This window comes from Acinetobacter sp. YH12046, assembly GCF_013419905.1.
Lineage (GTDB): Bacteria > Pseudomonadota > Gammaproteobacteria > Pseudomonadales > Moraxellaceae > Acinetobacter.
The window spans coordinates 1-57,197 of sequence record NZ_VOZF01000010.1 but is presented as its reverse complement, the minus strand read 5'-3'; the positions used below and the strand labels follow the sequence as shown (position 1 = coordinate 57,197).

The following is a 57,197-nucleotide window of genomic DNA, read 5'->3' as shown; positions in this document are numbered from 1 at the left end:
ACCAAGCAATACCAGAAATATCGTGCCATATACGTTAATCCATTTAGTTTGGTCATGCCTCAAGAAACTTTAAATAATACTCAAGTACAAGCTAAAGCATTAAATTCACAAAATTATGAAATTACAGTGCAATCTTTAGGTGTAGGGTCTTTATCTGGATCAGGCAGTTCATTAATTGTTCAAGGTGCGCCGAATGACCCAAATTTAAAATGTGAATGGAAGCCTGACTTAAACCGTATCATGATGTATCGTACTGATGGCAAAGTAACCAGTCTCTCGGATACGGAGTATTGCCGTTATACAATTAAAGACAAGCAGACAGGTGCCAGCAGTACAGGTATTTTGCAGGGCGCATTTGTAAATATTAAACCGATTGTAAAAAATGATGAATATAGAATTAGCGCAGAGAACAATCTGACCGTAACTGTGAATCCATTAGAGAATGACAGCGATGATGGTGATGGTCCACGGATGAATGGCAAGGCTGCTTTCTATCGTGATAAAGATGGTCGTGAGATTCCAATTCGCATTGTCAAGCTTCCTGCCGGAGTAAACCTTTCCGCAGAGCGAGAAGGACCATGCCCAGGAAATTTTGCAGGTGAAACCTGCTATGGTGGAAAATTAACCTTTAGTGTGAAAAATACTTTTAGTCAGTCAGATTATGATATGCAGTATCATGTTTTTGATGCAGATGAGTTGATGTCAGATACAGCTAGAATTAACTTAAAAAATACGGCTAAAAATACCAATACATCATCAAGTGGTGGTGGTCCATTTGGAATTTGGGGATTGTTCGGATTATTAGGTCTGGCAGGATATCGCCAAATTAGAAAATAATTGCAGCATGAAAAAAGCCTCCAGATGGAGGCTTTTTTATTTAACTTAAATTAATGAATTTTAGGTTGAGTGAGTTGCTGGTATTTCTGGATATATTCTTCACGGATCGCCAGTCGTTCTTCTGGTGTTGCTTTTTGCATCCGTGCCCCTAACTCCTTACGTTCCTGGCTGCTCATCATTTGCCAGGTTTCACGCATACGCTGCTTTTCAGCTTCAGGAAGCTGGGTGAACCAATCCATGCGTTGCTGTAAATTAATACGTTGCTGTTCAGGCATTTCTTTTAAGGACTGATAACGTTTAATTAATGCCAGTTGCTCGGAATCAGAAAGTGTATCCCAGGTTTCGTTGACCTGCGTATTGGCATCTTTGGAAAAAATCCAAAAACGTTCAAATCCCGCAAAGCTGGTTTGCAGGAAGCTGAATGCACAAAATGCAATTGCTAATCTTTTAGCTGCCATGTGGAACTTTGTCCTCACCTAAAACCATTAACATTTCCAGATCTTCAAGCATCTGTGGGGAGAGTTTGGGGGTAGATACTGCCTGAGTCTGAGGTTCGTTATGGCTGACAATATTCGGTAGCACTACCACGCCAGCAATCGCAGCAGCCAGAGCAAAGCCAGACATTTTTAGAAATGCAAAGCGTGAATGTTGTGCGTCCTGAATATGCTCCAGCACATGATTCATCACCACCGGTTTATCCTTGTGGTGCTGTGCCAGTCCATCAAGTTTGGAAGTTACTTGCTTTAAGAAATCATCTTGCTTCATTCGGATGATCCTCCCAGATATGGATTTAAGTGTGCTAGAGAGGCACGTAGACCTTGAATAGCACGGTGATAATGGGTTTTCACACTGCCTTCTGTACAGTTCATAATTTGCGCTGTAGTTTGAGTATCAAAGCCTTCCCAAGCTCTGAGCATAAATGCTTGCTGCTGACGCACAGGTAATTTGGCAATCGCCTCCTGAATTTCTTCAGCAGTTACTGCCTGATCCAGAAATTCTAAAGGTGAGGGCGTAGATTCATCTACCAGATTGTCAAATTCGACTTCGTCGTCATCAAGGCTGACTTTTTTGAAAAAGGAAAAGGGCTGGTTGCGACGTGCTTCTTTACGACGCCAATCCTGTAATTTGTTATTCAGAATCGTATAGAACAGGGGATACCACTCTTCAGTGCTTTTCTCTGCATAAGATTTATGCAAAGCAATAAAAGCTTCCTGAACCAGATCCATTGCGATCCCATGTTGTCCTTGAGTCGCACTTTCCATCATCACCAAAGCACGCCCAGTCACGTCCTGCATGAAATTTTTCAGGCGAGACTCTGCCGTACTCTTTAGAATACTCGCATCTTGTGACTGCAACGGTTTCGGTGCTAAATCCATAGAGATGGAAAATCCTGTCATTGGATACCCACCATTATTCCCAAGTTCATGTGCATATAACGTTGGGAATAACGATTTGGTTGACAATAAAACTTATTATTTTTGTAGTGTAATCTATTTTATAAATACACTGACTGTAATTAAAACAATGTAACCTAAATACCGTATTAGATACGTTGACGCACCATCTCAAAGAAACAGATAGAGCCTGCAATGGCAACATTCAGGGATTCCTGTCCACCTGGCTGTGGAATAGTCACCGCTTCGGCATGTTGCAGGGCATAGTCAGATACGCCTTGACCTTCATTGCCCAGAATCCAGACGCAGGCTTTACGCAAGTCTTTGCTGTACAAGCTGCTAGAACGATGTGAGCTGGTGACATATACCGGAATCTTGAATTGCGGTAAAAGGTCTTCCAGTGCGATATTTTCAAAAGTTTGCAAAGAAAAATGCGCGCCCATACCTGCACGTAATACTCGTGGCGACCAGATAGATGCTGAACCCTTGGTACAAATGACCTGATCAATACCGGCAGCTGCTGCTGAACGTAGCAGGGTGCCAACATTACCGGGATCCTGCACATTTTCAAGGATCAGAGTGTCAGCCGTAAAATCAAGTGCCTGGCTTGAGCTTGGAATATCGACAATCGCCATACATGCAATCGAAGTGCCTAAGGTACTCAGGTCCTTATAAAGCGATTCACCAATGACAAAGACCACACCGGTATATTTGTTTAAAATAATGTCGAAATCAGGATGCGCTAAAGCATGTTCAGTCGTGAAGATCGAATTGATTTTCTTGTTTTCATGTAACCATGCAAGACACAGGTGCGTGCCTTCAAGCACAGTCTGTCCTTGTTTTTTTCGATAAGAATTCTGTTCAATTAAACCGCGTAAGTGTTTAATTTTAGGATTGTCTTTGGATTCAAGGAAGATGGTTGGCATAAGAAGAAAGTCCACGGCAGTCAATCAGAGATCAACTGCCGTTTAAAAATTAGTGGTGGTAGCTGGTCACAAGCTCAACTTCATTTTTTGAGCCAATGATGACAGGAACACGTTGATGCAGATTTGTAGGTTCGATTTCAAGAATGCGGACACGACCAGTCGTTGATGCACCGCCAGCCTGTTCCATCAGCATACTCATTGGATTGGCTTCATACATTAAACGTAAACGACCTGCTTTCGTTGGGTCTTTTAAGTCGTATGGGTACATGAAGATTCCGCTACGGCACAGAATACGGTGAATATCGCCGACCATACAAGCAACCCAGCGCATATTAAAATCTTTGGCGCGAGGACCTGTTTTACCTGCCAGCAATTCATAGATATAACGTTGTACCGGCGCTTCCCAGTGACGCTGGTTCGATGCATTGATTGCATATTCTTTAGTATCAGCAGCTACCTGAATCGCTTCAGAAGTCAACAGGAACTCTTGAGTTTCAGGATCGAAAGTGAAGAATACCACACCGGCACCCACAGTCAGTGCCATCATGGTTGATGGGCCATACAGCACATAACCAGCAGTAACCTGATTGACACCAGCCTGCATGAAGTCTTCTGCCTGAGTTACACTATTTTTTGCAGGAAGAATTGAAAAGATGGTACCCACACACATGTTGATATCAATATTGCTTGAGCCATCAAGTGGATCGAACAATACTAGATATTGACCATTTTCCTGTGCTGAAGTGAATTCATCCAGTTCTTCAGATGCTAAACCGCCTACATGTGGATGTACTTTTAATGCATCAATCAGATAATCATTAGAAATCACGTCCAGTTTCTTTTGCTCTTCGCCTTGAACATTTTCATGCTGAGCACTACCTAATACACCCGCTAGAGCACCTTTTTGCAGGAGTTGGTCAATACGCTTGCAGGTATTTCCAATTGTTTCAATTACTTGTGCAAGTTCAGGTGTGAGGTTCCCGCTTTGTTGTTGTAGGAATTGGGATAAGGTGCGGTATGACATAAGGGAAAAACTCCAAGACTTATAATCGGGGAAAAAAGATCAAAACGATATACGGCTATATTTTAGAGGAGAACGTCCGAAAAGGACAATTAAACTGAATTATTTGTTGTGATTTTGCCCTTGCAACTCCTGTGGAAAGTGCTATGTTGAATCAAAGGAAAAAATGATCATAGGAGCACAGAGATGACAACATTAAAGTTTGATGCGACTCCAACGCCGAGCGAAGCGATTAATCTCGATGAAATTTCTGAAGACAAGATGAAAGAAGCGTGGAAGGATTACGAAGCAAAACCTGAATATAAAAAATTCAATAAACACGACATGATTGAATCCATGCAAACTGCAGAAGAAGGTGAAGGCAAAGAGTAATTTTATTCTTTGATCTTTCAAATATCCCTCTAATAAAAAAGCACTCGATTGAGTGCTTTTTTATGAATGATGTATTATTTAAATGATCACTTATTTTAGTAGTGGTGGAACAGCTTCGTAGTTGATTTCTACACGGCGGTTTTCTTTCCACGCACTTTCATCATGGCCAGGATTAACTGGCATTTCTTTACCATAGCTCACTGCTTCAAGTTGGCCTGCATTTACACCAGAAGTGATCAGGAAACTTTCTACTGCTTTGGCACGACGTTCACCAAGCGCCATGTTGTATTCACGTGTACCGCGTTCATCTGTATGGCCTGTCAGAGCTACACGAGAATTGGCATTTGCCATCAGGAACTGGGCATGTGCTTGCAGAGTACGGATATCGTCATTGCTCAGTTCACTGCTGTCATAGTCAAAGTGAACTACACGTTTAGCTAAATAAGCCTTATTTTCCGCAGTTACACCTTTAGCAGATGCACCGGCCATATTTTGAGCACTTAAAGCTGCATCTTCACTTAGACCTTCAGTGTTTACAGTGGTGGTGCCACTGGTATCCAGGTTGCCAGTTTGGACTTCAGCTGCTGGTTTACGGCTGGCACAACCAGTCATTACGACTGCAGCTGCAAGTAAAGGAAGTGCAAATAATTTTACTTTGTTCATTCTTCATCTCCATGAAGGTTGATTATGGGGTAAAGCATTTATAAATATTGAACTATTATTTTGGTGCCCAAGCAGGTTCGCGGACTTCACCTGTTTCACTTGGCAGATTCATGCGGAACCGGCCATCGAGAGACATAATGGATAACAATCCACGGTTACCTTCGCGAGTGGCATAGACCACCATCTGACCATTTGGCGAGAAGCTAGGTGATTCATCCAGGCTGGTTGGCGTCAGGATATTGGTCACACCTGAGCTAATATCTTGTACAGCCACTTTATAGTTACTGCCACTTGGACGATGAACCAATGCAAGTTTCTTACCATCTGCACTTAAGGTCGCGCGGGCATTAAATGCGCCACGGAAAGTCAGACGTTTGGTACTTTCATTATTGAAATCATAGCGGTAAATCTGCGGAGAACCACCACGATCTGAAGTAAAGATAAATGATTTTCCATCTGGTGCATAACGTGCTTCTGTATCAATTGCGCTATCGTTAGTCATGCGTTTTAACTGGCGTGTTTCCAGATTCATCTGATAGATTTCCGGGTTGCCGTGCATAGATGCAGTGAACAGCATGCTCTTGCCATCTGGAGAGAAGCTTGGTGCACCGTTTAATCCACGGAAGCTGGCCAGCTTTTCACGTTGACCAGTCGCCAGATCCTGTACATAAATGGCCGGACGTTTGGTCTCAAAAGACACATATGCAATTTTTTTCGCATCCGGTGTCCAGGCAGGTGACAGGATTGGATCGCGCGAAGTCAAAATGGTCTTTGGCTGTTCACCATCCGTATCGGCAATCTGCAAGGTATAACGCTGCTCAGGCGTTGCCGGGTTACGTAACACATAAGCAATACGGCCAGTGAAATCTCCCGGAATACCGGTTAATGCCTGATAGATGGCATCACTGATCATATGGGCTGCCTGACGGGTACGTGAAGCAGGAACAGTCAGCAACTCATTCAGTAAGTATTGACGTTTTTCGACATCATACAATTGATACTGAATGCTATAAGAACCATCCGGATTGGTCTTGGATGAACCGGTCACCACATAGGGTACGCCTGCAGCTGCCCAAGCTTCAGCATTTGGCGAATTTAGTTGTGCTGTAGCAGGTAAATTCTTCGAGGCACTGGCAAATTTACCAGAACGATTCAGGTCATTTTCCACCACCGGATAAATACTCTGATCCTGGCTAAAAGGCACAATGGCAATTTTAGGAGCAGCTTCAGGAGCTTTGGTAATTTCCAGATGCAGTTGGGCCTGAGACTGGGTCGCAGTGACCGCACCCAAAGTGGTCATGATTGCAAGGCAGAGTAGGTGTTTGCGTGTCTTTTCCATCATTCGTTATTTACTCAAATCAACGGAGTTATTTATAAGTGATTGGGCTACATCATCGCATGGATTTATGCGAAATAGACCACGAATTTATCATCAAACTGTTATATCACTATGGGGAGTGATTATTATTTAATCTGTTTCAATTGAAGTTTAACTCAAAAAAACAGCCATAACACTTTTTCTTTATTATGGCTGTTTTTCATTAATGAGCTGTAAAGGTTGAAGTAAAACTTCGTGCTTCACGGCGTGCATCCGGATCTGAAGGCATTGGATAAGGTGCAGCAGCACGTACTGCCGCTTCTACACTGGCTTTCATATCTGGATCACTGGCACTCACCACCACAGAAACCACAGAACCACTATCGCTCAAAGTGACCCGAGCAGTCGCTTTCTGGCCTGAGGAGCCCACAGGGGTATCCCATGCACGTCTGATTTTATTTTCGAAATCACGTTTTGCAGTAGAGGCAATTCGCTTAGATTCCGCTTTTTTCTGTGCAGCTTCTTCAGCAGCCTGTTTGGCTGCAGAGGCTTTGGCATCAGCTTCTGCTTTAGCCTTTGCCGCAGCCTCAGCTTTATGTTTAGCATCCGCCTCTGCTTTAGCTTTTGCAGCGGCATCAGCTTTATGCTTGGCATCAGCATCCGCTTTGGCCTTCGCAGCGGCATCAGCTTTACGTTTAGCTTCGGCCTCTGCTTTAGCTTTCGCCGCAGCGTCAGCTTTGTGCTTGGCATCTGCTTCCGCTTTAGCCTTCGCAGCCGCGTCAGCTTTACGTTTAGCTTCAGCCTCTGCTTTGGCTTTTGCCGCAGCGTCAGCTTTATGTTTAGCATCCGCCTCTGCTTTAGCTTTTGCAGCCGCATCGGCTTTACGTTTAGCTTCGGCATCTGCCTTGGCTTTTGCCGCAGCATCCGCTTTTGCCTTGGCTTGAGCCTCTGCTTTTTGCTTGGCGGCTAAATCAGCCTTTTTCTGCGCTTCAAGTTTGGCTTTTTGTGCAGCATCGGCTTTACGCTGTGCTTCTACTTCGGCCTTACGCGCTGCTTCAGCTTCAGCCTTAGATTTTTGTGCAGCCTCTGCTTTGGCTTTGGCAGCAGCCTGTTTTGCCTGTTCGGCGGCTTCAGCACGTTTTGCTGCTTCGGCTGCTTGCTGAGCGGCTTTGGCTTGAGCAAGCTCTGCCGCTTTGGCTTCTTGCTGAGCTTTTTGAATATCGATCTGTGGGGGTGCTGGTGCAGGCTGCGGTGCCGGAGGTGTCGGTGCAGCTGCCGTTGGAACCACAGGTGCAGGCTCTACACTCGGTTCAGCAGTTTGGGTAATTTCTTCTGCAATATTTTCATGTGCAGTTTCTTCAAACTCGGTTTCTTCACGAGTCACCGGCTTGAGGTCTTCAGGTTTAATTAAAACCGTTTTAATCTGTTTTGGCGGTTCAGGTGGCTTACTCATGCCCAGAAAAAGCAGGCCCACCAAAGCAACTGCATGGATTCCTAGCGTAAACCCAATCGCAATTGCTTTCTTCTGAAACGGTGGTTTCTGATAATTTTTCATACTTTATTCTAATGGCTTGGTCAGTAAACCCACTTGGGACAAACCGGCATCTTGCAGGCTTGACATCAAGGCCATCACATCGCCATAAGGGCGGGTGGTATGACCATTGATCACGACATTGAGGACCTTGTTTTCACTTTCAGCAGTGCTTTGCGCTTCTATCAAAGTCTGCGTCAAAGCCTCTAGGGTGATAGGACCTGTGGTTTGATTTTTATATTCCAGAAAATAAGTACCATCTTCTTTTAAAGTAACGATCGTAGGCGCATCTTTGGATTCGATTGGTAAGCCATTGGCTTGCGGCAAATCTACCTTAATGCCACTGGTAATCATTGGGGCAGTCACCATGAAAATGACCAGAAGTACCAGCATCACATCGATGTATGGCACCACATTCATGTCACTTTTCAGTGGTTTTTTAATACGCTCGAAGCGTCCTGAACGTTGAATGGCCATTAGTCATTGTCCTGCGTAGCGCCCACAGATTGACGTTGCAGCAGAGCCACCATTTCTTCAGCGAACAGAGCACGGTCAGAGTACAGTGCTTCACCTTTAGATGTGAAATGGTTAAAGGCTAAAACCGCAGGAATTGCAGCAAATAAACCAATCGCCGTTGCAATCAGGGCCTCTGCAATACCAGGTGCGACAGTGGCCAAAGTAACCTGATCGACATCTGCCAGACCAATAAAGGCATTCATGATGCCCCAGACGGTACCAAACAGACCGACATAAGGAGCGACTGAACCAATACTGGCCAGCGCACCCAAGCCTTGTTCCAGATGCCCCTGATCACGACTTAAACCTACACGCAGAATACGCTCAGTACCTTCAATTGACTGGGCAGTTGGAGCATGGCGTTTTTTAAGTTTAAGGAACTCGCCCAGACCCTGATAGAAGATATCTTCCAGACCAGTACGTTTGGAATTGAGCTGGGCATTGTTATAAAGCGTCTTGAGTTCGGCACCTGACCAGAAAATTTTCTGGAAATGATTGTCATCAGCCTGAGCCTTTTTATAGCTCATGGTTAACTTGGCAATCAGATACCAGCTGTACAACGAGGCTAACAGGAGAGAAAGCATCACCAGTTGTACGACAGGGCTTGCTTGTAAAATAAGATCTGAGACTTGAAGAGATGATTCTAACTGAGTTGCCATAGCTGTTACGTGTGCCAAATAATTTTTTTAGTCTTGTTCCAATTCTTTATGAATCAGTTCGCGGATTTCATCAGGAAGTCGACGTGGTTTCATGTCTGCACTAATACATGCCAACTCGACCTCACCAGATGCAAGCATGATTTCACCACGATAAATATTTTGTTGCAATACAAATGATGAAGCTTTACATGAAATGACACGTGCAGTCACGGTAATCAGGTCATCCATGAGGATTGGGCGCATATATTTGACGTTAATTTTGTGCACAACAAAGTTATAGTCGGATTGATGCCAGTAGTGACTCACTCCGGAAGCACGTAACCATTCAGTACGGGTACGTTCCATATAGCGAATATGGTTAGCGTGGTAGACAATGCCACCCGCATCAGTATCTTCAATATAGACGCGGATATTGAATTCAAAGTGATTCGCCATAGTTTTGTTCCATGCAGATTTTACGAAATTATTGCTTGTTTTTGGAGGCTGGAGCAGGCTTAGAATTTGCCTTATTCATTCCAAAAGTCAAGCAATTTAGCGCGTCAAAGTTTAGCACTGTGAGCTTTGAGACCAATGGCACAAGATGTCAAATCTGGATGGAGTAGGAGCTAAGCCAGTACGGAACGGCCAATTGCTTATTAATACGGCGAAGTAAAAGCATGAATGAGACCAGTCACTCATGCTTGAGGAACTAAGAATCAGCTTTTGTTATTTTGCTTCCAGCTCGCTTGTACCTGATTGGCTACTTTCGGATAATCCAGTATAAAACGGACATGACTTTCTACGCCGGTTCTTAAAGTCGCATCATCGACTATAAAATTCGGGTTATGGTTCGGTGCTGCTTTGGCTGGGTCCTGATCTGCTGGCGTTGCACCGACGAAGACAAACAATGAGGGCATCAGCTTGCCATAATAAGCAAAGTCTTCACTGGCGCTGGCATTGTTATCGAGCAGATGCAGTTTATCTTCATCGTTCACCTTAGCCAGAGACGGACGCATCAACTCGGTCAAGGTTTTATCATTGGTAGTAACAGGTGCATAGGGCGCAATTTCTACTTTGACTTTGACATCATTGGCTGCGGCATTGTGTTCCAGCATTTTCGGCAAGTCTTTTAAAATGCCTTGACGCACATCTTCACTATTAGAACGAATCGTACCGACCATATTCACCTGATTAGGAATTACGTTTCCTGTGGCACCACCCTGAATACTTCCAATACTGACCACACCCATACCTTTGGTTAAATCAGCTTTACGGCTTAACAGACTTTGTAAATTATTAATCATCTGTGCAGAAGCATAAATTGGATCGCGACCTGCCCAAGGCATTGAACCATGTACCTGATGGCCATCTACCTGTATACGTAAATGATCCGCGCTATTGAGAATTGCACCATCTTTATAGAAAATATTGCCGCTTGGCATACCCGCCATCACATGCATTCCAAAAATCACTTCAGGCTGAGGATTCTTGAGTGCGCCATCAGCCAGCATTTTACGTGAGCCAATCTGATCACCTTGACTAAAGTTATCAATATCTGCACCGCCTTCTTCTGCTGGCTGGAATACAAAAACTACGGTTCCGGTAATCTTATCTTTATTGGTAGCGAGCACTTTGGCTGCACCTAATAGCATTGCAGTATGCGCATCATGACCGCAGGCATGCATCACATAAGTTTCCTTGCCTTGATAAATACCTTTCTGCTTGCTGGCAAAAGGTACAGCTGCCGTTTCCTGAATCGGCAAGGCATCCATATCTGCACGTAATGCCATGACGGGGCCAGGTTTTGAACCTTTTAGAACGCCGATCACACCTGTTTTGGCATAGCCTTTACGTACTTCAATACCATAGGACTTTAATTCTTTTTGTACTAATTCCGAGGTTTTGAATTCCATATTGCCCAGTTCAGGATATTGGTGAATATGCTGGCGTAGTTTGATGGTATGCGCTTCGGCTGCTTTAACAGAATCATCTACCCAATCTGCTAAAGCCAGTTGACTGCAAAATAAAAGAGGGAGACAAAATGAAAGCGTCTTATGCATGTTCATATCAGGGAGAACCTTAAAAATCTGAATAGAGTTAAAGAGATGCCTGAGCATTACATAATGCACTACATTTGACCAAAACCCTCTGAATATGGATTTCATACCTTTTCGGTATATTCATTTTTAGTACTTGCTGATAAAGGGAATTTTCTAGAGCTAAATATTGTAAAATTAGGTAATTATAAAAATTTAACGGTCTATTTTATTTAAAAAATTCAAACGAATAGAGAATTATTAAAAGGAATTTGTATCTGATTTAAAAATCTTTCATTATCTAAGTTTCAACTATTTCTCTAAGTTAAATACTATTTTGGCATTAAAGTTGCTTTGATTATTTCATAATTATTATTGATAAAATTTAAAAGAAATAGCCTAAGTATTTGCTTAAAGAGCAATAACTATAATAGCTAAATAAACTACTTAATAATAAAGATTCGAGTTTGTGCTTTTGGAGCTAATTGATTGCAGTAGTCAATTAGCTCTTTTTCTTTATGATAAAAAATGGCTAAGCCAAAAGAATTTTAACCCTTACTTCGGCTCAGGCGGCGTTATGCCAAACTGTAAATAAGCCATATTGGTCGCAATACGACCGCGCGCAGTACGCATCACATAACCTTGCTGAATCAGATAAGGCTCAATCACATCTTCCAGCGTACCTGAATCTTCTGCCATTGCTGCTGCCAAAGCTTCTACACCCGCCGGGCCACCATCAAAGCGTTCTAGCAACATCGACAGGTAACGACGGTCGAGAGTATCCAAGCCATCTTTATCCACGTTCAACATATCTAATGCACGTTGAGCCATTTCCTGAGTGACTTCACCTGTGCCTTTGACTTGAGCATAGTCACGTACACGACGCAATAAACGGTTGGCAATACGCGGTGTACCACGTGAACGACGTGCAATTTCTTTTGCGCCATCTTCGGTCATTGGAACATCCAAGAGGCTTGCAGAACGTTTCACAATATGAGTGAGGTCATCGACTGAATAGAATTCCAGACGCTGCACAATCCCAAAACGGTCACGAAGTGGAGAAGTGAGTAGACCAGCACGTGTGGTTGCAGCGACCAAAGTAAATGGTGGTAAGTCCAATTTAATCGAACGGGCAGCAGGGCCTTCACCAATCATGATATCCAGCTGGTAGTCTTCCATGGCTGGATAAAGGATTTCTTCAATCACAGGTGACAAGCGGTGAATCTCGTCAATAAACAGAACATCACCTTCCTCAAGATTGGTCAGCATTGCTGCCAGATCGCCCGCACGTTCTAGTACTGGACCGGAAGTCGATTTGAGATTGCCACCCATTTCACGGGCAATAATATTCGCTAACGTCGTTTTACCTAGACCTGGAGGTCCAAAGATCAAAGTATGATCGAGAGCTTCAGCACGGCCACGAGCAGCACCAATAAAGATTTCCATTTGCTCACGCACCACGGGCTGACCGATATAGTCATCGAGGGAGGTCGGGCGGATGGCGCGATCGAAATGATCTTCGGGTTTTTCAGAACCACTGATGAGACGGTCTTGCATATCTTTTGAGTCAATCTCTATGGTTTATTTGAGGTGAATAAAGTCATAGCCTCAAAATGCATTAAAAATTCAGATGCCATTGTGTAGGCGTTGTCTTACTTTTGAAAGATCAAAAGTAACAAAAATCTTTTGTTGAGTTGAAGGTACTTCCTGTACCTCAACTCACCCGGCGACATCCATGTCGCCAAAGCTCAAGCAAATTTTGGATTGAAAATTTGCTCATAGGTAAATTGCTTATTTATTCATCGACTTTAATGCAGCACGGATGATGTCGCTGGCTTCGGTAAACTCACCTTTGGCTGCATTCACCAGTTTTTGCGCTTCAGCCGGTTTATAACCGAGAGATTGTAATGCTGCTTCAGCTTCAGCTACGGCTGAATTGCCCATAAACTGAATTTGTGGCGCTGTCGAGTTGCTTGGAGCAGTGCCCGCAGACATAGCTTTAAAGCGGTCGCGCAGTTCAATCATTAAACGTTCAGCAGTTTTCTTGCCGACTCCAGGCACTTTAACCAACGTATTTACATCTTCATTCTCAACAGTATGGATCAGCATCTCCACACTTAAAGTTGAAAGAATGCCGAGTGCCATTTTCGGGCCAACGCCGTTCACTTTTAATAAAGTGCGGAAAATGGTTTTTTCCTGAGCATTTAAAAAACCATACAGTAATTGTGCATCTTCACGCACAGCCAGATGCGTCCACAGGGTAATTTTCTGGCCTTTTTGCAACTGGCAAAAAGTAGTGAGCGGCGTATCGATTTCATAACCCACACCATTTACATTTAATAAAACAGTTGGTGCTTCCAGCGCCAGCACTTCACCAATCAGGCATCCAATCATCTTTTATCATTACTCAATTCAGTTTTGCAGCATAGTAGTCAGCATTTTCAGGAAAGGCAAAATCTCCTTCTGCAAAACAGGTGATTTTGCTGCAATAAGCATCTAATTCAGCAAGATGTTTTATAACAATCCGGCTTTATTACCCTGCAATTCCTGTGACAGGTTATAAGCCTGATGATCCGAAAATTTCGAGATAATATCTAATACCTGCATAATATTGTCATAATGGCTGTCTTTAAAATTCGCCCCTGAACGTTGCAGGATCGACATTAAACGTTGCTCCTTAAAACTCAGGTTTTTATGCGGTGTGGTCAGCGGGATAAAGGCATCCAGAATATTTTGCAGACTTTGATGGGCAATGATTTCTAAGCCTGCTTTTTGTGGATGTTCAAAAATCTTGTCACGTGCCAGTTCTTTGGCGCGGTTAATACCACTTTCAATATCTGACGAACAATATTGCAATAAAGTGCCTTGTAACTGACCAGATAGAATCTGGTCATGGTGGCGTGCAAAAGCAGTTGTGACTTCATTCACCAGACGTTTCATCACACGGCCACGCAGTGCAGCAATTTTCTGTTGCCAGGTCGTATCAGGCATGCCGATTTCAGAAGGCGTTCCATAATCTCCGAGCAGATTTAAAAATACCGGTTCCACTTCAGCATAGCTGAGCATGTTCAAGCTGATGCCATCTTCTAGGTCAATCAGGGCATAACAAATATCATCGGCTGCTTCGAGTAGATAGGTCAGTGGATGACGACAATATCGATACTCGCCGAGCTGGATTAGTCCAAGCTCTTCCGCAATTTGCTTTAAAATCTCTTTTTCTGCCTGATAGCAGCCAAATTTGGCACGGCTACTGGCAGGTAAATCTACTTGTGATGCCATGGTTTTTGACAGCCACGGATATTTTAAATAAGCACCCAAAGTGGCATAGGTCAGGCGCATGCCGCCATCATTTGGATGATAGTCAATCTTGGTTAGAAGCCGCAGGCCTTGGGCATTGCCTTCAAACTGACGTACATCTGCTTCCTGTTCAGGACTTAAATCTTTTAAGAAGTCAGTATGTGATACATCATCAAACCATTCGCGGATCGCATATTCACCGGCATGGCCAAAAGGCGGGTTGCCAATATCATGGGCCAGACAAGCGGCTTGAATGATGGCGCCCACATCCGCTGGAGACACCCAGGGTGGAAGCTGGTCTTTAATTTTCTCTGCGGCCAACATCCCTAGCGAGCGGCCAATACAGGAGACTTCCAGTGAATGCGTCAGGCGCGTATGAATACCATCGTGCTGGGTTAAAGGATGCACCTGGGTTTTACGGTTGAGCTGCCGGAAGCTCTGGGAAAAAATAATACGGTCATAATCTTTGTGGAACGGGCTACGGGCCAGTTCTGTACTCTGCTTTTTACTACCAATCCGAACTGTCGAAAGCAGTTCCAACCAACGCATTTGAGTCATTTATCATTATTCAGTTCTCTACTTTCTGCATCATGCCAAAAAAGAGCGTAAAGCACTAGGGCAGTGCGACATGAAATGTCATTTTGAATTAGCTTAGCTGAAATACAGCGAAAGATTGTCAATTTGGTGACAGGATTGAGCCAACAATTTCAGGCAAATTACCACGATAATAAAATCAATTTGTAGACCAAATATGACCACAGCACAAATTACTCAACCAAATATTTTACTCATCGTCGCTGATGATCTGGGCTTTTCTGATCTGGGTGCATTTGGTGGAGAGATCCAGACACCACATTTAGATGCAATTGCCCTGGAAGGATTACGCCTGACTAACTTTCATACCGCATCGACCTGTTCACCCACCCGTTCCATGCTACTTTCCGGCACAGACCATCATCTGGCAGGATTGGGTTCCATGGCCGAAGCCATACGACCTGAACAGAAAGGCCAACCGGGTTATGAGGGGTATTTAAATGATCAGGTTGCGGCTCTACCGGAACTGTTACATGATGCAGGCTATTACACCATCATGTCTGGAAAATGGCATCTGGGCTTAACTCCAGACCGTTTTCCGGCACGCCGTGGTTTTGAAAAGTCATTTACCTTGCTCCCGGGTGCAGCCAATCACTATGCGTTTGAACCCGATATTCCAGAAGAAGAAATTCCGGGCCTGTTGAAAGTAACTCGGGGGCTCTATGCAGAAAATGATGAATACATTACTGCATTGCCGGAAGACTTCTATAGTTCAGACTATTTTACAGATCGCTTGCTGGATTATCTGCAAGATGATGAGAGTCGTGCAGAACGCCCATTCTTTGCCTATTTGCCATTTTCAGCACCACACTGGCCTTTGCAAGCCCATCCGGAAGATATTGCCAAATACAAAGGCGTATATGATGAAGGTCCTGAAGTATTACGTCAGAAGCGTTTAGCCAAAATCAAAGAGCTCGGTTTAGTAGGTGAAGATGCTACGATTCATCCAGTATTGGCGAAAACTAAATTCTGGAACAGCTTAACGGATGAAGAAAAGCAGTTCTCGGCGCGAACCATGGAAGTCTATGCAGCAATGGTCGATCGTATGGACCAGAATCTTGGTCGCGTGATTGAACATTTAAAAGAGACTGATCAATACGACAATACCATTATTATTTTTCTTTCGGATAATGGGGCAGAAGGCGCGCAGCTGGAAGCATTACCAGTCTTTGGTCCTGATATTGAGACCGTAATTGCCAAATATTATGACAATGCTCTGGAAAATATTGGCAAGGGTAATTCCTATGTCTGGTACGGTGAGCATTGGGCGCAGGCGGCCACAGCGCCATCTCGACTTTATAAAGCGCATACCAGTGAAGGTGGAATTCGTACACCTGCATTCATCAAGCATCAGGGCTTCGCACGCCAAAATGGCATCAGTCATGAGTTTTTAACGGTGATGGATCTACTGCCTACTTTACTGGAAACATTGAATATCCAGCATCCGGGACAGCAGTATAAAGGTCGGAAACTGGTGCCACTACGTGGTAAAAGCATTTTGCCGTATTTGCAGCAACAGCAGGCCCATATTCATGCTGAAGACCATGTCACGGGTTGGGAGCTGTTCGGACAAAAAGCCTTACGTAAAGGGGATTGGAAGGCTTTATTTATTCCCGCACCGAATGGCCCAAACAGATGGCAACTTTATAACCTGGCAGAAGATGTGGGTGAAACTGAAGATCTAGCAGAGCGTTATCCAGAAAAATTACAGGAGCTGCTGGCCGACTGGAAAGTTTATGTACGAGAAAATGGTGTGGTAGAAATTGAAGGCGGGGGAATTTTATTAAATAAAACTGCCTAAGCTATTTCTAATGAATTATCGAATTTCATAACTGAGCAGATGCTTACGAGAATGGGCTAAAAAATAAAAAACAGGTCAAACGGCCTGTTTTTTATAGAGCAATAATTTTGATAGAAAGTAAATCTTAGTCTGTGGACTGAATATTTAATATAGTTGATCATGATTCAGACAGGTGGTGAAAAGCAGCGCAGCTACCTATTTCTGATCAAGAAATAATAAAGAAGTCAATCCTTGGCTCATTTTTATTAAAAATTGAGATTAAATTTTAAACCGCTTGATATGATCAATAGTGTTGAAAAATAATATAAAATTTTTAAGTTGAATTATTCTTGGCTAGTTTTAATTTTTCTTTAACAAATTGTGTTAAGCTGTGCGACTACATTCAATTTTTTTATCTGAAAATAAAAGCATTATTTATAAAATGCTATAGCTTTTCGCTTGAGTTTTCTCATTTCCTCTCTAGCCGATTTATGTATTTCACAGTAGAATATGCGCTCTCTCAAGTCACATTGTGGCATGGTCGCTCGATCATCCCGTGGAGCCAAAATCAGCATGTTTATCGTTGCCGGTGCACCTGCACATTCTTCTTTTAAGAAAGCTCAACTACTCACACGTTTATCGTCAATTAGTTCTGTTCAATCACTAGAAAGTCAATTTGTTTATCTTTTTGACCAAGCGCTCAACGAGCAACAACAGCAATCCGCTTTACAGCTTCTCAACGATGGTCAATCATTTGAACTGCGCCAGGCTGCAAGTGATGAAATCCAGATTCTGGTGACACCGCGTGTCGGCACGATTTCACCGTGGTCATCAAAGGCAACTGATATTTTTGCCAACTGTAATACACCGGTTCATCGTTTAGAACGCGGTGTTTTGTTTACTTTGAAAGGCGAAAAAGAGCTTTCTAAAGAAGCATTACAGATCTTGCATGACCGCATGACTGAAAGCGTTTTCAATGCGATTGAAGATGCTGCAGTGTTGTTTACTGAAACTGCTCCGAAACCTTTGAACTCGATTGATATCCTGGGTCAAGGTAAAGAGGCATTGGTAAAAGCCAATAATGAGTTCGGGTTTGCGCTGTCTGAACAGGAAATTGATTACCTGACAGAGGCATTTACTAAACTGGGTCGTAACCCGAATGACATCGAACTGATGATGTTTGCTCAGGCAAACTCAGAGCATTGCCGTCATAAAATCTTTGGTTCTGAATGGACGATTGATGGTGAAGTTCAACCATTGTCATTATTCCAGATGATCAAAAATACCTATAAAGAATCACCAACAGACGTATTGTCAGCTTATAAAGACAATGCATCGGTGATTGTTGGTTTTGATACGCAACGTTTCTACCCAACTCAAGAAGATAACGGTCAACACGTTTATAAATACAAGAGCCAGGCCGCTCACATCCTGATGAAAGTGGAAACTCATAACCACCCAACAGCGATTGCACCATTTGCCGGTGCCGCAACAGGTTCAGGCGGTGAGATTCGTGACGAAGGCGCGACTGGTCGTGGTGGTAAACCGAAAGCTGGTTTAACGGGTTTCACCGTATCTAACCTGAATATTCCTGGTTTTGAACAGCCTTGGGAAGAAAACTACGGCAAACCTTCACGTATGGCATCTCCACTTCAAATCATGATTGAAGGTCCATTGGGTGGTGCTGCGTTTAACAACGAATTTGGTCGTCCAGCGTTAACTGGTTATTTCCGTACGTTTGAACAAAACGTCAATGGCGAAGTGAAAGGTTTCCATAAGCCAATCATGATCGCGGGTGGTTACGGTAACATCCGTCCGGACCACGTTGAAAAAGATGCGATTCAACCAGGCGATCTACTGATCGTGCTTGGCGGTCCAGCAATGCTGATCGGCCTTGGCGGTGGTGCTGCATCATCTGTAGACAGCGGTAAACTGGGTGAAAACCTGGACTTCGCTTCTGTACAACGTGAAAACCCGGAAATGGAACGCCGTTGTCAGGAAGTGATTGATACTTGCTGGCGTATGGAAGATGAAAACCCAATCGTTTCTGTACATGACGTCGGTGCGGGCGGTATCTCGAATGCGATGCCCGAGCTGGTAAATGACCATGAGCTTGGTGCGGTGCTTGATCTGCGTAAGATCCCATCGCTTGAGCCAGGCATGTCACCAATGGAAATCTGGTCAAACGAAGCGCAAGAGCGTTATGTACTGGCGATCCGTCCAGAATCTCTACCTTTATTCGAATCGATCTGTGCGCGTGAACGTTGTCCGTTTGCGGTATTGGGTGAAGCGACTGAAGCACGTCACTTAACAGTTGAAGATCCATTGTTTGGTAACAAGCCAGTGGATATGCCAATGCAAGTGATGCTTGGCGGAACACCACGTATGAGCCGTTCATATGAAACTGCTCCGCGTAAAGGCGATGACTTTGATGCGTCTAAAGTGACTGATCTGAAAGATGCGATTTATCGCGTGATCAAGAACCCAACAGTCGCTTCTAAATCATTCCTGATCACTATTGGTGACCGCTCGATTACCGGTATGGTGGCACGTGACCAGATGGTTGGTCCATGGCAGGTTCCTGTGGCTGATGCTGCAGTAACAACAACCAGCCTTGTCGGTTACACAGGTGAAGCAATGGCAATGGGTGAACGTCCACCAGTTGCATTGTTAAACCCAGCGGCTTCTGCACGTTTATCAGTTGCTGAATCGATCTCAAATATTATGTCTGCGAAGATTGATCAAATCAGCGACATCAAACTGTCTGCAAACTGGATGGCGGCGGCTGGTCAACCGGGTGAAGACCAAGCTTTGTTCGAAGGCGTAAAAGCCATCGGTATGGAAATGTGTCCAGCATTGGGTATCGCAATTCCAGTGGGTAAAGACTCACTATCTATGCGTACCACCTGGAATGACGAAGGTGAAGACAAATCTGTAACTTCTCCAATGTCAGGCGTAATTACTGCGTTTGCTCCAGTGACTGATGTTCGCAAAACATTGACACCTGAACTGAAAAATATTGAATCTGTACTGGTTCGTATTGACTTGTCTAAAGGTCAATTCCGTCTTGGCGGTTCGATCCTGGCTCAGGTATACAAAGCCATCGGCTCTGTCACTCCGGATGTCGACAACTTTGATGACTTCAAAGCATTCTTTGCACTGGTTCAAGATTGGAACAACCGTGGTCTGATCAAGGCTTACCATGACATCGGTGATGGTGGTTTACTGGCAACTGTTGCGGAAATGATGTTTGCTGCACGTCTAGGCGTAGCGCTAGAAGACCAATCAGTTGAAGCATTGTTCGCTGAAGAAATCGGTGCAGTTCTGCAAATAGCGAAAGCAGATTGGGAAGCATTACAAGCAGAAATCGCGACTTCTACTCTGAAAGATGCGATCTCTGTAGTAGGTACAGTGAACAACTCTGACCAGTTATCTGTAAATGGTCTGGTACTGGAACGTGCTGACCTGCAAGTCGCTTGGACTGAAGTTTCTCATCAAATCCAGCGTCTTCGTGACAACGTAGAAACTGCAGATCAAGAATTTGCATTAGTTACTGATAAATCACACAAAGGTTTGATTGCTCAACCGACATTTGATCTGAACGAGCAAATCGAAGCGCCGTACATTAATTCACGTCGTCCAAATATGGCGATTCTGCGTGAGCAGGGTGTGAATGGTCATGTAGAAATGGCAGCAGCATTCGACAAAGTCGGCTTCAATACTGTTGACGTACACATGAGCGATCTTCTAGCTGGCCGTATCAGCCTGGATGACTTCGAAGGTCTGGTCACATGTGGTGGCTTCTCTTACGGTGACGTATTGGGTGCAGGTGGTGGCTGGGCGAAATCAGTATTGTTCAATCAGCAACTTCGTGACCAGTTCGAGAAATTCTTTAACCGTCAGGAGACCTTCTCTCTAGGGATCTGTAATGGTTGTCAGATGCTGTCACAATTAGCTCCACTGATTCCAGGTGCAGATGCTTGGCCTCGGTTCCATCGCAACAAATCAGAAGTATTTGAAGCACGTAGCGTCAATGTTCGTGTAGAGAAATCTCACTCTGTATTATTAGAAGGCATGGAAGGTTCAATTCTTCCAATCGCTGTGGCACATGGTGAAGGTCGCGTAGTAGCATCGGCTGAAAACATTGCTGCATTGAATGCCAATAATCAGGTGATTATGCGTTATGTGGATAGCCAGGGTAATGCGACTGAGCAATATCCATTGAACCCGAATGGTTCGCCTGAAGGGATTTCTGGTGTAACTTCGAAAGATGGTCGTGCGACTATCTTGATGCCACACCCTGAGCGTAACTTCCGTGCGATCCAGCACTCTTGGAAACCAGAAGACTGGGATCAGGACGGTGCATGGTTACGCATGTTCCGTAATGCTCGCAAATTTATTGGTTAATCTGATTTAGCTTCAAAAAAAGGGTCGCAGCAGCGGCCCTTTTTATAGTTTGAACTTATGGGAAATTAGTAAAACTAGAAAAATCATTTACTTTTGTTTAGACTAGCTTCATCAATTGCCACCAGTGGGTGGCTTTTTGCTTTCTAAGCAGTTTGAAACATTTATTTAATTTTCTCCCGCTGAACTGGTTTAGATTTTGCTTTTATATCTGCATAGAAGTGATATTGTGTAAATAATGCACAATATTTATGCACTTTAAAGGAAAGATGGTATAGATCAGTTCAGTATCAACACTCAAGAATGAGGTGATGACATGGCTAAGACGCTCAGAATAATGGATAGAACAGAATTACGTCAGAAAGGTTGGTGGTTATTTGGTTTTGTCGTTGGCCTACAGGTGCTGTTCTTGGTAGGTAGTTATTTGCTACAGGGTTCTTGATCAACAGATTTAAAAAAGCCACCGAAAGGTGGCTTTTTTATTGCTAAACAGTGGGTTGAATCTGCTTTAACGTTACCTTCAGCGTATTTTAATAAACAAAAGCATTATTAATACTGTCCTGATCACGCCAAACGATTAATCATCCGACCTAACCAGAATTGCCACAGATTCATTAATTTCAGGCTTGCCATTCTAGGGTTTATAACATCATGAGAAGCAATCCGAATCACATCCAGATATGGTTAGTTCAAAGATTCAGCTGCCTGTTCCCAATCTTCACCAGAACATCAGTATTAAATACTGCGTCATGCAAGGCACCATGTGTATACCTGAAACACGCATAAATGTATGAGGAGCAAAGTCTGGCCATGCATAGAAGGTAGTTATATGAGTATTCGTATAAGCTATTGATCTATTAACATTTTCAATACATTGGCCTAAATCGTAAGATAAGCACCTATTTTTTGAAGTGAGCAATCTATGGAACTTCGACATTTACGCTATTTCATTACTGTGGCGCAGGAGCAGAGTTTCACTAGGGCTGCTGAAAAGCTGTTTACGGCTCAACCTTCTTTAAGCCAGCAGATTAAAGATCTGGAGCAGGAAGTTGGCGTTAACCTGTTTGAGCGTTCTTCACGGAAAATACATTTAACTGATGAAGGCAAGGCCTTTTTAGCCTATGCAGAAAAAGCTCTGGAAAATGCCAAATTGGCTGTTGCGTCAGCACGACAGGTGGCCCAGCAGAAAAATAACCAGATTTATATTGGTTTTCTGAATGTTGCCGAACTAAAAGTCATGCCACATATTTTGGCCAAGCTTAAAAAGACCATGCCAGATTTAAAAAATCATCTGCATAGCCTGTTCTGTCTGGAACAGCTTCAACGTCTGAAAAACGCCGAACTAGATCTAAGTATTACCCGTTTTCAGCTAGATCATCCAGATTTTGACAATATTCATTTATTGACGGAGCAAATTCACTTGGTTGCAGCCAAGCATTTGCACCCAACCGATCGAATACTGAAATTACAAGAACTGAAAAATCATACGATTATTATGTGTGATCAGAATGCATCACCTGTATTTTACGAAAGACTGAATGCTTTGATGTCCTTTGATCAGCTAAAGCACGATCAGGTGCTGTGGGCGACCAATGTGCTACAGCATATTAACCTGATCAATATGGGTATGGGTTTTAGTTTTGCTCCCGATTATTTATTACGTTTCCTGAATGATGAAGTGAAAGTGATTCAGACAGATCGACCTTTACCCCAGGTAGAACTATATGCAACATTTAACAAGAACTCTCAAAATCCAGCATTGAATATTATTACTCAAGCCCTTAACAATAAGGTAAATGCTTGAAAAAATTGTAGGGATATATGCTTAAACTAATTTATTACGTACCAGATGAACATCTAGAAAAAACCAAGCAGGCTGTATTTGCAACAGGTGCCGGTGGTATTGGAGATTATGCCGAGTGTGCCTGGCAGGTTTTGGGAAAAGGCCAGTTTAAACCATTAAAAGGTGCTGATCCTTTTATTGGAGAGGTGGGTGAACTGGAAGAAGTTGAAGAATGGCGCGTGGAAATGATTGTCCCGGATGAAAAGGCGGTAGAAGTCGCCAAAGCCTTAAAAGAAAGCCATCCTTATGAAGAGCCAGCTTTTGAGTTTATTCAGCTGCTGGATATCAAGGTCTAAAGTCGAAATATTATCTACAATCTATTTCATCTCGGCGCGTTCACTTTAGCGCGCCGTCAGTCTACATTTAAAAAACAGTCAAACTGCTTTTGTTATTATAAGATTTGCCATAACGCTCCAAATAAAAAATACAATAAGGAAAATAACAATGCAGTGGCCAAAACCGCTGAGCAGCATGCTCAAAAGTACGCTCAGTAAATCCATTCAATATGGTGCAGAAATTCTGCATAACCGTATTCCATATTCTCATGATAATCCTTATCTGGACGGTATATTCGCACCGCAGCGACAGGAAAATTTTTCTACCCAACTGAACGTAGAAGGTCAGATTCCAGCGGAACTCGATGGTGCTCTGATGCGGATTGGCCCAAATCCAATCATGGTTAAAAATCCGAGAAATTATCACTGGTTTACAGGTGATGGCATGATCCATGCTTTGAGGCTAAAAGGTGGTGAAGCCCATTGGTATAAAAGCAGTTATGTCGGTGCTGCCAGCGTTCAGAAGAAACTGCATCGACCACTGATTCCAGGTAAAACACGCGGTGTAGCTGATGCTGTAAATACCAATATCATTAACTTTGCAGGAAAAATTTGGGCGCTGGTCGAAGCGGGTGCTTATCCGATTGAAGTAAATAGTGATATTGAATCAAAACGGCATCATTTGTTTGAAAATGAAAAGGACCTACCATTTACAGCCCATCCGCATATTGATCCTGAAACCGGAGATATTCATGCAGTTTGCTACGATGCCTTGAGTCAAAATAAAGTTTTTTATCTACATATAGATGCGCACGGTAAGCTGAAACATCACGTCGAGATCCCCGTAAAACATGGCCCGATGATTCATGACTGTGCTATTACTAAATCTCAGGTTTTGATTCTAGATCTAAATGTCAATTTCTCGGTTCGCAGTGCTTTAGCAGGGTCGATGCTGCCATATCAATGGAATCCAAAACGACAGGCATGTATTGGCGTATTGCCTTTTGGTGGTAAGGCCACTGATATTCGCTGGTATGAGATTGATCCCTGTTTTATTTTTCATACCGTGAATGCTTATGACTTAAATACTGGCGATATAGTGATGGATGCAGTCGTGCACTCCCAAGCCTTGGTTAGCTCGATTCAGGGACCGATTGAAGATCACGATATTCGGCTGGAACGGTTTATCTTTGAACAAGGGACAGGGAAAGTTACCCGAACCGTACTGTCGGATGTTAAGCAGGAATTCCCTCGGATCAATGAAGCCTCTACCGGGCGGCAGTACCGTTATATCTATAGTATTTCCTTTGGTGAATTTGACGATCCTACTCATATTCGTAGCAATACGTTGATGTGTTTTAATCTAAGAACTCGAACGACAGAAAGTTATTCCTTTGGTGAAAACTGGGTCACCGGTGAGGCGATTTTTGTCGCACGGGAAAATGCTCAAGCAGAAAATGATGGTTGGCTGATGTCATATGTGCATGCTTTAGATTGTGGTCCATCCAAGGTTGTGATTCTTGATGCACAGCATATTACTGATGGGCCGATTACCACGATTCATTTACCGGTTCGAGTGCCAGTTGGGTTTCATTGTAATTGGATTGATTATCGGAAATTAAGAGCGAACTATTCTTAGATTAGTGGGTTAACAATTTGAAAAATTCATCGTAGTTGTTAAGCTGCACAGCCTCATAAAGCGTGAAAAATTCTAATATCAGTTCATAGGCTGATGTTACTTTGAGAGATGAGGTATGTATACCGTAAAGTAACCAAAATCTTTTGCTAGGCAGAAGATTCGTCCCTGAATCTCTGCCTAACGGCGACCTCCATGTCGCCAATCGTGTATCTAATTAAGACTTAAATCTTTTGAATAAACAGCTCACGATCAAAACGATACTGCGGGAAGAACACGCCGTCTTTGGCACGTTCACCAGCGCCAATGACCATCACTGGATATTGCTGATCATTCAGATCCAGAATTTCACGAACCATAGGCTCATCAAAACCTTCCATCATACAGCTGTCAAAACCATAGGCACGTAAAGCCAGTACCAGGTTCTCACAGGCCAGCGCCGTAGTCTTAGTAGCCCAAAGTTTGGCATCAGCAGGACTAAATGCAGAAACCGGCATTTGCTTATCGAGTGTACGTGCGACTTTGAAAGCAACTTTCTTGAAGTTACCAAAGGCATTCAAATAACCAGTCTTGTAGTTGTATGGAATGTACTTATAGTACTTTTTAATTGCTGGTGGCGCTTCAGGGAATGGAAACTCGGTAATATTCAATTTCGCCATTTCATCAATACGGTCGGTACGTGCTACACAGACAATTAATTCAGACGCTGTTTTAGCAGCCAGCTGGCTCATACAGGCTTTGACCAAACGCTTTTTCTTGGATGGGTTTTGCACCACATAAAACGTCCAAGGTTGCAGATTAGATGAGTTTGGTGCCAGCAGTGCGAGATCTAGACAATTATCCAGTACTTCGGCAGGAATTGGCTTCTTGGTAAATTTACGCACAGAACGGCGACTTTCAATCACCTTACGGAAATTATCTACATCAATATCCTGAGGAGCAGGTTCGTAATAACGTTTCTTTTCAGGATTTGCACTATCGGTAGTTTGGGTGGTCTTTTGGGAGTTTTCATTAGTCATAAGCTAGATTCTTTCAAAGATATAAAAGATTGAGGCAGTCTAAACTGCCTCAATTAAAAGATAAGTTTCAGAATTAGTTGAATTGTGTGAAATCAGGTTTCCGTTTTTGCATAAAGGCCTGAACAGCTTCTGTCATTTCAGCTGAACCGACACGCTTCATAAAGATCTCAGCTTCATCATCAATACACTCGATAATTTCAGCCAGATTATGCTTCATCAGCGCTTTAGTCTGCTTAATAGAAGCGAGTGGTAAAGCGGCAAGAGTTTTTGCTTGTTTTTCAGCTGCGGCATAGACATCTTCTTCAATGCTATTGACCAAACCAGCACTCAGTGCTTTGTCACTGTTAAATCTTTGAGCGGTGAGCAGTAATTCCGCCGCTTTATGATAGCCAGCTTGTTGTACTAGTAGCTTGCTTGAAGCACCTTCAGGCGACAGACCCAGACTGACAAATGGAATCTGGAACAGGGCAGTATTATCGCTATACACTAAATCGGCATGCAGCAGAATCGTTACCCCGATCCCAATCGCCACACCACGAACGGCAGCAATTAAAGGCTTGGAAAATTTTGCAGCAGACTTCAACAGGACAAAAGGAGGGGTATCGCCAGCCTTACCTTGCAGAGGCGTCTGAATAAACTTCATAAAGTCCTGCATGTCATTGCCGGCACTAAAGTCCGCATCCTGACCACGTAGAATCACCACACGAACACTGTTGTCCTGATCCGCTTCATCCAGCGCCTGGGCTATCCATAGATATAACTCGCCGTAGAGGGCATTTTTAGCTTCAGGGCGATTAATGGCTAAGGTCAGTACGCCATTGTCTAAATTCGCATTTAAATGCTGATGCGGTTGTTGAATACAGCTCAGTGTCATCGTACTATCCTTGCTTTATTAATATGAATTTATTGGCGCTTATTATGTCGTAAAAATTTCCGTACGACATAACTGATGCGTTCATAAAAGTTAGATGTGCTATGAAATATAAATTTGATTATCTGGTTTTTATTGGTCGTTTCCAGCCATTTCATCTGGCTCATATGCAAACCATTAAAATTGCTTTGCAGCAAAGCCAGCAGGTGATTTTGGCGCTTGGATCAGCGCAGCAGGAACGCAATATCAAAAACCCTTTTCTAGCCGCTGAACGTGAAGAAATGATTCTGTCGAATTTTTCCGAAGCAGATCAAAAGCGCATTAAATTCGTACATGTGATTGATGTCTACAATGATGAAAAATGGCAAAAACTGGTGAAATTACTGGTTGCTGAAGTAGCAGAGTTAAATGCTAAAGTTGGTCTGATTGGTCACTTTAAAGATGAATCTTCTTATTATTTAAGTTTGTTCCCGGAATGGGAAATGGTGGAACTGGATAGCTTGGTGGGTGCAATTTCAGCGACACCTTTACGTGAAGCGTATTATCGCGGTGAAGTAGTGGAATCAGCTTTTCCTTTAGGCACCAGTGAGTTTTTACATAAATTTAAAAATAATGAGATTTATCAACAATTGGTCAACAAGTTTGAACTAAATGATAAAACAAATCTAGGCTGAAACCGTTTTAAGGTAGTGAGTTCATTTGATTGTTAAGGATGAACACAATGAATCTATTCCTGAAAAATATAGCTTATGCAGGTGCTTTATCTGCTATGTGTATATCGGCTGCGTATGCTAAAAGCTGGACATTGACGCCTCAAAGTAGTGTCGGCTTTAGCATTAACTCCTTAGGTTTGAATGTGGTAAAGGGAAATTTTCAAGAGTTCAAGGCCGTAATGCAGTTTGATCCCGATCAGCCACAACAGTCATCTACTGAGTTCACTATGCAGGTGGATAGCCTGGAAGTTTCCAAACCTAGCCTTAAAAATATGATTATGGGTGAGGACCTGTTTCATGCATCGCGCTATAAAACAGTCAATTTCAAAAGTACGCAGTTTAAGCCAAATGGTACGAATCGTTATCAGGTTATGGGGCAACTAACATTAAGAGGTGTTACTCGACCAGTGGTATTCGATACCACTCTGACACCGAACAAGGCTAATCCTAATCTACTCGATGTGAAATCCACTACGGTAATTAATCGCTCAGATTTTGGGATGAAGAAGGCCACTGCAGGCGTAGGTGAAAAGGTTAATATTCATTTAATGGGGCAGTGGAAAACCCAATAATGTGATATTCAATTTCTGTGAATTCGGCAGGACATATAGAACTGTTTATTGAATTGGACTATTCATGCACTGTTCTGCCTGTTCCAGAATGACTTTGGTTAACTGTTTTAGAGCGGGAGATTGCTGTTTCCAGTGATGCCAATATAAAGGTACATCACAATTGCATTCAGGCAGTATTTCGATCAGTGTCCCATTTTGAATCTGGTCCGCAATTTGATAGTCCGGCACCAAACCATATCCTAATCCTGAAAAAATAGCATCCGCAAAGGCGGTCGAGGAGGGGATATAGTGAAAAGGAAAACATTGCTGGTTTAAGCCAAATTGAGTTAACAGTAGATGGCTATGTAAATGATCCTGATCATTATAAATCACAGCGGGTGCCTTACGCAGTGATTCCCGGTGAATGCCTTGTTTAAACCAGGAATGCACAAAGGCAGGTGTTGCGACCATTCTATAATGCATCTGTCCAATAAAATGAGCCTTACAGCCCGGCATGGCTTCAATTTCACTGCTAATACATGCATTGACTTGGCCCTGCTCCAGAAGCTTATGAGTTTCACTTTGAACAGCAACCTGAAGATTCAACGTGATTTTTTCTGCAAGCAGGGTAGTGTTCAGACAGGGAAATAACCAGGTTGCGAGTGAATCCGCATTTACCGCGATATGAATCGAGCTAAATTCTGCTTTATTTTGACCATTTAATTGCTGGATCAATTGCTGCTGTAACAGGCGTTGATGCTGCAAATAATTCAGTAAGGTTTGACCGGCATTGGTCACTTTACAAGGACGCTCACGTAGTACCAGAACTTGCCCCAAATCTCTTTCCAGATTTTGCACTCTTAAAGTGACTGCCGAAGCCGTTATATTTAATACTTTTGCGGCAGCATCAAAACTTTGGGTTTCTGCAACAGCCAGAAAAGCATCACAGTTTTTAGAATTAAGTGGCATAGCTTACCTAAATAAAATTTAGTCTAAATGATATTTTCTTAATTATATTTAATTGAAAAGAATAACATAGATAATGATCCCCATCTTTATAATTCCATGATATTCCAATGTTAAATGCATATATACAAGGTCTGGCGGTAGGCTTTAGCCTGATTATTGCCATTGGTGCACAAAATGCTTTTGTATTGAAGCAGGGCTTGAAACAGCAGTATGTCTTTGCGATCTGTATGTGTTGTGCTTTATCTGATGCAATATTAATTTTTGCCGGTGTTTTGGGGTTTTCACAATTGATGCTGGTCAATCCGCACTGGATCAATATGGCGAAATATCTGGGTGCAACTTTTCTGGCGATCTATGGCGCTCAGCATTTTTATCAGGCCTGGAAGAATGAGCAGCGTCTGGACACAGATCAAAAAGATGTGCCTTCTTTATATAAGGTTTTGCTGATTTGTTTGATGCTGACCTGGCTCAATCCGCATGTTTATCTGGATGCACTGGTCTTGATTGGTTCCATCTCCACCCAATATTCCAATGCACAGATACAATTTGCCTTAGGAGCGATTAGTGCGTCCTTTGTATTCTTTTTTGGACTGGGCTATGCAGCACGTTATTTGCAACCTATTTTTCAGCGTCCAAAAGCCTGGAAAATACTGGATGTACTCATTGGCTGTGTAATGTGGTCAATTGCAGTTTCTTTAGTGAACTGAATTATTCTTTGTAGTACCTCTAAAGAAAAAGGCATGATATTTCTATTCATGCCTTTTTTTGATTTTATGAAAGATCTTAAGCAGCTTGTAATGCTTTCAAATCTTCTAAAACCTGTTCAGCATGGCCAGCAGCTTTTACCTTGCGGTATTCTTTGACCAGCTTGCCATTATGGAAAATGAAGGTAGAGCGTTCAATGCCCATGACTTTCTTGCCATACATATTCTTTTCTTTAATGACATCAAAGTGTTTGCATAACACTTCCTCTTTATCACTGATCAGATTGATAGTCAGATTCTGTTTTTCAGTAAAGTTCTGGTGCGCTTTAACCGAATCACGTGATACGCCCAGAATAGTCGTATTGAGTGCATCGAACTGATCTTTTAAACAAGAGAAACCGACTGCCTGAGTAGTACAGCCAGGTGTCGAATCTTTAGGATAAAAATAGATAACCAGCCATTCTGCATCCAGTTGGGCCAGATTAATTTCACCTGTAGTGGTTGAAAAAGTGTGCTCAGGTAAGCTGATCTCAGACATGGTCTCTCCAATTTTTCTAAATTTTTTCAAAAAAATAAGCCACATTATAGTGGCTTATTCTAGAAAAACATCCGTCAGGATTATTTCTTTTGAGCGGCTTTATTGGCTTCTGCAGCAAGTGAATTTAATTTACCTGCGAGCTGTGGGCCTACACAAGACTGCACATTCTGGCTTTGTTTTTTAACAAAGTCTAAAGTTGCAGGGTTTTTCTTCTGGTTAATGGTGCTTTGAATCTGCCATTTCTGAGCTTGAGTCAATTTACCTTCTGCATCTACTTCACATGTACAAAGCTTATTCACATCAGACTGAGTCAGTTTTTTGTACTTCACTGCCTGTTTGTATGGAATAGCACAGGCTTTAATTAAACCGTCACGTACATTTGAACTGCTTCCAGCATTTTTCATGGCAGTTGTGTATTCTTTTTTCATTGCCTCAAATTCTGCTTTTGCCTTAGCTTGATCATTATTTGCAAAAGATGCAGTTGAAAATAGGGCAGACAAAGAGAGTAGGCTAGTCGCAAGTAATTTGGCTTTAATATTCATAATATGGATTTATAACCTTGATCGATTTTAAAGGTAATAACGTGTCGGGTCTTCAACACCTGCATCAGCAAAACCTTGCTTGCGTAAACGACAACTGTCACATGTTCCACACGCACGTCCTTGGTCATCTGCTTGGTAGCAAGATACCGTTTGACTGTAGTCTACGCCATGTTCTAGGCCTAAGCGAATGATATTTGCTTTGGATAAATGTAACAAAGGTGTTTCAAATTTCAGGGCTTGACCTTCAACACCGACCTTGGTTGCAAGGCGTGCCATGTTGGCAAAAGCTTCAATAAATTCCGGGCGGCAGTCTGGATAACCTGAATAATCCACCGCATTAATCCCGATCACAATTGCCTCAGCACCGAACACTTCTGCAGCAGCCAAAGCATAAGATAAGAAGATGGTATTTCGTGCAGGTACATAGGTTACCGGAATACCTTCCTGCAATTGGTCTGGTACCTCAATGCTATGATCAGTAAGGGCTGAGCCGCCTAGGTTACCTAAATCAATATTGATGACACGATGTTCTACACCCGAGCGTTGAGCCAGTGCACGAGCTGCATCAAGTTCTGTAGTAGAGCGTTGGCCATACATAAAACTCAGTGCAATACATTCATAGCGTGCCTGCGCCCAAGCCAGACAGGTTGTTGAATCTAATCCGCCAGATAACAATACAATGGCACGAGGGCGCATAACAAATACTCCAATATAGTAAATTTACAAAAATTAACGACCAGTTTCATCATTCCATAACAACTTGTGCAGCTGCAGCTGGAAACGAACAGGGAGATGGTCTTCTAAAATCCATTGAGCCAGATCACGTGCCAATTGTGGCAAGCGTGCAGCTCCTTTTTCAACTGCAAATGCAGGGGAGAACCAGACTGTACTGACTTTTTCATTCAACTGGTACTGTTCTACCTGCTGTTTTGACCATTCATAATCTTCACGATTACAGATCACAAACTTAATCTGGTCATGCTGAGTCAAATGATCCAGATTTGTAAGCAAATTTCGTGCAACTTCACCTGAAGTTGGCGTTTTTAAATCCAGAACTTTGGATACCCGTGCATCCACTTTAGAAACATCTAATGCACCACTGGTTTCTAAAGAGACTTCACAGCCTAAATCTGCAAGTCGCTGTATCAGAGGTAGGGCGTTCGGTTGCGCTAATGGTTCACCACCGGTCACACAGACATAAGGCGTTTTAAAATCAAGCGTGGTCTGGATGATGTCATCTAAAGATTTACGCTCGCCACCTTCAAAAGAATAGGTAGTATCACAATACGTACAGCGCAGTGGACATCCGGTTAAGCGGATAAATACGGTCGGTAAACCTGCAGTATTGGCTTCACCTTGTAATGAATAGAAGATCTCCGTAATGCGTAAGCCCGCAGACGGATCAGAAACTGGAATTGCGGAAGATCGAAGCGTATTCATAACAACATTAACCACTGAAAAATAAATAACAATGTATAAAAATAAAAATCCCTACGATCATTGCTGACCGTAGAGACGAGGAGCGGTTGAAGCTCCGAGGAACACAAATGTGTCCTCTAAGTTAAGACATCTTAGTCTTCGCGAAGCAGATCGTTCAGGCTAGTTTTAGCACGAGTTTTCGCATCTACTTTTTTCACGATTACAGCTGCATATAAGCTGTATTTACCGCATTTAGATGGCAGGCTGCCTGATACCACAACAGAACCAGCAGGTACGCGGCCATAATGAATTTCGCCAGTTTCACGGTCATAAATCTTGGTGGATTGACCAATGAATACGCCCATTGAAATGACAGAACCTTCTTCAACGATTACGCCTTCAACGATTTCAGAACGTGCACCGATGAAACAGTTATCTTCAATAATAGTTGGATTAGCTTGAAGCGGTTCAAGAACACCACCGATTCCTACACCACCAGACAAGTGAACATTTTTACCGATTTGAGCACATGAACCTACAGTTGCCCAAGTATCGACCATTGTACCTTCATCTACATAAGCACCGATGTTCACATAAGAAGGCATCAGTACCACGTTTTTCGCCTGGAAAGAACCTTTACGCGCTACCGCCGGAGGAACAACACGTACGCCAGCAGCTTTAAACTGCTCGTCAGTCCAGTCAGAGAATTTAGTATCTACTTTGTCGTAGAAGCGAAGATCACAAGCTTCCATTGGTTTGTTATCGTTTAATTTAAATGATAACAATACCGCTTTCTTAATCCATTGATGAACAACCCATTCACCTTCGATTTTTTCAGCAACACGTAAAGTACCATTGTCCAGGCCAGCAATTACTTCCTCAACTGCTTGACGGATTTCAGCAGGACAGTCTGCTGCTGTGAAATTCGCACGGTCTTCAAACGCTTGTTCAATGATTGTTGAAAGCTGAGACATGATCTTCCTTCCAGAAAAAAATTTCCGATATTTTACACTATATTGCTCTAAAAAGATGGAAAACTAGGAAGGGTGCTGAATTAAATTCGCAAGTAAAGTGATTAGTATCCTTTTCGTATTTTAGATATGTACAAACATTGTTTAAAAAAGGCTTATCATTCAACAAGAAAAATTAATATGTATCAAAAAATAACAAAAGCTCAGCAAAACACGAATAAAAAATATTCATTGACTCCTTTATATTGAGCTCATCACGAATAACTAATGATGAAAAAAAAGTTCTTTTGAGGAGAGAAATAATGAAAGCTTTATATCAACTTTTAGCAGTATCCGTTCTAGCTGCCACAGCTGGATCTGTCATGGCTGCTGATGAAACAATCGTAACAGATGAAGGCGTAGCTGAATTCTCTTTCTTTAAACCTGCAGCTGTTCGTGCTGAAGTCGGTACTACCGGTTACGGTGGCGCGATCTCTTGGAATGCTAACCCTTATGTAGGTGTTACTCTAGGTTATAATGGTGGTGATATTTCTTGGACTGATGATTTATCAATCAATGGTACAAAATATGACCTAGATATGGACAATAACCTGACTTATTTGAACGCTGAAATTCGTCCTTGGGCGAACTGGTTCTATATGGCTGCCGGTGTAGCATATATTGATAATGATTACGATCTATCTCGCCGTATTGGTGGTGGTGAAACTTTAAGCATTGATAACAATGACTATCAACTTGCTGCTGGTGCTACAGAAGGTCGTGTAAATGGTAAGTTATCTTACAAAAATAATATTGCTCCGTATGTAGGTCTTGGTTTCTCTCCAGCAATCACTAACCGTTGGGGTGTATTTGGTGAAATCGGCGCATACTACAATGGTAACCCAACTGTGGATTTAACTGCTACAGGTCTTGCACCAGTAGAAGGTTCTCCTAGCGTAGGTACAGCGATTGAAAATGAAGAGCGTAAAATTCGCGAAGATAATAAATATGAATGGTTCCCAGTGGCAAAACTGGGTGTAAGTTTCCGCTTCTAAGCTGTAGCTGCTAAACCTAATAAAAAAACGAGCTTCGGCTCGTTTTTTTTTGTTTATTAAAAGCTATTGAAAATGATAGCCCAACTTCATACCGACCACCCAAACATCATTATCATCCACCGCAGATAAGCCTACAAACTGGGGTATAACAGCGTTTGAATTTGTTTTAGGCTTTTGGAATTTTAAATAATACAGTCCTGTAGCAATATCCCAGTGTTTTCGAAAATTCTGAAAATAGCCCAAACCCACCCCCCAATAACCATCACTCGGATTCAAGGTAGAAGCTGGATTTACCGTACCTGAGTCCCATAAGATTTCAAAAGAATGAATAACAGAAGAAGGCCATTGATGGGCGATTCCAAGTTTGGCTGACCATTGATCCTCCTGATAATCGATCATCTTGATATCTTTTACTTCAGGAAACTCCAAATCGGCATAATCAATCACTGCACCGAATTTCGGTGGTTGAATGACGAAATCTTGCCAATTTACCCAGCGTAAACTCGCATAAAAAATATTATGAGAGGGAAGTCCGCTCTGAATATCTAAATTAATAGATTGAGGTGTTTGTACTTTCGTAAAGCTTGACGTAGGTATACCGACTGCAATTGATTCTGTGGTTTCCAGTTGATGGTTTATGGCTGAACGATAAGTTAACGCCGTTCTAAAGAAATACTCAGGAATTTGATAGCTCATTCCAGCGAGCCAGCCCCAGGCAGCATTTTGTTCAAGCTGAACGTGATAACCATTAAAGACCGAAAAAGATTCACCTACCAAACTTAGATTACCTTCTAAGGTCTGATAACTTAGTCCTACATAGAGATTCCAATTGGGATCAGGCTGATAACCAAGAATGGAAGTTAGATTATAACTATCAAACTCAATATCGGCTGCTTCAATCTCTGTAGGTTCGCCTGCAAAAACTGGACTATATTGATATGCAACATCCACATGGAAGGGCTGATCGTAAATGAGTCCCCAAGAGATCTGTGGGTGAAGCTGTAATTTTAATGCCGCATTGGCAACCAGCTGATTATTCGCAAGTTGACCCGTGGAAAAATCCTGAATACCTAATTGTTCTAATAATTTGGTATGCTGCACCTGACCGCTGACATTGGGATTTGTCCATGCAAATGACACTTCGGCATAATGATCCTTTTCAAAAAAGGACTGGATGGTTTGATTGGATTGCTCAAAAGCTGCTGCAAAACTTGTCCCGGAAAAAATCAGTCCATATCCCAAGAGGGAAAATTTGTAGCTCATCATTAATATAATTTATTTATTGAATTATACTGTGATTATGCTTGATTTTTATTGAAATAATCTACCGTTAAAATTAAAAAAGAGGCAATACGCCTCTTCAATTCAGAAAGTACAATCCATATTATTCATCTGGATAAGCCACTTTTTTAAGTGCCTTGATATCTGCATCTGGTGAGCATAAAGAAATAAACTCATAACCATAACCACGTAATAAGTGGCCTTTACGTACTGCGATCCAGGTAGTATTTACTCCGAAAATATCGGTTTTAATCTGTTTCAGACGATAGTCACGTTCTGGATCATAAGCCAGATCATTGACAATGCCGACACCCATGTTGAGCTCGACATAAGTTTTAATCACATCGGCATCCAGAGCTGACATGACAATATCAACATCTACACCGGCTTCTTCAAAGGCTGAGTCGATTTTAGAACGGCCTGTGAAACCACCATGATAAGTAATAATCGGATAGCCAGCGAGGTCTTCAATACGTATCTGTTCTTTGCTATTTAGCGGGTGATTTTGCGGCGTAATAATACTGTGCTGCCAGTTATAATAAGGCACACTTGCCAGATTTTCTTCAGTCGTTAAGGCTTCAGTCGCAATCCCGATATCTGCTTCACCCTGAAGTAGCATTTCAGTAATTTCCATTGGACTGGCTTGTTGCAAAATCAGATGAACTTTCGGAAATTCTTTTTTGAACTGATTCACGATCGGCGGTAATACATAACGTGCCTGAGTATGTGTTGTTGCAATGGTCAGCGTGCCTTCATCGACCTTGTTAAAGTCATCCGCAAGACGTTTGATATTGTCTGCATCAACCAGCATACGTTCTACAATGCCGAGAAGCGCCTGACCTGGCTCAGTCAATCCTAATAAGCGTTTACCTTTACGGATAAACAGCTGTACACCAAGCTCATCTTCCAGGTCTTTAATATGCTTACTGACACCTGACTGCGAAGTGTAAAGCGCGGCTGAAGCTTCAGTTAAGTTAAAATTCTGTCTAACAGTTTCTCGAATAATTCTTAATTGTTGGAAATTCATAATTCTTTACCCTATAAGAGGATGGGGCATTTAAAAGCCCCATCTTGCAGTCTTACGCGACCTGGTTTTCAAATAAATGCAGATTTAATGCACTCAACCAAACAGTTTGATCCGGACGGAATTGATGAGCGCGAGCTTCTTCTGGTGTCAGTGAAATTTCAATCAGATTGCCTTGGCGGTCATTCAATTCTGCAACAACTTTTCCTGCAATCCAGAGTTCACGAATAAACGTGGCCTGAATCGCATTCTCTTGTGGTTGTGCATGAATACGCAGTTCATCCGGGCGAGCGAAGACAATGACATTACCCTGAGCTGCCTGTTTAGCGGCATCGAACTGAATACGGTCTTCACCTAGCTGAAGTATGCCGCCATTATTCTGGCCTTCGAAGCGGTTGGCTTGTCCCAGGAAGTCAAACACGAATGGTGTTTTCGGTGTTTCATACACTTCACGTGGTGAACCGATCTGTTCCACATTGCCTTTGTTCATCACCACGATCTGATCAGCAACTTCTAAGGCTTCTTCCTGATCGTGAGTGACGAAAATTGAAGTAATGTGCAGTTCATCATGCAGGGTACGTAACCAGCGACGTAGTTCTTTACGGACTTTGGCATCTAGTGCGCCGAACGGTTCATCCAGTAACAGTACACGTGGCTCAACGGCTAGTGCACGAGCAAGTGCAATACGTTGACGCTGACCACCAGAAAGCTGAGCCGGATAACGGTCTGCCAGGAAGCCAAGTTGTACCAGATCAAGCAAGCGGGTCACACGTTTTTTAATTTCTGCTTCCGATGGACGAGTAGAGCGTGGACGGACACGCAGACCAAAAGCCACGTTATCGAATACGGTCATATGACGGAACAGGGCATAGTGCTGGAATACAAAACCCACTTCACGTTCACGAACGTGAACATTGGTTGCATCCTGACCTTCCAGAATCACCTGACCACCGTCAGCAGATTCCAGACCAGCAATGATACGCAATAGGGTAGTTTTACCACAGCCTGAAGGACCAAGAAGGGCAACCAACTGACCATCCGGGAAATCTAGGGAAATGTTTTTCAGTGCATGGAATGCACCAAAGTGTTTTTCAATATTTTTAACTTGAATACTCATGTGGGCATTCCTTAAGAAACTGTTGAATCGTCATTACGTTTGTCTTGTTTTTCCTGGCGCAGTTCGACCCAGGTTTTCAGAACCAGAGTCACAATTGCGAGGAGAGCCAGGAGCGATGACACGGCAAACGCAGCGCTAAAGGTATATTCGTTATATAGAATTTCGACGTGTAGCGGCAAAGTATTGGTTTCACCACGAATATGGCCAGAAACCACTGATACTGCACCGAACTCACCCATGGCGCGGGCATTACACAGAATTACGCCGTAAATCAGACCCCATTTGATATTTGGCAGGGTCACTTTCCAGAAGGTTTGCCAGCCAGATGCACCGAGTACAATCGCAGCTTCTTCTTCTTCAGTACCTTGCGCTTCCATTAAAGGGATCAGCTCACGTGCTACAAAAGGTACGGTAATGAAGATCGTTGCTAGAACAATCGCAGGAACGGCGTAAAGGATCTTGATGTCATTATCCATCAACCAGCCACCCATCCAGCCTTGAGTACCGAAAATCAGTACCAGCATCAAGCCTGCAATAACAGGTGATACCGAGAAAGGCATATCGATAATGGTGGTTAAAATTGACTTACCAGGGAAGTTAAACTTCGCTACTGACCAGGCTGCAGCTACGCCGAATATTACATTCATTGGTACCGCGATCACAGCCGTTAGTAAAGTCAGTTTGACCGCAGATAAAGTATCTGGATGAACAAGGGCTTGCGTATATACGCCAACCCCTTGTTTAAATGCTTCAACAAAGACCAGAACCAAAGGCAGGATCAGGCAGCTTAAAAAGAAGATCAGTGCAATCGCAATCAGGGTATAACGTACCCAGGTCGGCTCACGAGTCGCATCGCGGGATTGCAGCTTTTCAGCCAGCGCATTGCTGTTGGTATTTAAACTCATCGTGCAGTTCTCCCGGTACGGCGGCTCGCCCAAGCTTGCAATAAGTTAATCAGGAAGAGCATTACAAAGGAAATGAGCAGCATCACTACAGCAATTGTGGTCGCACCTGCATAGTCATATTCTTCCAGACGGGAAATAATCATTAAGGGTGCAATTTCAGTTTCAAAAGGCTGGTTACCCGCAATGAAAATGACCGAACCATATTCACCGACACCACGTGCAAAAGCCAATGCAAAACCTGTGATCAGTGCTGGCAGTAGAATCGGGAAAATAACTTTAGTGACGATCTGAAAACGGTTCGCACCGAGTGCAGATGCTGCTTCTTCCAGTTCAGTTTCTAAATCAGAAAGAACTGGCTGTACCGTACGGACCACAAAAGGAATACCGATAAAAATCAAGGCCAGGGTAATACCGATCGGGGTATAAGCCACCTTGATGCCGATGGGATCCAGATATTGACCAATCCAGCCAGTCGGTGCATATAAAGAAGTCAGAGCAATACCGGCAACTGCAGTTGGCAGGGCAAAAGGCAGATCGACCAGTGCATCGACAATACGTTTGCCCGGAAAGCTATAACGCACCAGACACCATGCCAGTAACAGGCCAAAAACTACATTAATCAAAGCAGCGATAATGGCTGAACTAAAGCTTAGCTGTAATGATTTCAAGATACGTTCAGAGCTCAGGATTTCCCATAAGCCTTCCCAGCCAATGCCGAGTGATTTAATAAAAACGGCAGAGAGCGGGATCAGAACGATTAATGACAAATACGCTAGGGTAAAGCCTAGAGAAAGACCAAATCCTGGCAGCACTCGGGATCGCTGCGACATGATTACTCCTCAAAAGAGAGAATGCTGGTTAAAGTTAACCAGCGAAAATTAGAAAATAGAATCGGCACAAGCATAATTTGCAGGGACTAAAATGCAAATTTAAAATAATACTTGCTCTCATCAACTTTGCTGATATGGTGCATAGCCTTTTCTGAAATCAAATATTGTTCAATTTCAGGAAAAGGACCAAAACCGGAAGCAACATTGACATGGCCTACAGCTCCCAGATTAATCGGTTTGATCTTCCAGGCTTTCGCCAGAACCTGGGCATCTTCAAAACTCAGCCAAGGATCATTTTCACTGATCAGCAAAGTCGTTGGAGCCTGAATCTTGAGCTGCTGAAAATAGGCGCTGTAATCCATCTGGCTATCACGGGCAAAACCATTTTCCCCAAAACGTGCAGGATTGGCAGGTGCAACCAGAACCAGATTTTTGACTTTAGTATTCAGTTCAGGATACTGGGCCAGTGCTGCCACGCTGGTCAAACAGCCAAAGCTATGTGCCACAATTTGTACATCATCTGGAATGGCTTGCAGGGTTTTAACAAATTCTGCGACCCATACATCCAGTACCGGATGATTCCAGTCTTTTTGCTGCACCCGGGAGCAACGCATGAGCCGGTGTTGCAGGCAGGTTTGCCAGTGATTGTATTCACTGCCACCTACACCGGGAACAATAAGCGTATGAGTCATGTCGATGCTCCTGTATGAAATCAGCTTAAATTATTTTTTGCGCTGTTAGCTTTAACGATCTGGTCAAAAACACCACCATTTTCAAAGTGGGCTTTCTGTACTTTATCCCAGCCACCAAACTCCTGATCAATAGTCACCAGTTTTAATGGCTTAAAGACTTGGTTATATTTCGCCAGTATTTTTTCATTACGTGGGCGATAGAAGTTACGTGCTGAGATTTCCTGACCCAGTGGTGAGTAAAGGAAGTTTAAATAACCCTGGGCCAGGTATTTGTTGCCTTTTTTATTGGCATTCTTTTCAACAATCGCCACGGGTGGCTCAGCCAGAATTGACAGGGAAGGAGTCACAATTTCAAACTTGCCCGGTTGTTCACGAAGGGCTAAATGTGCTTCATTTTCCCAAGCCAGTAATACGTCACCGATGCCACGTTCAGCAAAAGTGGTGGTTGAACCACGCGCACCTGAATCAAGTACTTTGGTTTGTTTATAGATTTTACGAACAAATTCTTGTGCAGTTTTGTCGTTACCGCCCGGTAAGTGTTTTGCATATGCCCAAGCTGCTAAATAGTTCCAGCGTGCACCGCCTGAAGTTTTAGGATTTGGCGTGATAATCGCTACACCTGGTTTTATCAGATCACCCCAATCCTTGATGCCCTTTGGATTGCCTTTACGTACCAGGAATACAATAGTAGAAGTATATGGTGTTGAGTTTTGTGGTAATTTTTTCTGCCAGTCTGCAGGTAACAGTTTGGCTTTTTCGACCAGTACATCAATGTCAGCGGCTAATGCCAAAGTTACGACATCGGCATCCAGACCATCAATCACGGCACGTGCCTGTTTACCTGAACCGCCATGTGACTGTTTAAAGTTGATGCTTTGGCCAGTACGGCTTTTCCAGTATTTACCAAATTCTTTATTGACGTCTTCATAGAGTTCACGCGTCGGATCATAAGAGACATTCAGAAAGTCGCGCGCTGCAGCAGAAAACGAAGTTGCTGAAATAACAGCAGCCAGAACCCCTAGTTTTAGTTTTGTTGAAATGCTCATGTGAACCTCAAACTCTTACACGTTTTGTAACATGAGTGAAGAATAAACCTATTCTTTATGCATAAAAAATAATTAAAAATGAATTTTATATGAAAATATAAGATAAAAGGTTTTATAAGTATTTGAAACAACAATGGCCTTATTCAATAAGGCCATTGTATAGACATTTATTATTACGATTTTGTACTATTTGCCTTTACGATCTGGTCAAAGATACCGCCATTGGCAAAGTGTTTTTTCTGTACCTTGTCCCAGCCACCAAACTCTTTATCAATGGTCACCAGCTTCAGCGATTTAAAGACATTGCTGTATTGTTTTAATACTGCCGGATTACGTGGACGGTAGAAATTCTTTGCAGCAACCGTTTGACCCGCAGGTGAGTACAGGTAGTTCAAATAAGCTTTAGCCAGATTTTCATTGCCATCTTTTTTAGCATTCTTTTCAACGATTGCCACTGGTGGCTCAGCCAGAATCGACAAAGAAGGGGTGATGATTTCAAACTTGCCTGGCTGTTCACGAATGGCTAAATGTGCTTCATTTTCCCAAGCCAGCAATACATCACCGATACCACGTTCAGCGAAAGTCGTTGTTGAACCACGTGCACCTGAGTCGAGTACTTTAGTTTGTTTGTAGATCTGGCGAACAAAGTCTTGAGCTTTAGTATCATTGCCGCCTGGCTGATGTTTCGCCCAAGCCCAAGCTGCTAAATAGTTCCAGCGCGCGCCACCAGAAGTTTTCGGATTTGGCGTAATGATTTCTACGCCCGGTTTCACCAGATCGCCCCAGTCTTTAATGCCTTTAGGGTTGCCTTTTTTCACCAGGAAAACGATGGTTGATGTATAAGGTGTCGAGTTTTGTGGGAATTTTTTCTGCCAGTCTTTAGGTAGCAGGCCACGAGCAGCGATTTCATCAATATCTGCAGCCAGGGCCAAAGTCACAACGTCCGCATCCAGACCATCAATGACAGCACGTGCCTGTTTACCTGAACCGCCATGTGACTGTTTAAAGTTCACATCCTGACCAGTAGATTTTTTCCAGTAAGCACTGAATTCTTTATTAAAGTTATCGTACAATTCGCGAGTTGGGTCATAAGACACGTTCAGGAAGTCTTTTGCAGATACGCTAAAAGCGGTTGCTGAAATAAGTGCTGCCAATACCCCGATTTTTAATTTACGGATGTTCATATTTGCCTCAAATGTTTCTTTGTTTTGTTGGATGGGGCAAGAATAGCTGGAGATTTTTTGCATAAAAAATAATTAAAAACGAATTTTATGTGAGTAAAACAGATATATAGACGGAGCTTATATTTCATCGCTTTATCCGTCATCAGAGAGGCCTTAAAAGCATGTTGTATTTAAAAAATGCTCAACCCGTCAAAGATATAAATGTGCTGGATCGTGCCTTTCATTATGGTGATGGTTGCTTTACTACCGCGCGCATCCGTCGAAACCGGATCGAGTTAGCAGACCGTCATCTAGCCCGTTTAAGGATGAGCCAGCAAAAAATAAGTTTGCAGGCTGATCTGGACCTGATTGAAAAAAGTTTGCAAGCGTTATTGAAATCAGAAGATGAATTGAACGGAACCTTAAAGATTGTACTGAGTCGTGGTATAGGACAGCGTGGTTATAGCCTGCCAGAGCATCCGGCAGATCTTTGGGTGTTCTATTATCCGAAAACAGTACAGGACTTCAGTTATGAGCAGATTCAGACGGGTGTATTGCAACAGGCCATTGGCCTCAGTATGCCGAATCTGGTGGGGCTGAAAACCTTAAACCGTCTGGAACAGGTGTTGCTTAAACAGGAAGCGGATCAGCATGGCTGGCCGGAAGCACTGGTAACTGATGTGCAGGGTACAATTGTTGAAGGGGTGAGCAGTAATTGCTTCATTCGTATAAACAATACATGGATTACACCAGAACTTCGTTATAATGGCGTCTTCGGTGTGATGCGTGCAGAAATTTTGCAACGTATGCATGATCAGGGCATTATCTGTCAGCAGCGTGATGTGGAAATGGATGAAATTCCCCATATCGACAGTCTGTTTTTCTGCAATGCGCTCAGTCCGATGAAAATTGCCACTCAATTTGAGCAGCGTGCTTTAAATGTAGATGCTTGTATTGAACTTTTTAACCGTCTTCGATTGAATCAGATGCCTTATTAATATGTCAGCTTCCAAGTCTAAAACCAAAAAGAAAAATAATGCCAAACGCCCTGGTTTCATGAAAGGGATAGTTTTATTTCTAATCGGGATACTCCTGGTTCTAGGGTTGATCCTGAAAGCTAGCCTATGGAAAGATTATCCTGTAGAAGGTCAAAAACAGTTACTGGCAATTAGTAACGGTGAAACCTATTCTGGATTTATTGATCGGCTGGCCAAAGAAAATTATGTCAGCTTTCCGATTATTTTAAAGCTGTATCAGCGCATCATGATTCATGACACCATGAAGGCGGGTGTTTATGAAATTCCTCAAGGTATGAGTATCCGTGCAGTGCTGGACATGATTTCCAATGCAGAAAATGCTCAGATGAACCGGATTCTGGTGATTGAAGGTACGACTTTTAAACAGCTGATTGATGCCTTAAAGAAAGATGATCTGGTAACTAAAGAAGTGGTGAATTTGCCAACCGATCAATTGCTCAAAGAACTCAATATTCCATTCAATCATCCTGAAGGTCTGTTTGCTCCGGATACCTATTTCTTTGCCAAAGGTGAAACGGATCGCAAGATCCTAACCGATCTTTATCAGCGCCAGATGAAGTCTCTGGATCAGGCTTGGGAAAAACGTGCTTCAGATCTGCCATATCAGAATAAATATGAAGCGCTAATCATGGCATCGATCATTGAAAAAGAAACCAGTCTGGATAGCGAGTTACAACAGGTATCTGGTGTATTTGTGCGCCGTTTGAAAATCGGCATGCGTCTACAGACAGATCCAACCGTAATTTATGGTATGGGGGAGAATTACAAGGGTAATATCACCCGTCAGGATTTACGCACTCCAACACCCTATAACACCTATACCATGGCTGGCTTACCACCGACACCGATTGCCTTGCCAAGCAAGAAAGCCATTGAAGCAGCGATGCATCCGGACAATTCACAAAATATTTATTTTGTTGCAACGGGTAATGGTGGGCATAAATTCAGCAGCAGTCTGCAAGACCACAATAGAGCAGTGCAAGAGTATCTTTCTGTTTTACGTTCAAAAAATAAGGAATGAGCATGTTTATCAGCTTTGAAGGCACTGAGGGTGTAGGGAAAACCACACTCATTCGTCGTATCTATGATGATTTTATTGCTCAAGGTAAAGAGGTCGTGTTGACCCGCGAGCCGGGTGGCACACCAATGGCAGAACAGATTCGTTCGCTGTTATTGGCCGTAAACCACGAAGAAGCGATGTGCCATGATACAGAGTTATTGCTGATGTATGCGGCACGTGCCCAGCATCTGGCACAAGTGATTTTACCCGCTTTAAATGCTGGAAAAATTGTCTTATGTGATCGCTTCAGTGATGCCAGTTTTGCCTATCAATGTGCAGGGCGTGGACTCAGTGAAGACAAGCTGAATCTGTTAAATCAAAATTTTGTGGAACGTATGCCGGATATTACGTTCTGGCTGGATGCACCGATTGAACTGGGTATGAATCGCGCCCGTGCCCGAGGTGCGCTGGATCGATTTGAACAAGAGAAAGTTACTTTCTTTGAGAAAGTTCGCGCCGGATATGCCGCGCTATGCCAGCGTCATCCAGAGCGGATTAAACGTCTGGATGCGACTCAAACACCGGATCAGGTGTTTGAACAGGCGCTGTCTTATTTAAAATAATTTTATTCTAAAGATATTTTTGGCATACTTTTCTCTAGTTATTTCAAGGAAGAATCTCTATATTGGAATAAATCAGGAAGATAAAACATGATGAAAAGTACAAGAGAAGAAATCATCCAGTTTTTACAGCAGGAATTTCCACAGAGCCTGGAAAAGTGCCAGATCGAAGCTGTAGTGCCTCAGGGTGCAACCGTACTGTATCGAGTGAGTGAGCAGGAATTACGTCCCGGCGGCACGGTATCTGGCCCTACTATGATGACCTTGGCTGATCTGGCTTTATATATTGCCATTCTCGGTGAGATTGGACTGGTTGGCCTAGCAGTGACCACAAACTTGAATATTAATTTTTTGCGTAAACCTTCAGGCGGAGTCGATCTGCGAGGGGAAAGTAAATTGATGAAAGTGGGGAAGGCGCTCATTGTGGGAGAAGTTTGGATTTATTCGATTGATCAGGAAGAGCCGGTTGCCCATGTGACAGCGACCTATTCGGTTCCACCACGTAAAGAACCCATACATTCCTTAAAATGCTGATTAACTCATACAAATCATATGCTTTATTTAAATAACCTGATTATTCTAAAAACTTAAAAAATCAGAGCCAAAGAAAAGGCAGATAATATTTAAAAATATTAACTGCCTTATTTATATCTTTAAGCATTCACCAAAGGAGTTTCTACTTCAAAACTTGGTGGAATTAGTACAGTTTTACGTAGTTCAGGCAGCAATTCTGGATAATCTAGGGTGAAATGCAGGCCACGGGATTCTTTACGTTGCATGGCACAACGCACAATCATCTCTGAAACGAGTACCAGATTACGCAGCTCGATCAAGTTTTTGCTCACCTGATAATCCTGATAGTATTCGGTAATTTCTTTCTTTAACATCTCAATCCGGTGCAGGGCACGTTCTAGACGTTTAGTGGTGCGGACGATACCCACATAGTTCCACATGGTCTGACGCAGCTCGTCCCAGTTTTGCAGAATAACTACATCTTCATCAGGATTGGTCACCTGAGAATCATCCCATTCTGGTACTTCAGGGATAGCTTGATCTGCCTTGAAATTTTCCTGAATATGTTTGGCAGCACTCATGCCATATACAAAACATTCTAAAAGTGAGTTGCTGGCCATGCGGTTAGCACCATGTAAGCCAGTATAGGACGTTTCACCAATGGCATAGAGTCCGACAATATCAGTCTGGCTATTTTCATCTACGACCACACCACCACAGGTATAATGCGCAGCAGGAACCACAGGAATCATTTCCTTGGTGATGTCGATGCCAAGCTCTAGCAGACGTGCATACAGGGTCGGGAAATGTTCCTTGATGAAGCCTTCATCTTTATGGGTAATGTCCAGCCAGACATGACGAATGCCCAGACGTTTAATCTCATAGTCAATTGCACGCGCCACAATATCACGTGGTGCCAGTTCTGCTCGCTCATCAAAGCGCAGCATAAAGCGCTCACCATCAGGAAGGCGTAAATAGGCGCCTTCACCACGCATAGCTTCTGTAATCAGGAATGAACGGGCTTGTGGATGATATAAACAGGTCGGATGGAACTGGTTGAATTCCATATTGGCAACCCGGCAACCGGCACGATAAGCCATCGCAATCCCATCACCGGTCGCGATATCAGGGTTCGAGGTATAAAGATAAGCTTTCATAGCACCGCCACAAGCCAGAGCAGTAGATGGTGCTAAGAAAGTGTGGACTTGTGCACTTGCTTCATTGAGTGCATATAAACCTAAAGCGCGATTTTTACCATCTAAGCCCAGTTTTTGTGAGCAGATCAGGTCGATCGCAATGTAATTTTCAAAGATGGTAATATTTTCTTTTTCCTGAGCGCGCTGTACCAACGTGGTAGAAATGGCACGCCCAGTCGCATCAGCTGCGTGAATGATTCGGCGCTGTGAATGGCCGCCTTCACGGGTCAAATGTAATTGTTCCTGCTCATCCAGGGTAAATTGGACGCCGTGTTTCAGCAGAAAATCCACCGAAGGCTTACCACCTTCAACCGTCTGCTTCACCGCATCCATTTCACACAGATGTACACCTGCAATCATGGTGTCATCAATATGCTGTTCAATCGAGTCTGTCTCATCCAGTACGGCTGCAACGCCGCCTTGTGCATAATAGGTACTGGCATCGGTCAGGGTGGATTTGGCAAGAACTGCAATATTAAAATGTTCAGGCAAAGAAAGTGCTAGACTAAGACCGGCACCACCACTGCCCACAATGATCACGTCAAAATGATGGGTAAGGGGAAAATTAGACATGTCCATCAGCTAATTGAAAAAAGTCCGTTAATCAGAGCGCTTTTTTGTACAAAAGGCAAGCGTTTAAGTGCTCATTTATTGATGAAAAAAATTAATAAAAGCTTTAACTTAATGCTTTAGAAAAATTAAAGGTTGCCAACATTCAAGCTTTCGAACATATTGTTACTTAAAATATATGAAGTTTGTGATAAAACCTATTTACATAAATTTATCAACAATTTGGGTGAATAATTTATATGAAAATTCTGGATTTAAAAAAAGGATTATTTGCAGCGACTGTTACCATGAGTACTGCTCAGTTACAGGCAGTAACACCCGTCGATTTTTCTAACCTGGTTGATCAGGTCAGTCCGGCAGTTGTCAGTGTGAGTGTTGTCAAGAAAATGAGCGAAGAAGAGCTCTTGCAACAACAGGTTCCTGAAATTTTACGCCGTTTCTTTGGTAATCAGGTGATTATTCCGCAGCCACGTGTACCGCAGGAAAAAACCGGATATGGGAGTGCCTTCTTCATTAGTAAGGATGGCTATCTGCTGACCAACCACCACGTAGTTGAAGATGCGTCTAAAGTGACAATTACCTTGAATGATCGTCGGGAAATTGATGCGACAGTCGTAGGAAGCGACGAGCGTACTGACGTCGCTTTATTGAAAGTCAATGGTTCAGGTTTCCCGGAACTGCGTACTGGTGATGTCGATAAATTACGTGTAGGTGAGCCTGTACTAGCAATCGGTTCACCTTTTGGTTTTGACTACTCCGCTTCTGCCGGGATTGTCAGTGCCAAGATGCGTAATATGATGGGCGAAACCGCAGTCCCATTTATTCAGACTGATGTGGCCCTGAATCCAGGTAACTCGGGTGGACCGCTATTTAACCAGCGCGGTGAAGTGGTTGGGGTGAACTCACGAATCTTCAGTGGTACTGGCGGTTATATGGGCCTGTCATTTTCGATTCCCATTGATGTCGCTATGGAAGTGGCTGACCAGCTGAAACGTGATGGTAAGGTGACCCGTTCTTATCTGGGTGTAAGCCTGCAAGATATCGACCGTACTTTGGCTGAATCTTATAAATTATCTAAGCCAGAAGGTTCTTTAATTACCCAGGTGGCACCAAACTCGCCAGCGGCTAAAGCGGGTCTGCAAGCCGGTGATGTGATTTTAAAATACAATGGTACTGATATTTCACGCACTAGTCAGTTGCTGAACTATTTGAACCGTTCTGCGCCTAAACAGCAGATCCAGTTAGAAGTATTACGTGATGATAAACGTCGTAGTATCAATGCAACACTCACGACTGCACCAGATGAAACGCCAGCCAAAGCAGGTAACCAGGCTCAGCCAAATAAAGGTCCGGTATTAGGCGTTACTATTCGGGAATTAAGCCCGGCTGAAAAAGAGCGTTTAGAGATTAAGGGTGGTGTAGTCATTCAGGATGTTCGTAGAGATGGGATCGCAGCTCAGGCACGGATTATGCCAAATGATGTCGTGACTCAAATCAATGGTAAAGCAATCTTGAACAGTAACCAGTTTGTGGAAGCTGTGGCAGATTTGAAAAAAGGTAGTGTTGCCCGTGTCGGTCTGATTCGTCAGGGTCAACGTGCCATTGTCGGGATGCGCATTTCATAAAATAAATGAATCTTCAATAATAAAAGACCGCTTGTATAGGCGGTTTTTTATTTTTCGCAATTTACCCGAGGCATAATTTCTGTAGACTCTGTATATAGAAAAAATTGCGATAAAGGATTAGAGAAAAGTGACCGGTATTTTTGACCAAGTTTTAAAGGTACAACCTGAACATATTGATCGTCTAGGACATGTGAATAACGTAGTTTATGTGCAGTGGATGCAGGATGTGGCCTCGGCGCATATCGAGCAATTAGGACTCGGTTTAAATGAGTATCTGCAACTTAAACATGCCATGGTTGCAGTTGAACATCATGTCCAGTATCGCAAGGCGGCATTTGAAGGGGATGAGCTGATTCTACGAACTTGGTTAAGTGATCTAAATGCCTTGTATTCATTCAGACAGTATGTATTTTATCGTCCGCAGGATCAGAATATCCTATTTACCGGTAACACGCAGTGGGCCTGTATCGAAATTGCGTCGGGTCGACCGAAGCGTATGTCGCCAAGTTTTACCCAAGCTTATCAGCCTCTCTCAGACAGTATTAACCCTTATGATTTTTCTACTTTATATTTGAGTGAAGAAGCAAAGGCGATAAGAGAAGAATCAATCTAATAAGGTGATGATATCGAGATTGAATAGAGAGTAGCTACCAAATAGGAGGCAACCCATTTAACAAGCTGTTTTCTTGAAAAAAAGCTGAGGAAAAGAAAATAAAACATAAAGCGGTTACGTATTTAAGATAGGCGAGAGAGAAGAAAGATAATTCTTTTTCTGTATCTCCATTCTGCTATAATCCTCGGCAATTTCTATTCGGCTTTTGTTATGCAATGACTTTTTAAATTGCATGACGCGTTTTTTTCTCAAGGTAGCCCATGGCGCAAGCTAAAAAATCTGTTGATATTAAAAACATTCGTAACTTCTCGATTATTGCGCATATTGACCACGGTAAATCGACTCTGGCAGATCGTTTTATTCAAACTTGTGGTGGTTTGCAGGATCGTGAAATGCAGGCTCAAGTTCTTGATTCTATGGAACTTGAACGCGAACGTGGGATTACCATCAAAGCGGCTTCGGTCACCTTGTACTATACCCATCCAAATGGCCAAGAGTATCAGTTGAACTTCATTGATACCCCGGGACACGTGGATTTCTCTTATGAAGTTTCACGTTCTTTGGCGGCCTGTGAAGGTGCACTACTGGTGGTAGATGCAGCACAAGGTGTAGAAGCGCAGTCTGTTGCAAACTGCTATACCGCCATTGAGCAGGGTCTGGAAGTTTTACCAGTACTGAACAAAATTGACTTGCCACAAGCTGAACCCGAACGTGTAATTCAGGAAATTGAAGATATTATCGGGATTGAAGCGACTGAAGCACCGACCTGTTCAGCAAAAACTGGCCTAGGTATTGAAGGTGTGCTTGAAACGCTGGTGAATGTCATTCCTGCACCAACAGGTGAACGTGATGCACCGCTGCAAGCGTTGATTATTGACTCATGGTTCGATAACTACCTGGGCGTAGTATCTCTGGTTCGTGTGAAACAGGGTCGTGTTCGCAAGGGCGACAAGATGCTGGTGAAATCGACTGGTCAGACACATATCATCACTTCAGTCGGTATTTTCAATCCGAAGCATACTGAAACCGATATCCTTGAAGCGGGTGAAGTTGGTTTCGTGATTGCCGGTATTAAAGACATTTTTGGCGCACCAGTGGGTGATACCATTACACTGGCAACTACTCCAGAAGTTCCAACATTACCTGGTTTCAAAAAAGTAAAACCACAGGTATATGCGGGCCTGTTCCCAATCGATTCCAGTGATTTTGAACCTTTCCGTGAAGCATTGCATAAACTGCAAATCAATGACTCTGCGCTGTTCTTTGAACCAGAAAGTTCTGATGCTCTAGGCTTCGGTTTCCGCTGTGGTTTCTTAGGTATGCTGCACATGGAGATCGTACAGGAGCGTCTAGAACGTGAATACGATCTGGATTTGATCTCTTCAGCACCAACGGTAATTTATGAAGCAGTGATGAAAAATGGCAATACCATTTACATCGACAGCCCATCAAAAATGCCAGATGGTTCAACTGTTGAAGACCTGCGTGAACCAATTGCAGAATGTCATATTCTGGTACCACAGGAATACCTGGGTAATGTCATGACCCTATGTATTGAGCGCCGTGGCGTACAAAAAGACATGAAGTTCATGGCGAATCAGGTATCCGTTACTTTTGAAATTCCAATGGCCGAAGTGGTGATGGATTTCTTTGATAAATTGAAATCTTGTTCACGTGGTTTTGCGTCACTAGATTACAACTTTGTGCGTTTTGAAAGTTCATCACTGGTGAAAGTGGATGTCCTGATCAATGGTGAAAAAGTCGATGCACTCGCAATGATCTGCCACCGTCAGGATGCACGTCACCGTGGGATTGCACTGGTTGAAAAAATGAAAGACCTGATTCCTCGTCAGATGTTTGATGTGGCAATTCAGGCGGCTATTGGTGCGCAAATTATTGCCCGTTCTACCGTAAAAGCAATGCGTAAAAACGTATTGGCAAAATGTTATGGTGGTGACGTATCACGTAAGAAGAAACTTCTTGCAAAACAGAAAGAAGGTAAGAAACGTATGAAACAGGTGGGTAGTGTTGAAATTCCACAAGAAGCGTTCTTAGCTGTACTGAAAGTCGAACGCTAATACTATAAGGATAATAAGCCCATGGATTTTGATTTTAATTTGATTCTTGTTCCTGCGACCTTATTTTTTGTCGCGGTCTGGTTGCTGGATAAGTTTGTTCTGAAACAACGACAGACCAAAGGCAAGGGCAATGAAAACTTCATTATTACCTGGGCTTATGATTTCTGGCCGGTTTTGGCCGTCGTTTTAGTATTGCGTTCTTTCCTGTACGAACCTTTCAATATTCCATCAGATTCTATGGTTCCAACACTGGAAACCGGTGATTTTATCCTGGTCAATAAATTTGACTATGGTGTGAAATTACCGATTGTAAATACAAAAATTCTGGATACAGGTAGTCCGGAACGTGGCGATGTCGTGGTCTTCCGCTATCCGCCACAACCAACGATTAGCTATATTAAACGTGTAATTGGTTTGCCAGGTGATCATATTGTTTATGATCATGGTCAGTTAACCATTAATGGTGAGAAAGTAGCAAAAGTTCCAGTAGAATTCAGTCGTGAAAAAGATCGCCTGGATACGCCAAATTCGATTTATCATAAAGAAACCATTGGCGAACATACTTTCACTATGCGTGAGCTGGAAGGAGTCAATGTAGCTCGTCAGGCTCCATTCCTTAACTATATAGAAAATGGTAAGTTTTCAACTGAAAATGGTTTATATTGGGAAGTGAAAGTTCCAGAAGGTCATTACTTTGCGATGGGGGATAATCGCGATCAAAGTGCTGACAGTCGTTTCTGGGGCTTTGTTCCGGAAGAAAACTTAACAGGTCGCGCATTCTATATCTGGATGCATAAAGAACCTGGCTTTAAACTGCCATCGTTTAGTCGAAACGGAATAATCGATTAATTATTTCAGTCAGGAAAATAAAAAATGAAACATCAACAAGGTGCTTCGTATATTGGAATTTTATTTGCAATCGTGGGGTTTGCTTTTCTTGCCAAAGTGGCGATTGCAGTGTGGGGGCCATACTTTGATGATCGTATGGTGGACAATCAGATTGAGGAACTTTTAAAGAGTTCTCCGGCAAATATTGCGCCAGAAAAATTTCGTCAACAGATGGGTCAGCGTTTAGAAATGAACAATATTCGCGATCTGAAATTTGATGAAATTGCCAAGGTAACCAACACTGATGGTTTACAGGTGCACAAGAATTATGAAATTCGCAAGAATTTTATAATGAATATCGATTTAGTGATGAAGTTTGAGAAAGATTTTGATCAAAGCACAGTCAAAACTAAATGATGAGCGTCTTGCCAAACGGATCGGCTATCAGTTTAAACAAGCTGATCTGTTAAAACTGGCATTGACCCATCGTTCAGTCAGTCATAAACACAACTATGAACGCCTAGAATTTCTAGGCGATTCTCTTTTAGGAATGATCATAGCCAATTATCTCTTTACTGCTTACCCGCAGGAAAATGAGGGCCGTCTGACGCGTATGCGTGCGACTCTTGTCCGACAGGAAGCGTTAGGGAAAATTGCCAATGATCTAAAATTGAGTCAGAACCTGATTCTCAGTACGGGTGAGCTGAAATCGGGTGGTCATCATCGTGAGTCTATACTTGCGGATACGGTCGAAGCCATCATTGGTGCGATCTATGTGGATTGCGGTGATCTCACTGTATTACAGGCAATTGTGCTAAAATGGTACGAGCCGTATTTAGACAATATAGAGCCAACTGACCAGCTGAAAGACCCTAAATCACGCCTACAGGAATATTTACAAGCACGTAAAAAACCTCTCCCAGTTTACGAGGTTGTAGATATTCAGGGTGATGCGCCGAACCAGCATTTCAAAGTGGAATGCCAGGTAGAAGGCTTGCCGGTCATGGCCGGTGAAGGTTCAAGCCGACGATTCGCTGAACAGGCGGTTGCGGCAGATATTTTAAAACATTTGGAGCATAAGTCTTAATGACTACTCATTCCGATCACATTGATGCTGATCACGAGTCGCAAAGCGACAGCAATGACTTGATTAGTCAATTTTTCAGTGCACAGGGTACTGAAATTCCTTCTGATTATCGCAGCGGTTTCGTGGCGATTGTCGGACGTCCAAACGTGGGTAAATCGACCTTGATGAACCACTTACTGGGCCAGAAACTTTCAATTACTTCACGTAAACCACAAACCACACGTCATAAAATCGTAGGGATTGATTCACGTGAAAAGTCTCAGGCGGTATTTGTTGATACACCGGGGATGCATAAAAAAGAAGTGCGTGCCATCAATAAAATGATGAACCGAGCTGCGCACTCTGCATTGCGTGACGTGAACTTGGTGCTGTTTGTAGTTGATGCACAAAAATGGACCCAGAACGATGAGCTTGTTCTGGAGAAATTAAAAAATGCGGATATGCCAGTCATTCTGGTGATCAACAAGCTGGACACGTTCGAGAACAAGAATGAGGCCTTACCGCTGATTCGTGAACGTGCCAAACTGATGAACTTTGCTGAAATCGTACCGGTGTCTGCACTTCGTGGTGCCAACCTCGAACACTTACGCGATACGATTGCCAAGTATCTGCCATTCCAGCCGCCGCTATATTCACTGGATCAGCTTACCGATCGTTCAGAGCGTTTCCTGGCCTCTGAAATTATCCGTGAAAAAATCATGCGTCAGTTAGGTGAAGAACTGCCATACGATTTAACTGTTCAGATCGAATCTTTCAAAACTGAAGAGCCGACCCTGAACGAAAAAACAGGTCGTATGAAGCCGGCATGTACTTATATTGATGCCACCATTTTCGTTGATCGTGCTGGCCAAAAAGCCATTGTGATTGGTGAAAAAGGCTCCAAGCTGAAAAAAATCGGTATGGATGCTCGTGTCGACATGGAAAAAATGTTCGAGCAGAAAATCATGCTAACGCTTTGGGTGAAAGTCAAAGGCGGCTGGTCTGATGATGAGCGGGCATTGAAAAGTCTAGGTTATAGCGACATTTAAATTGGATAGGAACGGATCATGATGAAATTTCTGGCAGTTGTTGCATGTGTTTTATTCTTGCAAGGCTGTATTCATAAAGTAGTGACCGTTCCTGCCAAAGTTGCCTATAAAACCACAAAGTACGCGGTCAAAGGGACCGTGGCTGTTGTGGGTGCCGCCATTCCTGATGGGGATGACGAAGAAGACGAGAAAAAATCAAAAAAGAATAAAGATTAAAGAAGCAGCCTATGCGTAATGAAGTGCTGCATGGATACCTGATTCATCATCGTAAATATCGCGATCGCAGTCATATTGTGCATTTATTTACCCAGGAATATGGCCGTATCGACGGGATACTGAGACAAAATCCTCCACCCCAATATCAACCCATCAGCTTGTTAGCTTCAGGCAAATCTGAACTGAAAAACTTCACCAAATTAGAAATTGTTAATCAGCCGATCTTTTTTTTCGGTGATGCCTTCTTTTCTGGCTTTTATCTGAATGAAATCCTGTTGCGTTTATGTCCGCTTGAAGTGCAAATGCCGCTGACCTTTGCCAAATATGGCGAAACGTTGAATGCCTTGCAAAAACTCTCCGATCAGGAAAATCCCAATACTTATTTAAAACAGGTTCTGCGTCAGTTTGAACATATCTTATTAGAAGAACTGGGCTATGAACTGGATTTTTCAGTCGATGCTAATCAGGCACAAATCAATCCCGTGCAACATTACTATTTTCAGTTGAATGAAGGTTTTATGCCTTCGGCTAAAGCCTTACGTTCAACCATGTCGGGCCAGCAGATTTTAACAATGCAGCACTATGAAAATGGTAGGGATTTTAATCCAGAACAGTTACAATTACTGACGAAGCTATATCGACAGGTGATCACTGCTTTGCTCGGTGACCGACCACTGAAAAGTCGACAATTGTGGATCCAAAATTCTCAATCTCAATCGTAGTTAGGAAAATAGTATGGCTGCATTACTTGGTGTCAATATTGACCATGTCGCAACTTTAAGACAAGCACGTGGTACGACGTACCCAGACCCAGTCAATGCTGCATTGATCTGTGAGCAGGCCGGTGCAGAGGGAATTACCCTGCATTTGCGCGAAGACCGTCGACATATTCAGGATGAAGATGTACGTCGTATGCGTCCGGTATTAACTACCCATATGAACCTGGAAATGGCCGTAACTGATGAAATGGTGGCGATTGCTAAAGAAATCCAGCCGCAGCATGTCTGCTTTGTACCAGAAAAGCGTCAGGAAGTGACGACTGAAGGTGGTCTGGATGTCGTTGGTCATTTTGAAGATGTGAAAAAAGCCACCCAGGAACTGTCTGCGATTGGCTGTGACGTGTCGCTATTTATTGATGCAGACATTGCCCAGATTGATGCGGCAGTCGCTTGTGGCGCACCTACAATTGAGCTTCATACAGGTGCTTATGCCGATGCTGACACGCCAGAAGCACAGCAAGTTGAGCTGGATCGCATTATCAAAGGGGCAGAGTATGCGGCTTCTAAAGGTCTGGTGGTCAATGCAGGTCACGGTCTGAACCTGGATAATGTCACTCCAATTGCTGCGATTCCTCAAATTCATGAATTAAATATTGGTCACTCGATTATTGCAGATGCAGTTTTTGTTGGACTGGCGCAAGCTGTACAACAAATGAAGGCTGCAATTAAAGCTGCGCGTTAAGATTGCAAAAGATATATGTCAAATATTGATTATGATGAACTGATGAAGCCTGTCATTGGCTTCTTAGGTTGTGAAACACCAAAAGCCTGGCTCGATGAGGCATTACAGAATCTGGAAATTCTGATGCAGGATCATGCCAACTGTGAGAAGAAAGCAGCCAGTACAGCAATGAACCTGATGTTCCGCTATAGCTTCTTTGTAGATTTACAGGTGAAACTGGCGCAACTGGTACGGGAAGAAATGCTGCACTATGAGCAGGTGCTGGAATTCATGAATAAGCGTGGCCAGCAATGGATTGGACTCAGTGCAGGACGTTATGCAGGTGGCTTACGCAAAGAAATCCGTACCTATGAGCCAGAGGCGCTGATTGATGTGCTGGTGATTGGTGCTTTTGTAGAAGCACGTTCTTGTGAGCGATTCTATGCGCTTGCGCCGCTGGTGGATGATGAGCTAGGACGTTACTACCGTTATTTGCTTAAATCTGAATCTCGCCATTTTGAGGACTACTTGGCCTTAGCTTTAGATGTGGCTAAAACTGCAAAACTGAAAAATCCACAAGAAGATATTCAAAGCCGAATTGAGCATATCCGTGAAGTAGAAAAGAATCTGATTCTTAGTCCAGATGAAATGTTCCGTTTCCACAGTGGTGTGCCTGCAAAAGCAGCTTAAAAAGCTACTCAATTAAGACATTAAAAAATATCCTCCAAATCGGGGGATTTTTTTATAAAGGCGGATTCAAGCGGCAAGTGCAACAGTATAAAAACCAGCCATAACTTCACTCGGTGTATACCAACCTAGTGTTTTTCTAGGACGATGGTTGAGTGCAAATTCTATCTGCTCTATTTGTTCGTTTGA

At 43.0% G+C, this 57,197-nt stretch carries 59 protein-coding genes and 1 pseudogene (1 of these 60 running past the window's edge); 27 read left to right on the top strand and 33 right to left on the bottom strand.

Going from position 1 to position 57,197, the window contains the following annotated elements:
- Positions 1-837: the final stretch of a CSLREA domain-containing protein gene (locus tag FTU03_RS08005; protein WP_179992674.1), read on the top strand. 1,575 nt of this gene lie to the left of the window's left edge; 837 of the gene's 2,412 nt are visible here — the last part of the coding sequence; its start codon lies beyond the left edge, outside the window; it ends in the stop codon at positions 835-837.
- A gap of 50 nt (positions 838-887) precedes the next feature.
- Here FTU03_RS08005 and FTU03_RS08000 read toward each other — a convergent pair whose 3' ends face one another.
- From FTU03_RS08000 to FTU03_RS07980, 5 genes are all read right to left on the bottom strand, one after another.
- The gene (locus FTU03_RS08000; protein ID WP_179992675.1) at positions 888-1,295 is read right to left on the bottom strand and encodes a DUF3106 domain-containing protein; all 408 of its coding nucleotides are present in this window, start codon (positions 1,293-1,295) and stop codon (positions 888-890) included.
- Positions 1,285-1,602: a hypothetical protein gene (locus tag FTU03_RS07995; protein WP_004784617.1), complete on the bottom strand. Its 318-nt coding sequence runs from the start codon at positions 1,600-1,602 to the stop codon at positions 1,285-1,287. Before FTU03_RS07995 ends, FTU03_RS08000 begins: the two co-directional genes overlap by 11 nt.
- The gene (locus tag FTU03_RS07990) at positions 1,599-2,213 is read right to left on the bottom strand and encodes an RNA polymerase sigma factor (RefSeq protein WP_159124054.1); all 615 of its coding nucleotides are present in this window, start codon (positions 2,211-2,213) and stop codon (positions 1,599-1,601) included. Before FTU03_RS07990 ends, FTU03_RS07995 begins: the two co-directional genes overlap by 4 nt.
- Positions 2,214-2,380: 167 nt before the next feature.
- On the bottom strand, positions 2,381-3,157 hold the full coding sequence (locus tag FTU03_RS07985) for an RNA methyltransferase (RefSeq protein WP_179992676.1): 777 nt from the start codon (positions 3,155-3,157) through the stop codon (positions 2,381-2,383).
- 49 nt (positions 3,158-3,206) lie between these two features.
- Positions 3,207-4,181, bottom strand: coding sequence for a class 1 fructose-bisphosphatase (locus FTU03_RS07980; RefSeq protein ID WP_179992677.1), 975 nt, complete (start codon positions 4,179-4,181; stop codon positions 3,207-3,209).
- A gap of 183 nt (positions 4,182-4,364) precedes the next feature.
- On the opposite strand from FTU03_RS07980, the gene FTU03_RS07975 reads away from it, so the two are divergent.
- Positions 4,365-4,550 carry an NF038105 family protein gene (locus tag FTU03_RS07975; RefSeq protein WP_159124034.1) on the top strand — a complete coding sequence of 62 codons (186 nt, stop codon included), beginning with the start codon at positions 4,365-4,367 and terminating at the stop codon, positions 4,548-4,550.
- Between the two features lie 90 nt (positions 4,551-4,640).
- Here FTU03_RS07975 and pal read toward each other — a convergent pair whose 3' ends face one another.
- The 10 genes from pal to FTU03_RS07925 form a co-directional block, all read right to left on the bottom strand.
- Entirely contained in the window at positions 4,641-5,213 is a 573-nt protein-coding gene (gene pal, locus FTU03_RS07970) for a peptidoglycan-associated lipoprotein Pal (RefSeq protein ID WP_159124033.1), read from the bottom strand.
- A gap of 55 nt (positions 5,214-5,268) precedes the next feature.
- On the bottom strand, positions 5,269-6,552 hold the full coding sequence (gene tolB, locus FTU03_RS07965; protein ID WP_171505601.1) for a Tol-Pal system beta propeller repeat protein TolB: 1,284 nt from the start codon (positions 6,550-6,552) through the stop codon (positions 5,269-5,271).
- Between the two features lie 202 nt (positions 6,553-6,754).
- Positions 6,755-8,086 (bottom strand): cell envelope integrity protein TolA, encoded by a 1,332-nt coding sequence (tolA, locus tag FTU03_RS07960; RefSeq protein WP_166138755.1) that lies wholly within the window; start codon positions 8,084-8,086, stop codon positions 6,755-6,757.
- A gap of 3 nt (positions 8,087-8,089) precedes the next feature.
- Positions 8,090-8,539: a protein TolR gene (tolR, locus tag FTU03_RS07955; RefSeq protein WP_179992678.1), complete on the bottom strand. Its 450-nt coding sequence runs from the start codon at positions 8,537-8,539 to the stop codon at positions 8,090-8,092.
- A complete protein-coding gene (gene tolQ, locus FTU03_RS07950) occupies positions 8,539-9,237 on the bottom strand; it encodes a protein TolQ (protein ID WP_179992679.1) in 699 nt (232 codons plus the stop codon). Before tolQ ends, tolR begins: the two co-directional genes overlap by 1 nt.
- A gap of 27 nt (positions 9,238-9,264) precedes the next feature.
- A complete protein-coding gene (gene ybgC, locus FTU03_RS07945) occupies positions 9,265-9,672 on the bottom strand; it encodes a tol-pal system-associated acyl-CoA thioesterase (protein ID WP_034170923.1) in 408 nt (135 codons plus the stop codon).
- 260 nt (positions 9,673-9,932) lie between these two features.
- Positions 9,933-11,282 carry an amidohydrolase gene (locus FTU03_RS07940; protein WP_179992680.1) on the bottom strand — a complete coding sequence of 450 codons (1,350 nt, stop codon included), beginning with the start codon at positions 11,280-11,282 and terminating at the stop codon, positions 9,933-9,935.
- Between the two features lie 525 nt (positions 11,283-11,807).
- Positions 11,808-12,809, bottom strand: a complete 1,002-nt coding sequence (ruvB, locus tag FTU03_RS07935) for a Holliday junction branch migration DNA helicase RuvB (RefSeq protein ID WP_166138764.1) — start codon at positions 12,807-12,809, stop codon at positions 11,808-11,810.
- A 234-nt stretch (positions 12,810-13,043) separates the two neighbouring features.
- Positions 13,044-13,646 carry a Holliday junction branch migration protein RuvA gene (gene ruvA / locus FTU03_RS07930; protein ID WP_168406939.1) on the bottom strand — a complete coding sequence of 201 codons (603 nt, stop codon included), beginning with the start codon at positions 13,644-13,646 and terminating at the stop codon, positions 13,044-13,046.
- 120 nt (positions 13,647-13,766) lie between these two features.
- Positions 13,767-15,107: a deoxyguanosinetriphosphate triphosphohydrolase gene (locus tag FTU03_RS07925; protein WP_166138742.1), complete on the bottom strand. Its 1,341-nt coding sequence runs from the start codon at positions 15,105-15,107 to the stop codon at positions 13,767-13,769.
- A gap of 193 nt (positions 15,108-15,300) precedes the next feature.
- Between FTU03_RS07925 and FTU03_RS07920 the strand changes: the two genes are divergently transcribed.
- The 6 genes from FTU03_RS07920 to FTU03_RS07900 all read left to right on the top strand — a co-directional run bounded on the left by FTU03_RS07920 (position 15,301) and on the right by FTU03_RS07900 (position 25,084).
- Complete coding sequence (locus FTU03_RS07920; protein WP_179992681.1) at positions 15,301-16,944, top strand: arylsulfatase; 1,644 nt, start codon at positions 15,301-15,303, stop codon at positions 16,942-16,944.
- Positions 16,945-17,496: 552 nt separating this feature from the next.
- The gene (gene purL, locus FTU03_RS07915) at positions 17,497-21,330 is read left to right on the top strand and encodes a phosphoribosylformylglycinamidine synthase (RefSeq protein ID WP_179992682.1); all 3,834 of its coding nucleotides are present in this window, start codon (positions 17,497-17,499) and stop codon (positions 21,328-21,330) included.
- A gap of 313 nt (positions 21,331-21,643) precedes the next feature.
- The gene (locus FTU03_RS16195; RefSeq protein ID WP_253144109.1) at positions 21,644-21,769 is read left to right on the top strand and encodes a KGW motif small protein; all 126 of its coding nucleotides are present in this window, start codon (positions 21,644-21,646) and stop codon (positions 21,767-21,769) included.
- 480 nt (positions 21,770-22,249) lie between these two features.
- Positions 22,250-23,131: a LysR family transcriptional regulator gene (locus FTU03_RS07910; protein ID WP_179992683.1), complete on the top strand. Its 882-nt coding sequence runs from the start codon at positions 22,250-22,252 to the stop codon at positions 23,129-23,131.
- Between the two features lie 17 nt (positions 23,132-23,148).
- On the top strand, positions 23,149-23,466 hold the full coding sequence (locus FTU03_RS07905) for an NGG1p interacting factor NIF3 (RefSeq protein ID WP_179992684.1): 318 nt from the start codon (positions 23,149-23,151) through the stop codon (positions 23,464-23,466).
- A 148-nt stretch (positions 23,467-23,614) separates the two neighbouring features.
- The gene (locus tag FTU03_RS07900) at positions 23,615-25,084 is read left to right on the top strand and encodes a carotenoid oxygenase family protein (RefSeq protein ID WP_179992685.1); all 1,470 of its coding nucleotides are present in this window, start codon (positions 23,615-23,617) and stop codon (positions 25,082-25,084) included.
- A gap of 221 nt (positions 25,085-25,305) precedes the next feature.
- On the opposite strand, the gene FTU03_RS07895 is transcribed toward FTU03_RS07900, so the two are convergent.
- Both FTU03_RS07895 and FTU03_RS07890 read right to left on the bottom strand, forming a co-directional pair.
- Complete coding sequence (locus FTU03_RS07895; protein ID WP_179992686.1) at positions 25,306-26,100, bottom strand: nitroreductase family protein; 795 nt, start codon at positions 26,098-26,100, stop codon at positions 25,306-25,308.
- A 73-nt stretch (positions 26,101-26,173) separates the two neighbouring features.
- Positions 26,174-26,974, bottom strand: coding sequence for an enoyl-CoA hydratase (locus FTU03_RS07890; RefSeq protein WP_179992687.1), 801 nt, complete (start codon positions 26,972-26,974; stop codon positions 26,174-26,176).
- 101 nt (positions 26,975-27,075) lie between these two features.
- Between FTU03_RS07890 and FTU03_RS07885 the strand changes: the two genes are divergently transcribed.
- Both FTU03_RS07885 and FTU03_RS07880 read left to right on the top strand, forming a co-directional pair.
- On the top strand, positions 27,076-27,645 hold the full coding sequence (locus FTU03_RS07885; RefSeq protein WP_179992688.1) for a nicotinate-nicotinamide nucleotide adenylyltransferase: 570 nt from the start codon (positions 27,076-27,078) through the stop codon (positions 27,643-27,645).
- Between the two features lie 47 nt (positions 27,646-27,692).
- Entirely contained in the window at positions 27,693-28,256 is a 564-nt protein-coding gene (locus tag FTU03_RS07880; RefSeq protein WP_179992704.1) for a YceI family protein, read from the top strand.
- Positions 28,257-28,301: 45 nt separating this feature from the next.
- Here the strand turns inward: FTU03_RS07880 and FTU03_RS07875 are convergent, their stop codons facing one another.
- Positions 28,302-29,204: a LysR family transcriptional regulator ArgP gene (locus FTU03_RS07875; protein ID WP_179992689.1), complete on the bottom strand. Its 903-nt coding sequence runs from the start codon at positions 29,202-29,204 to the stop codon at positions 28,302-28,304.
- Positions 29,205-29,311: 107 nt separating this feature from the next.
- On the opposite strand from FTU03_RS07875, the gene FTU03_RS07870 reads away from it, so the two are divergent.
- Positions 29,312-29,911 carry a LysE/ArgO family amino acid transporter gene (locus tag FTU03_RS07870; protein ID WP_166138351.1) on the top strand — a complete coding sequence of 200 codons (600 nt, stop codon included), beginning with the start codon at positions 29,312-29,314 and terminating at the stop codon, positions 29,909-29,911.
- Between the two features lie 76 nt (positions 29,912-29,987).
- Here the strand turns inward: FTU03_RS07870 and FTU03_RS07865 are convergent, their stop codons facing one another.
- The 5 genes from FTU03_RS07865 to dapD form a co-directional block, all read right to left on the bottom strand.
- On the bottom strand, positions 29,988-30,446 hold the full coding sequence (locus tag FTU03_RS07865) for a peroxiredoxin (protein ID WP_159124055.1): 459 nt from the start codon (positions 30,444-30,446) through the stop codon (positions 29,988-29,990).
- An 80-nt stretch (positions 30,447-30,526) separates the two neighbouring features.
- Positions 30,527-30,988, bottom strand: coding sequence for a hypothetical protein (locus FTU03_RS07860; RefSeq protein ID WP_034171206.1), 462 nt, complete (start codon positions 30,986-30,988; stop codon positions 30,527-30,529).
- A gap of 27 nt (positions 30,989-31,015) precedes the next feature.
- A complete protein-coding gene (gene queC / locus FTU03_RS07855) occupies positions 31,016-31,684 on the bottom strand; it encodes a 7-cyano-7-deazaguanine synthase QueC (protein WP_034704975.1) in 669 nt (222 codons plus the stop codon).
- A 33-nt stretch (positions 31,685-31,717) separates the two neighbouring features.
- Positions 31,718-32,428 carry a 7-carboxy-7-deazaguanine synthase QueE gene (gene queE / locus FTU03_RS07850; RefSeq protein ID WP_159124056.1) on the bottom strand — a complete coding sequence of 237 codons (711 nt, stop codon included), beginning with the start codon at positions 32,426-32,428 and terminating at the stop codon, positions 31,718-31,720.
- Positions 32,429-32,559: 131 nt separating this feature from the next.
- Entirely contained in the window at positions 32,560-33,381 is an 822-nt protein-coding gene (dapD, locus tag FTU03_RS07845) for a 2,3,4,5-tetrahydropyridine-2,6-dicarboxylate N-succinyltransferase (RefSeq protein WP_004784553.1), read from the bottom strand.
- A 299-nt stretch (positions 33,382-33,680) separates the two neighbouring features.
- Here dapD and carO point away from each other — a divergent pair, with 299 nt between their 5' ends.
- On the top strand, positions 33,681-34,412 hold the full coding sequence (carO, locus tag FTU03_RS07840) for an ornithine uptake porin CarO type 6 (RefSeq protein ID WP_179992690.1): 732 nt from the start codon (positions 33,681-33,683) through the stop codon (positions 34,410-34,412).
- A 63-nt stretch (positions 34,413-34,475) separates the two neighbouring features.
- On the opposite strand, the gene FTU03_RS07835 is transcribed toward carO, so the two are convergent.
- From FTU03_RS07835 to FTU03_RS07800, 8 genes are all read right to left on the bottom strand, one after another.
- On the bottom strand, positions 34,476-35,678 hold the full coding sequence (locus FTU03_RS07835; protein ID WP_179992691.1) for an outer membrane protein transport protein: 1,203 nt from the start codon (positions 35,676-35,678) through the stop codon (positions 34,476-34,478).
- A 118-nt stretch (positions 35,679-35,796) separates the two neighbouring features.
- A complete protein-coding gene (locus FTU03_RS07830) occupies positions 35,797-36,720 on the bottom strand; it encodes a CysB family HTH-type transcriptional regulator (protein WP_179992692.1) in 924 nt (307 codons plus the stop codon).
- 52 nt (positions 36,721-36,772) lie between these two features.
- Positions 36,773-37,834: a sulfate/molybdate ABC transporter ATP-binding protein gene (locus FTU03_RS07825; protein WP_004784543.1), complete on the bottom strand. Its 1,062-nt coding sequence runs from the start codon at positions 37,832-37,834 to the stop codon at positions 36,773-36,775.
- 11 nt (positions 37,835-37,845) lie between these two features.
- Complete coding sequence (gene cysW, locus FTU03_RS07820; protein ID WP_004784540.1) at positions 37,846-38,739, bottom strand: sulfate ABC transporter permease subunit CysW; 894 nt, start codon at positions 38,737-38,739, stop codon at positions 37,846-37,848.
- Positions 38,736-39,569: a sulfate ABC transporter permease subunit CysT gene (gene cysT / locus FTU03_RS07815; protein ID WP_004784537.1), complete on the bottom strand. Its 834-nt coding sequence runs from the start codon at positions 39,567-39,569 to the stop codon at positions 38,736-38,738. The genes cysW and cysT overlap by 4 nt, the downstream gene beginning before the upstream one ends.
- An 86-nt stretch (positions 39,570-39,655) precedes the next feature.
- A complete protein-coding gene (locus FTU03_RS07810) occupies positions 39,656-40,261 on the bottom strand; it encodes an alpha/beta hydrolase (protein WP_179992693.1) in 606 nt (201 codons plus the stop codon).
- A 20-nt stretch (positions 40,262-40,281) separates the two neighbouring features.
- Positions 40,282-41,307: a sulfate ABC transporter substrate-binding protein gene (locus FTU03_RS07805; RefSeq protein WP_179992694.1), complete on the bottom strand. Its 1,026-nt coding sequence runs from the start codon at positions 41,305-41,307 to the stop codon at positions 40,282-40,284.
- Between the two features lie 173 nt (positions 41,308-41,480).
- Complete coding sequence (locus tag FTU03_RS07800) at positions 41,481-42,491, bottom strand: sulfate ABC transporter substrate-binding protein (protein ID WP_179992695.1); 1,011 nt, start codon at positions 42,489-42,491, stop codon at positions 41,481-41,483.
- A gap of 161 nt (positions 42,492-42,652) precedes the next feature.
- Between FTU03_RS07800 and pabC the strand changes: the two genes are divergently transcribed.
- The 4 genes from pabC to FTU03_RS07780 all read left to right on the top strand — a co-directional run bounded on the left by pabC (position 42,653) and on the right by FTU03_RS07780 (position 45,661).
- The gene (gene pabC / locus FTU03_RS07795; protein ID WP_179992696.1) at positions 42,653-43,468 is read left to right on the top strand and encodes an aminodeoxychorismate lyase; all 816 of its coding nucleotides are present in this window, start codon (positions 42,653-42,655) and stop codon (positions 43,466-43,468) included.
- A gap of 1 nt (position 43,469) precedes the next feature.
- Positions 43,470-44,528, top strand: a complete 1,059-nt coding sequence (mltG, locus tag FTU03_RS07790; protein WP_166138328.1) for an endolytic transglycosylase MltG — start codon at positions 43,470-43,472, stop codon at positions 44,526-44,528.
- Positions 44,529-44,530: 2 nt separating this feature from the next.
- Positions 44,531-45,130 (top strand): dTMP kinase, encoded by a 600-nt coding sequence (tmk, locus tag FTU03_RS07785; RefSeq protein ID WP_179992697.1) that lies wholly within the window; start codon positions 44,531-44,533, stop codon positions 45,128-45,130.
- A 90-nt stretch (positions 45,131-45,220) separates the two neighbouring features.
- Entirely contained in the window at positions 45,221-45,661 is a 441-nt protein-coding gene (locus FTU03_RS07780) for a PaaI family thioesterase (protein WP_179992698.1), read from the top strand.
- Positions 45,662-45,780: 119 nt separating this feature from the next.
- On the opposite strand, the gene nadB is transcribed toward FTU03_RS07780, so the two are convergent.
- A complete protein-coding gene (gene nadB, locus FTU03_RS07775; protein WP_179992699.1) occupies positions 45,781-47,409 on the bottom strand; it encodes an L-aspartate oxidase in 1,629 nt (542 codons plus the stop codon).
- A gap of 236 nt (positions 47,410-47,645) precedes the next feature.
- Here nadB and FTU03_RS07770 point away from each other — a divergent pair, with 236 nt between their 5' ends.
- The 11 genes from FTU03_RS07770 (at position 47,646) to FTU03_RS07720 (ending at position 57,011) form a co-directional block, all read left to right on the top strand.
- Positions 47,646-49,031, top strand: coding sequence for a Do family serine endopeptidase (locus FTU03_RS07770; RefSeq protein WP_179992700.1), 1,386 nt, complete (start codon positions 47,646-47,648; stop codon positions 49,029-49,031).
- A gap of 127 nt (positions 49,032-49,158) precedes the next feature.
- A complete protein-coding gene (locus FTU03_RS07765; RefSeq protein WP_179992701.1) occupies positions 49,159-49,644 on the top strand; it encodes a thioesterase family protein in 486 nt (161 codons plus the stop codon).
- Between the two features lie 260 nt (positions 49,645-49,904).
- On the top strand, positions 49,905-51,722 hold the full coding sequence (lepA, locus tag FTU03_RS07760; RefSeq protein WP_004784519.1) for a translation elongation factor 4: 1,818 nt from the start codon (positions 49,905-49,907) through the stop codon (positions 51,720-51,722).
- Between the two features lie 21 nt (positions 51,723-51,743).
- On the top strand, positions 51,744-52,571 hold the full coding sequence (lepB, locus tag FTU03_RS07755; RefSeq protein WP_159124070.1) for a signal peptidase I: 828 nt from the start codon (positions 51,744-51,746) through the stop codon (positions 52,569-52,571).
- A 24-nt stretch (positions 52,572-52,595) separates the two neighbouring features.
- Entirely contained in the window at positions 52,596-52,967 is a 372-nt protein-coding gene (locus tag FTU03_RS07750; protein WP_034171224.1) for a DUF4845 domain-containing protein, read from the top strand.
- Entirely contained in the window at positions 52,939-53,637 is a 699-nt protein-coding gene (rnc, locus tag FTU03_RS07745) for a ribonuclease III (RefSeq protein WP_004784515.1), read from the top strand. The genes FTU03_RS07750 and rnc overlap by 29 nt, the downstream gene beginning before the upstream one ends.
- Positions 53,637-54,665, top strand: coding sequence for a GTPase Era (era, locus tag FTU03_RS07740; protein ID WP_004784513.1), 1,029 nt, complete (start codon positions 53,637-53,639; stop codon positions 54,663-54,665). Before rnc ends, era begins: the two co-directional genes overlap by 1 nt.
- Before the next feature lie 18 nt (positions 54,666-54,683).
- Positions 54,684-54,881 carry an NF038104 family lipoprotein gene (locus FTU03_RS07735; RefSeq protein ID WP_179992702.1) on the top strand — a complete coding sequence of 66 codons (198 nt, stop codon included), beginning with the start codon at positions 54,684-54,686 and terminating at the stop codon, positions 54,879-54,881.
- Between the two features lie 11 nt (positions 54,882-54,892).
- The gene (locus FTU03_RS07730; RefSeq protein ID WP_034171228.1) at positions 54,893-55,603 is read left to right on the top strand and encodes a DNA repair protein RecO; all 711 of its coding nucleotides are present in this window, start codon (positions 54,893-54,895) and stop codon (positions 55,601-55,603) included.
- 13 nt (positions 55,604-55,616) lie between these two features.
- Positions 55,617-56,342: a pyridoxine 5'-phosphate synthase gene (gene pdxJ, locus FTU03_RS07725; RefSeq protein ID WP_034171229.1), complete on the top strand. Its 726-nt coding sequence runs from the start codon at positions 55,617-55,619 to the stop codon at positions 56,340-56,342.
- A gap of 15 nt (positions 56,343-56,357) precedes the next feature.
- Positions 56,358-57,011 (top strand): tRNA-(ms[2]io[6]A)-hydroxylase, encoded by a 654-nt coding sequence (locus FTU03_RS07720; RefSeq protein WP_179992703.1) that lies wholly within the window; start codon positions 56,358-56,360, stop codon positions 57,009-57,011.
- A gap of 66 nt (positions 57,012-57,077) precedes the next feature.
- Here FTU03_RS07720 and FTU03_RS07715 read toward each other — a convergent pair.
- Positions 57,078-57,197, bottom strand: a pseudogene (locus FTU03_RS07715) (IS30 family transposase); the annotation flags it as partial.

Excerpts from the sequence above, each read along its gene's own strand:
- FTU03_RS07975 (WP_159124034.1), top strand. The coding sequence starts at position 4,365 with ATGACAACATTAAAGTTTGATGCGACTCCAACGCCGAGCGAAGCGATT.
- FTU03_RS07895 (WP_179992686.1), bottom strand. The coding sequence starts at position 26,100 with ATGACTAATGAAAACTCCCAAAAGACCACCCAAACTACCGATAGTGCA.
- cysT (WP_004784537.1), bottom strand. The coding sequence starts at position 39,569 with ATGTCGCAGCGATCCCGAGTGCTGCCAGGATTTGGTCTTTCTCTAGGC.
- FTU03_RS07900 (WP_179992685.1), top strand. The coding sequence starts at position 23,615 with ATGCAGTGGCCAAAACCGCTGAGCAGCATGCTCAAAAGTACGCTCAGT.
- FTU03_RS07905 (WP_179992684.1), top strand. The coding sequence starts at position 23,149 with ATGCTTAAACTAATTTATTACGTACCAGATGAACATCTAGAAAAAACC.
- FTU03_RS07800 (WP_179992695.1), bottom strand. The coding sequence starts at position 42,491 with ATGAACATCCGTAAATTAAAAATCGGGGTATTGGCAGCACTTATTTCA.
- FTU03_RS07825 (WP_004784543.1), bottom strand. The coding sequence starts at position 37,834 with ATGAGTATTCAAGTTAAAAATATTGAAAAACACTTTGGTGCATTCCAT.
- FTU03_RS07780 (WP_179992698.1), top strand. The coding sequence starts at position 45,221 with ATGAAAAGTACAAGAGAAGAAATCATCCAGTTTTTACAGCAGGAATTT.
- ybgC (WP_034170923.1), bottom strand. The coding sequence starts at position 9,672 with ATGGCGAATCACTTTGAATTCAATATCCGCGTCTATATTGAAGATACT.
- FTU03_RS07910 (WP_179992683.1), top strand. The coding sequence starts at position 22,250 with ATGGAACTTCGACATTTACGCTATTTCATTACTGTGGCGCAGGAGCAG.
- FTU03_RS07995 (WP_004784617.1), bottom strand. The coding sequence starts at position 1,602 with ATGAAGCAAGATGATTTCTTAAAGCAAGTAACTTCCAAACTTGATGGA.
- FTU03_RS07920 (WP_179992681.1), top strand. The coding sequence starts at position 15,301 with ATGACCACAGCACAAATTACTCAACCAAATATTTTACTCATCGTCGCT.
- FTU03_RS07980 (WP_179992677.1), bottom strand. The coding sequence starts at position 4,181 with ATGTCATACCGCACCTTATCCCAATTCCTACAACAACAAAGCGGGAAC.
- FTU03_RS07870 (WP_166138351.1), top strand. The coding sequence starts at position 29,312 with ATGTTAAATGCATATATACAAGGTCTGGCGGTAGGCTTTAGCCTGATT.
- queC (WP_034704975.1), bottom strand. The coding sequence starts at position 31,684 with ATGCGCCCTCGTGCCATTGTATTGTTATCTGGCGGATTAGATTCAACA.
- FTU03_RS07810 (WP_179992693.1), bottom strand. The coding sequence starts at position 40,261 with ATGACTCATACGCTTATTGTTCCCGGTGTAGGTGGCAGTGAATACAAT.
- carO (WP_179992690.1), top strand. The coding sequence starts at position 33,681 with ATGAAAGCTTTATATCAACTTTTAGCAGTATCCGTTCTAGCTGCCACA.
- queE (WP_159124056.1), bottom strand. The coding sequence starts at position 32,428 with ATGAATACGCTTCGATCTTCCGCAATTCCAGTTTCTGATCCGTCTGCG.
- mltG (WP_166138328.1), top strand. The coding sequence starts at position 43,470 with ATGTCAGCTTCCAAGTCTAAAACCAAAAAGAAAAATAATGCCAAACGC.
- FTU03_RS07735 (WP_179992702.1), top strand. The coding sequence starts at position 54,684 with ATGATGAAATTTCTGGCAGTTGTTGCATGTGTTTTATTCTTGCAAGGC.
- purL (WP_179992682.1), top strand. The coding sequence starts at position 17,497 with ATGTTTATCGTTGCCGGTGCACCTGCACATTCTTCTTTTAAGAAAGCT.
- FTU03_RS07875 (WP_179992689.1), bottom strand. The coding sequence starts at position 29,204 with ATGCCACTTAATTCTAAAAACTGTGATGCTTTTCTGGCTGTTGCAGAA.
- FTU03_RS07940 (WP_179992680.1), bottom strand. The coding sequence starts at position 11,282 with ATGAACATGCATAAGACGCTTTCATTTTGTCTCCCTCTTTTATTTTGC.
- FTU03_RS07890 (WP_179992687.1), bottom strand. The coding sequence starts at position 26,974 with ATGACACTGAGCTGTATTCAACAACCGCATCAGCATTTAAATGCGAAT.
- FTU03_RS07770 (WP_179992700.1), top strand. The coding sequence starts at position 47,646 with ATGAAAATTCTGGATTTAAAAAAAGGATTATTTGCAGCGACTGTTACC.
- FTU03_RS07990 (WP_159124054.1), bottom strand. The coding sequence starts at position 2,213 with ATGGATTTAGCACCGAAACCGTTGCAGTCACAAGATGCGAGTATTCTA.
- FTU03_RS07835 (WP_179992691.1), bottom strand. The coding sequence starts at position 35,678 with ATGATGAGCTACAAATTTTCCCTCTTGGGATATGGACTGATTTTTTCC.
- FTU03_RS07860 (WP_034171206.1), bottom strand. The coding sequence starts at position 30,988 with ATGAATATTAAAGCCAAATTACTTGCGACTAGCCTACTCTCTTTGTCT.
- tmk (WP_179992697.1), top strand. The coding sequence starts at position 44,531 with ATGTTTATCAGCTTTGAAGGCACTGAGGGTGTAGGGAAAACCACACTC.
- tolQ (WP_179992679.1), bottom strand. The coding sequence starts at position 9,237 with ATGGCAACTCAGTTAGAATCATCTCTTCAAGTCTCAGATCTTATTTTA.
- FTU03_RS16195 (WP_253144109.1), top strand. The coding sequence starts at position 21,644 with ATGGCTAAGACGCTCAGAATAATGGATAGAACAGAATTACGTCAGAAA.
- FTU03_RS07830 (WP_179992692.1), bottom strand. The coding sequence starts at position 36,720 with ATGAATTTCCAACAATTAAGAATTATTCGAGAAACTGTTAGACAGAAT.
- cysW (WP_004784540.1), bottom strand. The coding sequence starts at position 38,739 with ATGAGTTTAAATACCAACAGCAATGCGCTGGCTGAAAAGCTGCAATCC.
- pabC (WP_179992696.1), top strand. The coding sequence starts at position 42,653 with ATGTTGTATTTAAAAAATGCTCAACCCGTCAAAGATATAAATGTGCTG.
- lepA (WP_004784519.1), top strand. The coding sequence starts at position 49,905 with ATGGCGCAAGCTAAAAAATCTGTTGATATTAAAAACATTCGTAACTTC.
- FTU03_RS07730 (WP_034171228.1), top strand. The coding sequence starts at position 54,893 with ATGCGTAATGAAGTGCTGCATGGATACCTGATTCATCATCGTAAATAT.
- FTU03_RS07985 (WP_179992676.1), bottom strand. The coding sequence starts at position 3,157 with ATGCCAACCATCTTCCTTGAATCCAAAGACAATCCTAAAATTAAACAC.
- pal (WP_159124033.1), bottom strand. The coding sequence starts at position 5,213 with ATGAACAAAGTAAAATTATTTGCACTTCCTTTACTTGCAGCTGCAGTC.
- tolB (WP_171505601.1), bottom strand. The coding sequence starts at position 6,552 with ATGGAAAAGACACGCAAACACCTACTCTGCCTTGCAATCATGACCACT.
- ruvA (WP_168406939.1), bottom strand. The coding sequence starts at position 13,646 with ATGATTGGATGCCTGATTGGTGAAGTGCTGGCGCTGGAAGCACCAACT.
- nadB (WP_179992699.1), bottom strand. The coding sequence starts at position 47,409 with ATGTCTAATTTTCCCCTTACCCATCATTTTGACGTGATCATTGTGGGC.
- FTU03_RS07865 (WP_159124055.1), bottom strand. The coding sequence starts at position 30,446 with ATGTCTGAGATCAGCTTACCTGAGCACACTTTTTCAACCACTACAGGT.
- era (WP_004784513.1), top strand. The coding sequence starts at position 53,637 with ATGACTACTCATTCCGATCACATTGATGCTGATCACGAGTCGCAAAGC.
- dapD (WP_004784553.1), bottom strand. The coding sequence starts at position 33,381 with ATGTCTCAGCTTTCAACAATCATTGAACAAGCGTTTGAAGACCGTGCG.
- ruvB (WP_166138764.1), bottom strand. The coding sequence starts at position 12,809 with ATGCAAGACCGTCTCATCAGTGGTTCTGAAAAACCCGAAGATCATTTC.
- FTU03_RS08000 (WP_179992675.1), bottom strand. The coding sequence starts at position 1,295 with ATGGCAGCTAAAAGATTAGCAATTGCATTTTGTGCATTCAGCTTCCTG.
- lepB (WP_159124070.1), top strand. The coding sequence starts at position 51,744 with ATGGATTTTGATTTTAATTTGATTCTTGTTCCTGCGACCTTATTTTTT.
- FTU03_RS07750 (WP_034171224.1), top strand. The coding sequence starts at position 52,596 with ATGAAACATCAACAAGGTGCTTCGTATATTGGAATTTTATTTGCAATC.
- FTU03_RS07805 (WP_179992694.1), bottom strand. The coding sequence starts at position 41,307 with ATGAGCATTTCAACAAAACTAAAACTAGGGGTTCTGGCTGCTGTTATT.
- FTU03_RS07720 (WP_179992703.1), top strand. The coding sequence starts at position 56,358 with ATGTCAAATATTGATTATGATGAACTGATGAAGCCTGTCATTGGCTTC.
- pdxJ (WP_034171229.1), top strand. The coding sequence starts at position 55,617 with ATGGCTGCATTACTTGGTGTCAATATTGACCATGTCGCAACTTTAAGA.
- tolR (WP_179992678.1), bottom strand. The coding sequence starts at position 8,539 with ATGGCCATTCAACGTTCAGGACGCTTCGAGCGTATTAAAAAACCACTG.
- FTU03_RS07885 (WP_179992688.1), top strand. The coding sequence starts at position 27,076 with ATGAAATATAAATTTGATTATCTGGTTTTTATTGGTCGTTTCCAGCCA.
- tolA (WP_166138755.1), bottom strand. The coding sequence starts at position 8,086 with ATGAAAAATTATCAGAAACCACCGTTTCAGAAGAAAGCAATTGCGATT.
- FTU03_RS07925 (WP_166138742.1), bottom strand. The coding sequence starts at position 15,107 with ATGACTCAAATGCGTTGGTTGGAACTGCTTTCGACAGTTCGGATTGGT.
- FTU03_RS07880 (WP_179992704.1), top strand. The coding sequence starts at position 27,693 with ATGAATCTATTCCTGAAAAATATAGCTTATGCAGGTGCTTTATCTGCT.